The organism is Kitasatospora sp. NPDC088548, assembly GCF_044753005.1.
Classification (GTDB): domain Bacteria; phylum Actinomycetota; class Actinomycetes; order Streptomycetales; family Streptomycetaceae; genus Kitasatospora.
Map to the genome: position 1 here is coordinate 155,831 of NZ_JBIVMI010000006.1, position 54,593 is coordinate 210,423.

The 54,593-nt window shown below is 71.8% G+C and carries 55 protein-coding genes and 5 pseudogenes (1 of these 60 cut by a window edge); 30 read left to right on the forward strand and 30 right to left on the reverse strand.

Features of this window, described 5'->3' with window-relative positions; all coding sequences use genetic code 11:
* Positions 1 to 216, forward strand: partial view of an ABC transporter ATP-binding protein gene (locus tag ACIP82_RS11025; protein ID WP_363612954.1) — the 3' end only. 789 nt of this gene lie to the left of the window's left edge; 216 of the gene's 1,005 nt are visible here — the last part of the coding sequence; its start codon lies beyond the left edge, outside the window; its stop codon occupies positions 214 to 216.
* A gap of 125 nt (positions 217 to 341) precedes the next feature.
* Positions 342 to 917, forward strand: coding sequence for a helix-turn-helix domain-containing protein (locus ACIP82_RS11030; RefSeq protein WP_400652931.1), 576 nt, complete (start codon positions 342 to 344; stop codon positions 915 to 917).
* A gap of 335 nt (positions 918 to 1,252) precedes the next feature.
* Here the strand turns inward: ACIP82_RS11030 and ACIP82_RS11035 are convergent, their stop codons facing one another.
* Complete coding sequence (locus ACIP82_RS11035; protein WP_363612950.1) at positions 1,253 to 1,447, reverse strand: hypothetical protein; 195 nt, start codon at positions 1,445 to 1,447, stop codon at positions 1,253 to 1,255.
* 198 nt (positions 1,448 to 1,645) lie between these two features.
* Complete coding sequence (locus ACIP82_RS11040) at positions 1,646 to 3,208, reverse strand: AMP-binding protein (RefSeq protein ID WP_400652933.1); 1,563 nt, start codon at positions 3,206 to 3,208, stop codon at positions 1,646 to 1,648.
* Between the two features lie 209 nt (positions 3,209 to 3,417).
* On the opposite strand from ACIP82_RS11040, the gene ACIP82_RS11045 reads away from it, so the two are divergent.
* From ACIP82_RS11045 to ACIP82_RS11055, 3 genes are all read left to right on the forward strand, one after another.
* Entirely contained in the window at positions 3,418 to 4,128 is a 711-nt protein-coding gene (locus ACIP82_RS11045; RefSeq protein ID WP_400652935.1) for an AAA family ATPase, read from the forward strand.
* A 121-nt stretch (positions 4,129 to 4,249) separates the two neighbouring features.
* Entirely contained in the window at positions 4,250 to 5,002 is a 753-nt protein-coding gene (locus ACIP82_RS11050; RefSeq protein WP_400652937.1) for a thioesterase II family protein, read from the forward strand.
* A gap of 197 nt (positions 5,003 to 5,199) precedes the next feature.
* The gene (locus tag ACIP82_RS11055; protein ID WP_400652939.1) at positions 5,200 to 7,014 is read left to right on the forward strand and encodes a S8 family peptidase; all 1,815 of its coding nucleotides are present in this window, start codon (positions 5,200 to 5,202) and stop codon (positions 7,012 to 7,014) included.
* A gap of 117 nt (positions 7,015 to 7,131) precedes the next feature.
* Here ACIP82_RS11055 and ACIP82_RS11060 read toward each other — a convergent pair whose 3' ends face one another.
* The 5 genes from ACIP82_RS11060 to ACIP82_RS11080 all read right to left on the reverse strand — a co-directional run bounded on the left by ACIP82_RS11060 (position 7,132) and on the right by ACIP82_RS11080 (position 10,864).
* Positions 7,132 to 8,016: a transposase gene (locus ACIP82_RS11060; protein WP_400652941.1), complete on the reverse strand. Its 885-nt coding sequence runs from the start codon at positions 8,014 to 8,016 to the stop codon at positions 7,132 to 7,134.
* A 236-nt stretch (positions 8,017 to 8,252) separates the two neighbouring features.
* On the reverse strand, positions 8,253 to 8,789 hold the full coding sequence (locus ACIP82_RS11065; RefSeq protein ID WP_400652943.1) for a GNAT family N-acetyltransferase: 537 nt from the start codon (positions 8,787 to 8,789) through the stop codon (positions 8,253 to 8,255).
* A gap of 214 nt (positions 8,790 to 9,003) precedes the next feature.
* Positions 9,004 to 9,960: an IS21-like element helper ATPase IstB gene (gene istB, locus ACIP82_RS11070; protein ID WP_400652945.1), complete on the reverse strand. Its 957-nt coding sequence runs from the start codon at positions 9,958 to 9,960 to the stop codon at positions 9,004 to 9,006.
* Positions 9,961 to 10,047: 87 nt separating this feature from the next.
* Positions 10,048 to 10,500, reverse strand: coding sequence for a hypothetical protein (locus tag ACIP82_RS11075; RefSeq protein ID WP_400652946.1), 453 nt, complete (start codon positions 10,498 to 10,500; stop codon positions 10,048 to 10,050).
* Between the two features lie 151 nt (positions 10,501 to 10,651).
* Positions 10,652 to 10,864, reverse strand: a complete 213-nt coding sequence (locus ACIP82_RS11080; protein WP_363615199.1) for a hypothetical protein — start codon at positions 10,862 to 10,864, stop codon at positions 10,652 to 10,654.
* Between the two features lie 79 nt (positions 10,865 to 10,943).
* On the opposite strand from ACIP82_RS11080, the gene ACIP82_RS11085 reads away from it, so the two are divergent.
* The gene (locus tag ACIP82_RS11085) at positions 10,944 to 11,219 is read left to right on the forward strand and encodes a hypothetical protein (RefSeq protein ID WP_400652948.1); all 276 of its coding nucleotides are present in this window, start codon (positions 10,944 to 10,946) and stop codon (positions 11,217 to 11,219) included.
* Positions 11,220 to 11,288: 69 nt separating this feature from the next.
* Here ACIP82_RS11085 and ACIP82_RS11090 read toward each other — a convergent pair whose 3' ends face one another.
* Positions 11,289 to 11,828, reverse strand: coding sequence for a hypothetical protein (locus tag ACIP82_RS11090; protein WP_363615195.1), 540 nt, complete (start codon positions 11,826 to 11,828; stop codon positions 11,289 to 11,291).
* Positions 11,821 to 12,012 (reverse strand): hypothetical protein, encoded by a 192-nt coding sequence (locus tag ACIP82_RS11095; RefSeq protein ID WP_400652950.1) that lies wholly within the window; start codon positions 12,010 to 12,012, stop codon positions 11,821 to 11,823. Before ACIP82_RS11095 ends, ACIP82_RS11090 begins: the two co-directional genes overlap by 8 nt.
* A 203-nt stretch (positions 12,013 to 12,215) precedes the next feature.
* Here ACIP82_RS11095 and ACIP82_RS11100 point away from each other — a divergent pair, with 203 nt between their 5' ends.
* The 4 genes from ACIP82_RS11100 to ACIP82_RS11115 all read left to right on the forward strand — a co-directional run bounded on the left by ACIP82_RS11100 (position 12,216) and on the right by ACIP82_RS11115 (position 16,951).
* On the forward strand, positions 12,216 to 13,472 hold the full coding sequence (locus tag ACIP82_RS11100) for a tyrosine-type recombinase/integrase (protein ID WP_363614971.1): 1,257 nt from the start codon (positions 12,216 to 12,218) through the stop codon (positions 13,470 to 13,472).
* Positions 13,469 to 15,868: a tyrosine-type recombinase/integrase gene (locus ACIP82_RS11105; RefSeq protein ID WP_400652952.1), complete on the forward strand. Its 2,400-nt coding sequence runs from the start codon at positions 13,469 to 13,471 to the stop codon at positions 15,866 to 15,868. Before ACIP82_RS11100 ends, ACIP82_RS11105 begins: the two co-directional genes overlap by 4 nt.
* Before the next feature lie 43 nt (positions 15,869 to 15,911).
* On the forward strand, positions 15,912 to 16,394 hold the full coding sequence (locus ACIP82_RS11110; RefSeq protein ID WP_400652954.1) for a hypothetical protein: 483 nt from the start codon (positions 15,912 to 15,914) through the stop codon (positions 16,392 to 16,394).
* A gap of 74 nt (positions 16,395 to 16,468) precedes the next feature.
* Positions 16,469 to 16,951, forward strand: a complete 483-nt coding sequence (locus tag ACIP82_RS11115) for a hypothetical protein (protein WP_363615191.1) — start codon at positions 16,469 to 16,471, stop codon at positions 16,949 to 16,951.
* A gap of 98 nt (positions 16,952 to 17,049) precedes the next feature.
* Here ACIP82_RS11115 and ACIP82_RS11120 read toward each other — a convergent pair whose 3' ends face one another.
* Positions 17,050 to 18,087 (reverse strand): tyrosine-type recombinase/integrase, encoded by a 1,038-nt coding sequence (locus tag ACIP82_RS11120; RefSeq protein ID WP_400653049.1) that lies wholly within the window; start codon positions 18,085 to 18,087, stop codon positions 17,050 to 17,052.
* Between ACIP82_RS11120 and ACIP82_RS11125 the strand changes: the two genes are divergently transcribed.
* Positions 17,983 to 18,216 carry an ATP-binding protein gene (locus ACIP82_RS11125; RefSeq protein WP_400653051.1) on the forward strand — a complete coding sequence of 78 codons (234 nt, stop codon included), beginning with the start codon at positions 17,983 to 17,985 and terminating at the stop codon, positions 18,214 to 18,216. The genes ACIP82_RS11120 and ACIP82_RS11125 overlap by 105 nt on opposite strands.
* Here ACIP82_RS11125 and ACIP82_RS11130 read toward each other — a convergent pair.
* Positions 18,143 to 18,430 carry a hypothetical protein gene (locus ACIP82_RS11130; protein ID WP_363614977.1) on the reverse strand — a complete coding sequence of 96 codons (288 nt, stop codon included), beginning with the start codon at positions 18,428 to 18,430 and terminating at the stop codon, positions 18,143 to 18,145. The two genes, ACIP82_RS11125 and ACIP82_RS11130, sit on opposite strands and share 74 nt — an antisense overlap.
* Positions 18,431 to 18,565: 135 nt before the next feature.
* Here ACIP82_RS11130 and ACIP82_RS11135 point away from each other — a divergent pair, with 135 nt between their 5' ends.
* Positions 18,566 to 19,009: an alpha/beta fold hydrolase gene (locus ACIP82_RS11135; RefSeq protein WP_363614979.1), complete on the forward strand. Its 444-nt coding sequence runs from the start codon at positions 18,566 to 18,568 to the stop codon at positions 19,007 to 19,009.
* Complete coding sequence (locus ACIP82_RS11140; protein ID WP_363614981.1) at positions 19,006 to 19,329, forward strand: alpha/beta hydrolase; 324 nt, start codon at positions 19,006 to 19,008, stop codon at positions 19,327 to 19,329. The genes ACIP82_RS11135 and ACIP82_RS11140 overlap by 4 nt, the downstream gene beginning before the upstream one ends.
* A 20-nt stretch (positions 19,330 to 19,349) precedes the next feature.
* Here ACIP82_RS11140 and ACIP82_RS11145 read toward each other — a convergent pair whose 3' ends face one another.
* The 3 genes and pseudogenes from ACIP82_RS11145 to ACIP82_RS11155 all read right to left on the reverse strand — a co-directional run bounded on the left by ACIP82_RS11145 (position 19,350) and on the right by ACIP82_RS11155 (position 23,006).
* On the reverse strand, positions 19,350 to 19,973 hold the full coding sequence (locus ACIP82_RS11145; protein WP_400652957.1) for a DJ-1/PfpI family protein: 624 nt from the start codon (positions 19,971 to 19,973) through the stop codon (positions 19,350 to 19,352).
* 154 nt (positions 19,974 to 20,127) lie between these two features.
* Positions 20,128 to 20,394 (reverse strand): annotated as a pseudogene (locus ACIP82_RS11150) (diadenosine tetraphosphate hydrolase); the annotation flags it as partial.
* Positions 20,395 to 20,486: 92 nt separating this feature from the next.
* Complete coding sequence (locus ACIP82_RS11155; RefSeq protein WP_400652959.1) at positions 20,487 to 23,006, reverse strand: collagenase; 2,520 nt, start codon at positions 23,004 to 23,006, stop codon at positions 20,487 to 20,489.
* 322 nt (positions 23,007 to 23,328) lie between these two features.
* Here ACIP82_RS11155 and ACIP82_RS11160 point away from each other — a divergent pair.
* Positions 23,329 to 23,535, forward strand: a pseudogene (locus ACIP82_RS11160) (DUF4287 domain-containing protein); the annotation flags it as partial.
* Positions 23,536 to 23,577: 42 nt separating this feature from the next.
* Here ACIP82_RS11160 and ACIP82_RS11165 read toward each other — a convergent pair.
* Both ACIP82_RS11165 and ACIP82_RS11170 read right to left on the reverse strand, forming a co-directional pair.
* Positions 23,578 to 24,765, reverse strand: a pseudogene (locus ACIP82_RS11165) (NF041680 family putative transposase); the annotation flags it as partial.
* A 1,047-nt stretch (positions 24,766 to 25,812) separates the two neighbouring features.
* Positions 25,813 to 26,184 (reverse strand): annotated as a pseudogene (locus ACIP82_RS11170) (peptidase inhibitor family I36 protein); the annotation flags it as partial.
* A 212-nt stretch (positions 26,185 to 26,396) separates the two neighbouring features.
* On the opposite strand from ACIP82_RS11170, the gene ACIP82_RS11175 reads away from it, so the two are divergent.
* From ACIP82_RS11175 to ACIP82_RS11185, 3 genes are all read left to right on the forward strand, one after another.
* A complete protein-coding gene (locus ACIP82_RS11175) occupies positions 26,397 to 26,780 on the forward strand; it encodes a hypothetical protein (protein ID WP_400652961.1) in 384 nt (127 codons plus the stop codon).
* A 577-nt stretch (positions 26,781 to 27,357) separates the two neighbouring features.
* A complete protein-coding gene (locus ACIP82_RS11180; RefSeq protein ID WP_400652962.1) occupies positions 27,358 to 27,744 on the forward strand; it encodes a MarR family transcriptional regulator in 387 nt (128 codons plus the stop codon).
* A 31-nt stretch (positions 27,745 to 27,775) separates the two neighbouring features.
* Positions 27,776 to 28,998, forward strand: a protein-coding gene (locus ACIP82_RS11185; RefSeq protein ID WP_400652964.1) for an IS3 family transposase whose coding sequence is annotated in 2 segments (ribosomal slippage) — positions 27,776 to 28,037 and positions 28,037 to 28,998 — 1,224 coding nt in all. Because the reading frame shifts where the segments join, the coding sequence is not laid out codon by codon here.
* A 30-nt stretch (positions 28,999 to 29,028) separates the two neighbouring features.
* Here ACIP82_RS11185 and ACIP82_RS11190 read toward each other — a convergent pair.
* On the reverse strand, positions 29,029 to 29,253 hold the full coding sequence (locus ACIP82_RS11190) for a hypothetical protein (protein ID WP_400652966.1): 225 nt from the start codon (positions 29,251 to 29,253) through the stop codon (positions 29,029 to 29,031).
* A gap of 338 nt (positions 29,254 to 29,591) precedes the next feature.
* On the opposite strand from ACIP82_RS11190, the gene ACIP82_RS11195 reads away from it, so the two are divergent.
* The gene (locus ACIP82_RS11195) at positions 29,592 to 29,825 is read left to right on the forward strand and encodes a hypothetical protein (protein ID WP_400652968.1); all 234 of its coding nucleotides are present in this window, start codon (positions 29,592 to 29,594) and stop codon (positions 29,823 to 29,825) included.
* A gap of 83 nt (positions 29,826 to 29,908) precedes the next feature.
* A complete protein-coding gene (locus tag ACIP82_RS11200; protein ID WP_400652970.1) occupies positions 29,909 to 30,730 on the forward strand; it encodes a transposase in 822 nt (273 codons plus the stop codon).
* Between the two features lie 195 nt (positions 30,731 to 30,925).
* Here ACIP82_RS11200 and ACIP82_RS11205 read toward each other — a convergent pair whose 3' ends face one another.
* The gene (locus ACIP82_RS11205; RefSeq protein WP_363612325.1) at positions 30,926 to 31,735 is read right to left on the reverse strand and encodes a DUF4389 domain-containing protein; all 810 of its coding nucleotides are present in this window, start codon (positions 31,733 to 31,735) and stop codon (positions 30,926 to 30,928) included.
* 378 nt (positions 31,736 to 32,113) lie between these two features.
* Between ACIP82_RS11205 and ACIP82_RS11210 the strand changes: the two genes are divergently transcribed.
* The 5 genes from ACIP82_RS11210 (at position 32,114) to ACIP82_RS11230 (ending at position 36,657) form a co-directional block, all read left to right on the forward strand.
* The gene (locus ACIP82_RS11210; protein ID WP_363612323.1) at positions 32,114 to 32,506 is read left to right on the forward strand and encodes a hypothetical protein; all 393 of its coding nucleotides are present in this window, start codon (positions 32,114 to 32,116) and stop codon (positions 32,504 to 32,506) included.
* Positions 32,503 to 34,377, forward strand: coding sequence for a GMC family oxidoreductase (locus ACIP82_RS11215; protein WP_400652972.1), 1,875 nt, complete (start codon positions 32,503 to 32,505; stop codon positions 34,375 to 34,377). Before ACIP82_RS11210 ends, ACIP82_RS11215 begins: the two co-directional genes overlap by 4 nt.
* Positions 34,374 to 35,219 carry a hypothetical protein gene (locus ACIP82_RS11220; protein WP_400652973.1) on the forward strand — a complete coding sequence of 282 codons (846 nt, stop codon included), beginning with the start codon at positions 34,374 to 34,376 and terminating at the stop codon, positions 35,217 to 35,219. The genes ACIP82_RS11215 and ACIP82_RS11220 overlap by 4 nt, the downstream gene beginning before the upstream one ends.
* Before the next feature lie 218 nt (positions 35,220 to 35,437).
* On the forward strand, positions 35,438 to 36,112 hold the full coding sequence (locus tag ACIP82_RS11225) for a DUF402 domain-containing protein (protein WP_400652975.1): 675 nt from the start codon (positions 35,438 to 35,440) through the stop codon (positions 36,110 to 36,112).
* Between the two features lie 98 nt (positions 36,113 to 36,210).
* A complete protein-coding gene (locus ACIP82_RS11230) occupies positions 36,211 to 36,657 on the forward strand; it encodes a hypothetical protein (protein ID WP_400652977.1) in 447 nt (148 codons plus the stop codon).
* Here the strand turns inward: ACIP82_RS11230 and ACIP82_RS11235 are convergent.
* From ACIP82_RS11235 to ACIP82_RS11265, 7 genes and pseudogenes are all read right to left on the reverse strand, one after another.
* Positions 36,623 to 37,675, reverse strand: a complete 1,053-nt coding sequence (locus tag ACIP82_RS11235) for a bile acid:sodium symporter family protein (protein ID WP_400653053.1) — start codon at positions 37,673 to 37,675, stop codon at positions 36,623 to 36,625. The genes ACIP82_RS11230 and ACIP82_RS11235 overlap by 35 nt on opposite strands.
* 161 nt (positions 37,676 to 37,836) lie before the next feature.
* Positions 37,837 to 38,115 carry a hypothetical protein gene (locus ACIP82_RS11240; protein WP_363612313.1) on the reverse strand — a complete coding sequence of 93 codons (279 nt, stop codon included), beginning with the start codon at positions 38,113 to 38,115 and terminating at the stop codon, positions 37,837 to 37,839.
* A 92-nt stretch (positions 38,116 to 38,207) separates the two neighbouring features.
* Positions 38,208 to 39,086, reverse strand: coding sequence for an isocitrate lyase/PEP mutase family protein (locus ACIP82_RS11245; RefSeq protein WP_363612311.1), 879 nt, complete (start codon positions 39,084 to 39,086; stop codon positions 38,208 to 38,210).
* Between the two features lie 385 nt (positions 39,087 to 39,471).
* Positions 39,472 to 40,095, reverse strand: a complete 624-nt coding sequence (locus tag ACIP82_RS11250; protein WP_400652980.1) for a phosphatase PAP2 family protein — start codon at positions 40,093 to 40,095, stop codon at positions 39,472 to 39,474.
* 105 nt (positions 40,096 to 40,200) lie between these two features.
* Entirely contained in the window at positions 40,201 to 41,076 is an 876-nt protein-coding gene (locus ACIP82_RS11255) for a class I SAM-dependent methyltransferase (RefSeq protein WP_363612307.1), read from the reverse strand.
* A gap of 156 nt (positions 41,077 to 41,232) precedes the next feature.
* A pseudogene (locus tag ACIP82_RS11260) lies at positions 41,233 to 42,622 on the reverse strand (MFS transporter).
* On the reverse strand, positions 42,619 to 43,209 hold the full coding sequence (locus ACIP82_RS11265) for a TetR/AcrR family transcriptional regulator (RefSeq protein ID WP_400652982.1): 591 nt from the start codon (positions 43,207 to 43,209) through the stop codon (positions 42,619 to 42,621). Before ACIP82_RS11265 ends, ACIP82_RS11260 begins: the two are co-directional and overlap by 4 nt.
* A gap of 92 nt (positions 43,210 to 43,301) precedes the next feature.
* Between ACIP82_RS11265 and ACIP82_RS11270 the strand changes: the two genes are divergently transcribed.
* Complete coding sequence (locus ACIP82_RS11270) at positions 43,302 to 43,469, forward strand: hypothetical protein (RefSeq protein WP_400652984.1); 168 nt, start codon at positions 43,302 to 43,304, stop codon at positions 43,467 to 43,469.
* Positions 43,470 to 43,537: 68 nt separating this feature from the next.
* Here the strand turns inward: ACIP82_RS11270 and ACIP82_RS11275 are convergent, their stop codons facing one another.
* The 3 genes from ACIP82_RS11275 to ACIP82_RS11285 all read right to left on the reverse strand — a co-directional run bounded on the left by ACIP82_RS11275 (position 43,538) and on the right by ACIP82_RS11285 (position 45,831).
* Entirely contained in the window at positions 43,538 to 44,800 is a 1,263-nt protein-coding gene (locus ACIP82_RS11275) for a cation:proton antiporter (RefSeq protein WP_363612297.1), read from the reverse strand.
* A 4-nt stretch (positions 44,801 to 44,804) separates the two neighbouring features.
* On the reverse strand, positions 44,805 to 45,290 hold the full coding sequence (locus ACIP82_RS11280; RefSeq protein ID WP_363612295.1) for a TrkA C-terminal domain-containing protein: 486 nt from the start codon (positions 45,288 to 45,290) through the stop codon (positions 44,805 to 44,807).
* A 364-nt stretch (positions 45,291 to 45,654) separates the two neighbouring features.
* On the reverse strand, positions 45,655 to 45,831 hold the full coding sequence (locus ACIP82_RS11285) for an antitoxin (RefSeq protein WP_363612293.1): 177 nt from the start codon (positions 45,829 to 45,831) through the stop codon (positions 45,655 to 45,657).
* 171 nt (positions 45,832 to 46,002) lie between these two features.
* On the opposite strand from ACIP82_RS11285, the gene ACIP82_RS11290 reads away from it, so the two are divergent.
* The 3 genes from ACIP82_RS11290 to thrS all read left to right on the forward strand — a co-directional run bounded on the left by ACIP82_RS11290 (position 46,003) and on the right by thrS (position 50,660).
* A complete protein-coding gene (locus tag ACIP82_RS11290) occupies positions 46,003 to 47,565 on the forward strand; it encodes a M28 family metallopeptidase (protein WP_400653055.1) in 1,563 nt (520 codons plus the stop codon).
* Positions 47,566 to 47,716: 151 nt separating this feature from the next.
* Positions 47,717 to 49,126 carry a dihydrolipoyl dehydrogenase gene (lpdA, locus tag ACIP82_RS11295; RefSeq protein WP_400652986.1) on the forward strand — a complete coding sequence of 470 codons (1,410 nt, stop codon included), beginning with the start codon at positions 47,717 to 47,719 and terminating at the stop codon, positions 49,124 to 49,126.
* A 277-nt stretch (positions 49,127 to 49,403) separates the two neighbouring features.
* A complete protein-coding gene (gene thrS / locus ACIP82_RS11300) occupies positions 49,404 to 50,660 on the forward strand; it encodes a threonine--tRNA ligase (RefSeq protein ID WP_400652988.1) in 1,257 nt (418 codons plus the stop codon).
* Positions 50,661 to 50,866: 206 nt separating this feature from the next.
* Here thrS and ACIP82_RS11305 read toward each other — a convergent pair whose 3' ends face one another.
* Complete coding sequence (locus tag ACIP82_RS11305) at positions 50,867 to 51,487, reverse strand: C40 family peptidase (protein WP_400652990.1); 621 nt, start codon at positions 51,485 to 51,487, stop codon at positions 50,867 to 50,869.
* A gap of 223 nt (positions 51,488 to 51,710) precedes the next feature.
* On the opposite strand from ACIP82_RS11305, the gene ACIP82_RS11310 reads away from it, so the two are divergent.
* Together ACIP82_RS11310 and ACIP82_RS11315 are read left to right on the forward strand one after the other, a co-directional pair.
* Positions 51,711 to 52,115, forward strand: a complete 405-nt coding sequence (locus ACIP82_RS11310; RefSeq protein ID WP_400652992.1) for a RidA family protein — start codon at positions 51,711 to 51,713, stop codon at positions 52,113 to 52,115.
* Between the two features lie 193 nt (positions 52,116 to 52,308).
* Complete coding sequence (locus ACIP82_RS11315; RefSeq protein WP_400652994.1) at positions 52,309 to 53,532, forward strand: serine hydrolase domain-containing protein; 1,224 nt, start codon at positions 52,309 to 52,311, stop codon at positions 53,530 to 53,532.
* Positions 53,533 to 53,612: 80 nt separating this feature from the next.
* Here ACIP82_RS11315 and ACIP82_RS11320 read toward each other — a convergent pair whose 3' ends face one another.
* On the reverse strand, positions 53,613 to 54,164 hold the full coding sequence (locus ACIP82_RS11320) for a YceI family protein (protein WP_363612281.1): 552 nt from the start codon (positions 54,162 to 54,164) through the stop codon (positions 53,613 to 53,615).
* Positions 54,165 to 54,593 lie beyond the last annotated feature (429 nt).

Here is a 54,593-nt window from a genome sequence, read left to right on the forward strand (position 1 = left end):
AGCGAGGTGCTGCGCCGCACCATCACCGACGAACACGGCGAGGAGTCGATCAACGAGCGCGAGTACGTGATGCTGGACCGCACCGGCCGGGTGCAGCTGCCGGTCAAGTTCCTGGAGGCGCTCGGCATGGAGCACCGGGTCGCCGTCGATCTGGCCGCCGACCACATCGCCGTCAGCCCGGACGACCTGGCCGGCCACGGAGCGGACGGGCCCTGAGACGGGCAGCCGCCGGTACGGGCGTGCGGCACTGATGCGGCGGGCGGCGGGCGGACGGCCCTGGGCATCCTCGGGGCGGGTGGCGATGGGATGCTGAGGCCGACGTTCCGGGTGAGAGGTGCCGCATGAGCAGCCGAGTGAGGGTGCTGAGGAAGCAGAACCGGCTCAGCCTGGAGGCGCTGGCGGCGCGGGTCGGGGTGACCAAGAGCTACCTCTCCAAGGTGGAGCGCGGTCTCAGCGACCCGTCGATCTCGACCGCGCTGAAGCTCGCGCACGCGTTGAACGTCGATGTCAGCCGGCTGTTCTCGGACGAGGTGGAGCCCGAGCTGGTCACCGTGGTCCGGGCCGGCGAACGGACACCGATGGCGGGCGGGGCCGGCCCCGGCGCCCCGCACTACGAGGGCATCGCGACCGGCCTCAGCGGCAAGCGGATGGTGCCGTTCATGATGTACCCGCGGATCGAGCCGGCCGACTCGCCGTTCAAGTCCCATGCGGGTGAGGAGTTCTTCTTCGTCCATGCCGGGACGGCCGAGCTGGGGTTCCCCGAACGGACCGTCCGGCTCGGCCCGGGCGACAGCGTCTACCTCAACTCGGCGCTCCCGCACCGCTGCCGGAGCACCGGCGCCGAGCCGGCCGCGATCCTGGTGGTGATCCACGACGATCCGGCCGGCCCGGCGGACCGGGTGCCGACGCTGCCCTGACCGCCCGTCAGCGCGTGGTCGTCGGCAGCAGGCCGACCAGGAGGTCGGCCCGGTCCCGGTCCAGTGACAGCAGCGGGTGGCGCGGCTCGCCGACGTCCAGACCGTGCAGCGCGAGGCCGGCCTTGACCGTGGCGGGGGTCCCGCCGCGAACCGGGCGCGTCGTGCGTAGTAGCCGAAGGAGGCCTGGCCGCGCTTGGGCGTGGAGATCGCTCCTTCGTGCGGGAACGCCGGGGAGCGGTGCGCCGCAGGGCGTGCGGCGTCGCCGGTGCCGCACGCCGAAGCACGCGAGGAGACGTTGTCTACTTCAGGACACCTTGTGTTCTTGCGTCGATCCGTCAACTACCGTCGCCCGTACGCTGGATCAGTCCGCTGTGCTCGGCCTCCTCCCGGAAGTCGTCCCGGGGCGCGCCCCGGTCGCCGCGGTCACGGCGGTCGCCCCTCGCCGCGGCGGTGCAGAGGGCGAAGACGAGCAGGGCGCCGGCCGCCACGGCGAGGATGCCGAGCGCGGTCAGGACGCGAAGCCAGGTCACGGAGGGCGCCTCCTGGGGGCGGTGCAAGGGAGCGTCGCCGGGAATATCGGCAGACCGGCCCGCACGGTCGAGTGTCCACGGACGGCTCCGCGGAACGCCCGCCGCACGGGGGAGCGCGCACGCGGGCGGGCGAAGCGCCAGAGGCGCGCGAAGCCTCACCGCGCGCCCCTGAGGTGCCCGCCGGCGGCCGCCGGTTCTCTAGGGCTTGTCGCCCGCCGTCGCCGCGCCTCCGACCTGCGCCCGCAACGCCGCGAGGTCCGGCTTCCCGGTCTCGCTCAACGGAATGCCCGGCAGGACCAGGATCGTCGACGGATCACAGAGCGGCCCGCTGCGTTCGAGCACCCACCGGTGCAACTCGGCCGCCGTGACCGTCGCCCCGGGCTCCGTGGTCACGGCCGCGTGCACCCGCTCCAGCCGGTCCCGGCCGGTGGTGGAGAACATCACCGCCTGGCGCACCCGAGGGTGCGCCAGCAGCGGCTGCTCGACATCCCGGGGAAACACGTTGTGCGCGTCCACGACCGCCATCGCCTCCCGTCGACCGGTCACCGTCAGATACCCGGCCGCGTCCAGGAAGCCCAGGTCGCCGGTGTGCAGCCAGCCGTTTCGCAGCACCCGCGCCGTCAGCTCCGGATTGCGCCAGTACCCCGACATCGCCGTCGGAGTCCGTGCGCAGATCTCCCCGGTCCGGCCGGGCGGCAGCAGCCGGCCCTCCTCGTCCAGGATCCGTACCTCGGTGTCCGGGAAGGGGCGTCCGGCGGTGGTCAGCAGCCCCGGGGCGAGATGTTCGTCCGGCGTGAGCCGGGTGACCGGCCCGCACTCCGTCAGGCTGTACGTCTGGTGCAGCACCCGCCCGATCCGGCGGGTCGCCTCCGCCAGCCGCTCCGGCGACGGCAGGCAGCCGGTGTACGTGACCCGGCGCAGACTGCCGAGGTCGGTCCGGCCCAGCCCGGGGTGGTCCAGCACCTGGTAGAGCAGATGCGGCGGCAGGTACGCCCGCGACACCCGGTACCGCTCGACCGCCGCCAGTACCGCCCCCGCCGCGAACCCGTCCTGCAGCACCACCGAGCCGCCCGCCGCCAGCGCCAGATCCGCCGTGGTGCCGCCCCCGTGGCAGAGCGCCGTGCAGAGCAGGAAGGCGGACGCGGCCACCAGCGGCGGCCGGGGCGGACGGGCGAAGTGGCGCAGCACGCCCTTCGGCCGCCCGGTCGAACCGCCGGTGAACCGCACCGCCATCACGTCGCCCGGCCGGTATCCGGGCGCCAGCGGCGCCGGCGAGAGCGGCGCCGCCAGCTCCAGCAGATCCTCCCCGAGCGGGGTCGGGCCCAGCGCCAGCAGGCCCGCCCCGGGCAGCGCCCCGGCGATCCGGCCCGCCGCCGCGCCGAACCGGTCCGGGTCGAAGACCAGCGCGGCCGTCTGCGCCTCCTCGGCCATCGCGACCTGGTCCGCCACCGGGCGGTCCGTGTACAGCATCGCCACCCGGCAGCCGATCTGGTTCGCCGCCAGCCGCACCAGCACCGGTTCCGGCCGGTTCCCGGACAGGACCGTCACCCCGTCACCGGGCCCGAGGCCGACGGTGAGCAGCGCCCGCGCCGTCCGGTACACGTCGTCCAGACACTCCTGCGCCGTCAGTGCCCGCTCCCCGTACCGGATCGCCACCCGCCCCGGATCCCGCGCCAGTCCCTCCAGCACCATTCCGGTGAGCGTCGCCGCCCCGGATCCCGCGCCCGCGTCCGGCCCGGCCGTTCCCAGCGTCCCCGTCACGTCACGCCCTCCACCGATCCCGATACGCCATGCCGACTCCGGCTCCCGCACCGATGCCGACGCCATTGCCCGAACGCCAAATTCTGACGGTCCATCACATCGGCGCCCACCCTAGGGCACTCGGTGGCGGGGTCCGGACCGGCTGCTCCCCGGTCCGGCGGCAGTTGTTATCGTTCCGGGTCGGGCACGGACGGGGATGAGTGAGCACAATGGACAGGCCGACCACGCGGGGCGGGCAGACCGCGGTACGCCAGGGCGCGCAGGCGCGGGGCGCGGAACAGGGGGCGCAGGCCGGGATGGAGCCGCGAGGCCTGGTCGACCTGCGGGGCGCTGCCGGGGCGCCGTTCACCGCCCACTACCCGGCGGACGCCGTCGTGGTCGTCTCGGGCCTCCCCGGCAGCGGCAAGAGCACCCTGCTGCACCGTTGGTCCGCCCAGGCTCCCGGGGCGGCCACCGTCGACCCACGCGCCGTCCACGAGGCCTGTGAGGCGGTGATGCCCGCCCGCCTGCCGTACGCGGTCTACCGGCCGTGGGCCCGCCTGGAGCACTTCCGCCTGCTGCGCGCCACCGTCCGGCGGGGCGGGCCGCTGCTGGTCCACGACTGCGGCAGCCGCGCGTGGATGCGCCGCTGGCTCTCCCGTACGGCCGCCCGGCAGGGGCGGACGCTGCACCTCGTCCTGCTCGACGTCGGCGCCGAGACCGCCCTCGCCGGCCAGCGGGAGCGCGGTCGCTGGGCCTCGCGCCGGGCCTTCGCCCGCCATCGCCGAGGGCTCGACCGCCTCCTGGCGGCGTTCACCCGGCACGCTCGCGGCGCCGCCCCCGCACCCGCGCCGGAGGCCGTCTCCGTCCTCCTGCTCGACCGCGTCTCCCGCGAACGTGCCGCCGCCATCCGGTTCGGCCCGGCCCCGCAGGACGGGTGAGGCGGCGTCGGCCCACCGGGTGGGCCCGGTCGACGCCCGTGACGGGCCGGGGTTCCGTACGGGGGAGACTGGGGCAGGAGTGACACGCGAAGCTGATCCGCACGCAGAGAGGTTGTCCCGCATGCCCGGCAGCATCACCACCGAGAGCCCCTGGTTCCGCCGCTTCCATCCTGTCGACACCGCGCCCGCCCGGCTCGTCTGCTTTCCGCACGCGGGCGGGTCGGCGAGCTACTTCCTCGACTACTCCGCCGCGCTCTCGCCGTACGCCGATGTGCTCGCCGTCCAGTACCCCGGCCGGCAGAACCGGTTCGGCGAGCCGGGGATCGACTCGGTGGACGTCCTGGCGGAGCGGGTGTACGAGGCACTGCTGCCCTGGGCGGACCGGCCGCTGACGTTCTTCGGGCACAGCATGGGCGCGGCCGTCGCCTTCGAGGTCGCCCGCTGCTTCGCCCGGGACGGTGCGCCGGGACCGGTGCGGCTCGTCGTCTCCGGCGGTCGTGCGCCCTCCCGGCCCCGGGACTCGGCCGTCCACCAACTGCCGGACGCCGAACTGCTCGCGGAGCTGGCCAGGCTGGGCGGCACCGACGAACGGGTGCTGGCCGACCCGGAGTTGCGTCTGATCATCCTGCCGTCGCTGCGCAGCGACTACACCGCCATCGAGACGTACCGGTGCGCGCCGGACGCCGTGGTGTCGCAGCCGATCACCGCCCTGGTCGGGGACGCGGATCCGCGGGCCACCCTCGACGAGGTCCGTGACTGGGCCCGGCACACCACCGCCGCCTTCGACCTGAAGGTCTTCCCCGGCGGTCACTTCTACCTGGCCGACCAGCGGCCCGCCGTGCTGGACGTGCTGGCCGCCCACCTCGGCGGCTGACCGGGTCTCGGGGAGGGCGGGGAGTCGGGGGCCGGCGCGGGGGCCGGCCGGGGTGGCCGGCCCCGGCCGACATCGAAAGTTGACACGTTTGTGACAAGCGGTCGCGCGTAAAGCCTTCCCCAAGTGTGCCGCTTTCTGGCATGTTGCGTTCAACCCCGTGCGTACCCCCTCGCGCACGGGTTGATCGGAGGACGCACATGTCACCCCTGATATCCCGGCGGCTCGGCCGACCGGTCGCCGCGCTCGCCTTCCTCACCGCCATGGCGCTGGCCGCTCCCGGGTCGCTCGCCACCGCCGCCCCCACAACTCCCGGCGGTTCCAAGGGCGCTGTCGTCGCCTCCGCGGTCACCGCTCCGGGCGCCGCCGCCGGCTGGGTGGCGGGGACCCGGGCCTACCTGGTCATCGGCGCGCCGGGCGACACCACCGCCGCCAAGGCCGCGGTCACCGCCAACGGCGGCACGGTCTTCGCGAGTTACGACGCGATCGGCGTGGTCGTCGCCCACTCGGCGTCCGCCTCGTTCGCCGTCACCCTGCGCGGTGTCGCCGGCATCCAGCAGGTCGGAGCGACCCGGACCTCCGACGTTCCGGCGGACGCCTACAACCCGGCGCTGCCCGCCAACCCCGCGCAGGCGACGACCACGCTCACCGAGTCCAACCGCTGGGACATGACCCAGATCAAGGCCGACCGGGCGTGGGCCGTGACGACCGGTTCGCCCACCGTCAAGGTCGGGGTGCTGGACACCGGCGTGGACGACCAGCACCAGGACCTCGCGCCGAACTTCGACGCGGCCGACTCGGTGTCCTGCGCGTACGGGAAGCCGGACACCCGTACCGGGGCCTGGCGGGACGTCGACACCCACGGCACACACGTCGCGGGCACCATAGCGGCGGCGAAGAACGGCAAGGGCGTCGTCGGCGTCGCACCGGGCGTGAAGATCGCGTCGGTGCGGATAGCCGAACCGAGCAGCACCCTGTTCTTCGCCGAGAACACCGTCTGCGGCTTCGTCTGGGCCGGTGACCACGGCTTCAAGGTGACCAACAACAGCTACTACACCGACCCGTGGGCCTTCAACTGCCCGAACGACCCCGACCAGGCGGCCATCATCGAGGGCGTCAGGCGCGCCCAGGAGTACGCCGAGGGCAAGGGCTCGCTGCAGGTCGCGGCGGCCGGGAACTCCAACTACGACCTCGCCAACAAGACCACCGACACCACGAGCCCCAACGACTCGGCCCCGGTCACCCGGACCATCACCAACGCCTGCCTGGACATCCCGACCGAACTCCCGGGCGTGGTGACCGTCGCCGCGATGGGCAGCGGCAGCGTCAAGGCCTCCTACTCGAACTACGGCAAGGGCGTCATCGACATCGCGGCACCCGGCGGGGACGGTGCCAACGGCGTCTACTCCACGCTGCCCGGCGGCCGTTACGGGACCAAGAGCGGCACCTCGATGGCCTCACCGCACGTCACCGGCGTCGCCGCGCTGATCGCGAGCAGCAACCCGGCCCTCACCCCGGCCGACATCCGGGCCCGCCTCGCCGCCCAGGCCGCCGATGTGGCCTGCCCGGTCTCCGACAGCCGTTGCACCGGCACCACCGCGAACAACGCGTTCTTCGGCGAGGGCCAGGTGGACGCGTTGAAGGCGGTCGGCGGCAGTACTCCGACGCCCGGCGCCTACTTCGAGAACCTGAACGACGTCGCGATCGGCGACAACACCACGGTGGAGAGCCCGATCACGGTGTCGGGCGTCAGCGGCAACGCCCCCGCGGCCCTCAAGGTCGGCGTGGACATCAAGCACACCTACCGCGGCGACCTGGTGATCTCCCTGGTCGCCCCCAACGGCACCGTCTACCTCCTGGAGGACTTCCCGAACGGCGACAGCGCCGCCAACGTCGCCAGGACGTACACCGTGAACGCCTCCGCGAGCGTGGCGGCCGGCATCTGGAAGCTGCGGGTGCGCGACGGCGCCTCGGGTGACGCCGGCACGATCGACGCCTGGAACCTCACCTTCTAGTAGTGCTTTGTCAGGTGGTGTCGTAGGTCTGCCATGGGATGGGTTGTCGGCATGTGGGGCAGGTGCCGGTCCAGGTGGCGATGAGGTGTTGGAGGAGGTCCAGGGCCTGGTAGAAGGTCAGGCCCTGGCCAGGGCTTTGGGGAGGGCCCGCTGTTCGGTGAGGAACAGGTGGGCGGCGCTGACGAGGGTGACGTGGCGGTGCCGGCCGATGCAGGAGCGGCCTTCGAAGTGGTCCAGGCCCAGGCGGGTCTTCAGCTCGCGGTAGTCGTGTTCGATCCGCCAGCGTGACTTCGCCAGCCGGACCAGGTTTTTGGCGGGGATGTCGGCGGGCAGGTTCGAGATCCAGTACCTGACCGGTTCCGCCTCGTTCTCCGGCCACTGGGCGATCAGCCAGGTGAGGGGGATCGTGCCGTCGTGGGCCGGTCTGGGGCGCCGCCCGGCGGGCCGGATGCGCAGGAGGACGAAGTGCGAGCTCATCGCGGCTTTGGAGCCCTTGCGCCAGGTCACGCTCCGCCCGGCCCGGCGTCCGGCGGCCGGAACGTGCTCGCGCGGGGAGACCGGGCGGGAGCGGTGGCGTGGCAGTGGCCGCGGACCGAGGCCTCCGTAGGGCGGCCGGTACGGTTCGGCGTCCTCGCTGTGGGCGGTCATCTCGCCCTTGGCCTGCAGCACGTAGGCCAGGAAGCGGTCCTCCGGGCCGTGACGGAAGTCGGCGTTGGCGCCGTAGGCGGTGTCCGCGACCAGCACGGCGGGCCGCAGCCCCGTGCCCGCGAGCTCGTCGAGCATGTCCAGCGCCAGACGCCATTGGGAGCCACTGATCGGGTGGCCTGGTGGGCGTGGGCGGAGTGTCCGTAGGGACTGGGGTGGGGGCGTCGGTAGCTTGTGATCGCAGGCTCGGGTCGCCTCCCTGACAAGTCGCGGCCAGGGCCTCGCTCCTGGACGCGCCGGAGGGCTGGTGTCCGCGTACTCGTTGAAGTGCTCAGCCGGGTACGGATAAACGTGCACAGCGTCGTGCGGATCGGCGATGAGACGAGCGGATGCAGAACCGACGCTTCAACCGACCGCGATCCGACCACCGGACTCAGCGAGACCCATAAGAACAGTCCGGCGGCCGCCGTGATGTTCCGTTCCCGGCGCCCCGGCATCGAGCGTGTGCCGCATCCGCTTCTGCCGACTGTATGGGGACACTGCCGCCTGCCAGCACTGCACTGAGCCGTCCGCAAGGCCAAACATCGGGTGTGTCAGAGCCGTCTCGTGGTGAACAGGGTGGTTCCGTGCGCCGCGTCCACTTCCTTCCGCTCGGTCTCGGTGAACCCGACCTTGGCCAGAACACGGCGAGAAGCGGTGTTCCAGTCCCAGACCGTGGCCCACAGACGTTCGTATCCAGACGATCTCGCCCATTCCAGAACCGCCAACGAGGCCTCGGTCGCGTATCCCTGACACCAAACTCGGCGTAGCAGCTCGAATGCCAGTTCCGGTTCCCCTACCGATCCTCGCCCGCTGTCTACCAGCCCGCAGTAGCCGATGACGTCATGAGAGGCCTTCCGCTCGACCGCCAGCAACCCGATCGACCACAGCTGGTTGGTGCGGATCGAATCCTCGAGCTCCGCGACCGTGGGATGTCCGTCTGCGTCGATTCGGCGGTGCGGCGGCACTCGTGGATCACGTTCGGTCCACAGCTCACGCTGGACAACAGCCTCGGCTACCCGCCAGGGCCTGAGCAGCAGGCGACTCGTCTCAAGTACAACCTCGCTGTCCGGAGTCGCGCCATCTGTCATGACAGTAACCATCTCACGGGCGAACGCGCTGTCGTGCCACGGGGTGCGGGGTCGGTCCTGCCGATCGTGGACGCTCGATATGCGGGACAACCGAGATCAATCCCTGAGCGTCGTCTTGGACTTGTGCACGTTCACCAGCACGTGGCTGAGCACTCTCACATGTACGCCGCCAGCTAACCCGCGGGGTCCAGCCCTCCGTGCTGCTGGTGGCGTGTCAGTTCGGGGTGGGGAAGAGAGATTCTTGGGTGGCCTGATAGCGGTAGGACTCGGTGCCGGTCTGGATCAGGGTGCAGCGGAAGGTGATCCGGTCGGCGATGGCCGCGCAGAGGCGGGCGTCGCCGAAGGTCCTGTCCCACTCGGTGAAGGGTGAGTTCGTGGCGACGGCAGTGGCCTTGCGCTCCTCGCGCTCGGTGAAGATCTGGAACAGCAGCTTCGCGCCCTTGCGGCCCAGGTTCAGGTAGCCGAACTCGTCCAGACACAAAAGATCGATCTTGCCGTAGCGGGCGATCACCGAGGACAGCCGACGGCTCGCGTCGGCCTCGGCGAGCTCGTTCACCAGCGCGCTGGTGGTGGTGTAGCGCACCGACAGGTCGGTCTCGGCGATCGCGGTGCCGATGCCGATCAGCAGGTGGGACTTGCCGGTGCCGGAGTCGCCGATCAGCACCAGCGGCCGTCCCTCACGGACCCAGGTCGGGGACTTCAGGTCCGCGACGACCTCGGGGGTGACGTTCGGGTTCTTCGAGAAGTCGAAGTCCTCCCACCGCTTGGGCCGCGGAAATCGGGCCAGCCGCTGCTGGCGGCGAAGGTCCCGCTCGGCCTCGAAGTCGAACCCGATCGAGGTCGGCCGGCCGTGGATGTGCCGGGCGTCCTCCGCGATGTCGATCGCGACCAGCCGCTCGTTCAGCTCCGCCAACGAGTCGACCGCGGGAGGCGGGACCAGGTGCTTGCGGCGGAACCGGCCGCCCTCGTGCTCCACCCCGCCCTTCTCGTGGGCGCCGTCCTCGCCGGGCGCGCAGTAGAACGCCGAGAACTCATACCAGGACTTGAACGACGCCCACCGCGCCGACTCCAGCCGCGAGCGCCCGAACAGCACCTGCTTGACCGCCGGCTTCAAGTTGTCGTACCGGATGTGCACCGACAGCACCCCGCCCAGCACCGTGAACGCCTCCACGTGCCCTTCCAGGAACGCCTCCTGGGACGCGGTCGCATAGACCCTTCTCTGTACTTCGCACCCCAATGCCCGAGTGGATCTTGGGCTTCAGTTGGCGGGACTGAGCGGTTGAGTCGGCGAGGGCCAGGGGTACGTAGGATCCTCAGTGATCTTCACCTGTTGCGGGGCGTTTCGGGGGAAGGTCCAGATGCGGCCCAGGGTGCTGGTGGCGGTCACCGTGGTTCCATCCAAGGTGACTTCGGTGAACGGATTGGACGAGCAGGAGACCGCGAGCCATTCCAAGGTGTGGTGGTCATCGTCCCGCGTCAGGGCGACCCAGCCGATACTGCCGTGGTCCGATGATTCACCTGCGAGGGCACGGCTTCCGGCGTAGGTGCGTGAGGCAAACGTCGTATCGACGTCCATCCAGTCACTGGGGGTCCACGCGGTGGCCCGGAGGACCTCCCACCACTGCCAGTTCTCGGCCCGCATGTCATGGCGCTGATCTGCGGGGGAGAAGCGCATGAGCCTCATCACCGACAGAGATCCGTCGGAGAACATGATGAAGTCTCCGTGGGGTGCCTCCCGGGCACGCCAACGTGCATGGACCAGGTCGGCATTGGGTGTTGCGACGGAGGAATTCACACCCGCCATGATGACATCGAGGAACGGCGCATGCTGAAGGCCTAGATCATCACCGATGAGTGATCGCCTATCCGAGCGATGCGACCCCGGCTTCACCGTGCCCGGCTTGGGCACGTAGGCGTTCGGCCTGCTGTTTCTTGTCGGCGATGTGCCGCAGGCTTTCCTGCAGGCCGGCGACCTCACCGAGCCACTGCATCCGCTGGGCCTCTCCGATGCGCTGGCGGGTGTTGGTCTCGATCTCCAGCAGCCGCGGTTCCTGGGCCGGGTCCAGGCGGAGCATGGGGCACCTGACACAGGCTTCTCTGAACTCGTCGGTTGGGCCCCTGGACCACCTCCGGAACCTCGATGGAGTCGGGGTGATGACTGGGAACCGAGGCCGTTGGCCGAAGATCGATGAGGAACGCGGCGTCGAAGACGTGACGCTTCTGATCTTGGAGTGGCTGGGCGAGCAGGGTGTGAACGCCATGATCAGGATGGACGCCGAGAGACTGGCCGACAACGCGCCAGCGTGGACGTTCGCCGCCAGCGGCGGCCCGTTGGCGCATGGGATGCGAGCCGACGGGAGGACTGTTCGGCAGTGCATGTCCGTTGCTCTGGCCCGCCTGCGCGACTCCGGTCTGTCGGTTCCGTTCTGATCTTCGACCGCCTTTGCTGAACCTCGCCTTGGGAACTCGGTTGGGGCGATCTGATTGCTGGAGGGCTGGTCAAGGCAGGAGCGGTCGGGTTGCGGTCCAGGCCACGAGTCGTTCCCGCACCGGGCCTGGTGCCAGGTAGCCGACCAGGCTTTCGAGATGTGCCGTCAGGTTCTTGTGTCGCCGCAGCTCGCGGATCTGCCCGGTGGGAAGGTCGCGCCAGTCCTCGGCGAGAGCGGCGGCCTGCGGGGGCGTGAAGGACAGTGCGTCGAGCGTGTCGGACGCCAGCGCCGCAGGACTCCAGTCGGGGTCCGTGTCGTCGGGGCCCAGCCGGTCGATTACCCAAATCCGGAGCATGAAGTCCTGCTGAGCCACGCGCGCTGGGTGTCCCTCGGCGTGGTCGAGCATGCGTCGGTTCGCGAGCAGCGACAGCTTCGCCCACTGGCGACGGGCTTCCTGGGGATGGCTGGAGTTGTAGGCCTGTCCCTGCGCGGCGACGCGTGCCGTCTCAAGTTGCTGGCCGCGGGCGTCATGGATAAACGTCTGGAGCTGGTCGAGCGTCCACGTGCTCAGATCGTGGCCTGGTTCTTCTCGATGTGCGTCGCTACTCAAGGTCCCCGCTCCTCGTCGTAGGCATGCCGAGGCTGATGGTGGTCTTCTGGGACTGCCTGTCGATCTGGGCGAGCTTATCCTCGGCGCCGGCGAGGCTGACTTTGAGTCCTTCGACCTCTCCGAGCCAGCCCTCGCGCTCGGCCTCGGCAATGCGGGCGAGGAGGTTGTCGCGGATCTCCTCCAACCGGTCGCGCTGGGCCGGGTCCGGCCGGAGGAGCGAGCAACGAACGTCCCGTTGACCGAACTAGTTTGGGCTCCCTTCCAGGTCAACTCATAGTGAAAACAAGGGGGTTGTGGCTACCGCTGGCGGGTCGCGGTGACTGCGCGTGTGGTGGTGGATCTGGTTTCATCGCGTGTCGTCGAGTAGGTCGACCCGTGGAGGAATGGATGCCAGAGCACAGCACGACGGTCCGGGACGTGGCGGCGCTGAAGGTGGCGCGGGTCGGCCGCGTAGAGAAGAGCGATGACCCGCTGCGGCCGTTCCGGCTCGTAGACGCTGATGGCACCGAGGTGGCTGCGGTCAGTGAATTCCTGCATCACATGCTCGCCGACGACGCGAGTCCGACGTCGCTGCGGTCCTACGCCTATGAGCTGTTGGCGTGGGTCCGGTTCTTACGCGCCGTGGACGTGCCCTGGTATCTCGCGAGCCGAGTCGAGGCCCGCGACTTCGCGCTGTGGCTGAAGACCACGAAGAAGCCGCCGCGCCAGCGCCGTCCCGATGCGCCCGCCCCGGGATCGGTGAACCCGGTCACGGGGAAGGCCGCGCCCGGCGAGAACTATGCCGCTCGGACCAGGCGGCACGCTCGCGCGGTGATCCGCTCGTTCTACGAGTACCACCGCGAGACCCACGGCCGACCGCTGATCAACCCGTTCCCACAGGGCGGGGCTGCCGACGAGGGGAGCCCGAATGCGCATCACAACCCGATGCAGCCATTCCGGCAACCCTCGCGCCGGGGCACCTATCAGCCCAAGGAGCCCAAGCCGACCCCGCGGATCATTCCTGACCAGGCGTTCAACGACCTGTTCGCCGCGCTGAAGTACAACCGGGACAGGGCTCTGATCGCGTTCTACATCTCCACCGGCGCCCGCGCCTCTGAACTGCTGGGTGTCCCGCAGGGCCTGGTCGCGCCCGGGGGCCAGACGATCGGCGTGGTCCGCAAGGGCAGCCAGGTCCTGCAGCACCTTCCCGCCTCCGCCGACGCATTCGTGTGGCTTCGGCTCTACCAGCAAGAACTGCGCGGCATGGTCCCCAAGCACCCGTCGGAGCCACTGTGGTGGACGCTGCGACGGCCCTTCCGCCCGCTGGAGTACGACGCGGCCCGGATGGTCTTCACCCGAGCCAACCAGCTACTCGGCGCGAACTGGACCCTGCACGACCTGCGGCACAGCGCGGCCAAGAGGATGGTCCGCGATCCGAACCTAACCCTCGCCGACGTGCAGTGGGTCATGGGACATGCCCACATCACCACCACGGAAATCTATATCGCTCCCACTCCCGACGAGGTCGTCGCCCACCTCCTGGCCCACCACGAGCGGCAGCGCACCGAGCAGGCCAAACCGCCAGCCCCGCCGGCGCCGGGCTACCGCCCCGAGGTGCTGGCAGCACTGTTCGGCACATCAACCGCGGGCGGGGAGAGCCGGTGAACCCGACCGCGAACGTCGACGTCGCCAGGCCCGTCGAACCACATGAGGTGGGAAACGCGCTGGAGTGGGAACCGCGAGTCGGCGAAGCGAGCTGGTGGCAGACCCGTCAGAGCCGAGAGAGCCTGGTCGAGCGGCTGCTTGGACTGTTCACCGACCCCAGTGCGGGCCTGACCCGAGACAAGACCCGGCGGCGGGGCCTGGGCAAGCTGCTGGACTGGCTCGAAGGCCAGCCCGGAGAGACCTGGCAGGATCGCTGGATGGCCAGCGGGGCTGACGACGCCGGCTTCGAGTGGACCGATCTGCCCCTGCAGGGACGCGGCACACCCAAGAGCCACTGGCGCGATGAACTGGCCACGGGACTGGTGCTCCTGGTCGCTGGGCAGGCCATCCGCCCCAGCTACCCATGGCTGCTGCGGCAGCGTGCGACGGTGATGCTCACCGAGTCCCGAGCCGCCAGCGACCCCGATACCTTCCAGCGACTCGAACGACTGGCCCAGCACGCGACACCCACAGCCAGGTCCGACGCCCTGAATAAGCTCACCTGGATCGTGATCCGAAAGGGCGGCCTGGTCAGCGACATCACCGTCGGCGACTGCATCGAGCTGACCACCGCGCTGGAGGAACACCACTTCCGGGGCAGCGCGGGCCGGCCACTGTTCTACGCCCTACTCAAAGAGACCAGCGTGCTCCCGGCCAGCGCACCGCTGCGGCTGCGGGCGCTTCGCATCGAAGGCCGCCGCAGCGTCGAGCAGATCGTCGACGCGTACGGCATCGAGTGCCGGGCCGTCCGTAACCTGCTGGTCGAGTACTTCACCGAGCGGGCACCCGAGCTCGACCACGTCTCGCTGCGTTCCATCGCCCGCAACCTGTGCCGGTTGTTCTGGCGCGACCTGGAGATCCACCATCCCGGCATCGAGTCACTGCGACTGACACCTGAGGTCGTGCAAGCGTGGAAAGAACGCCTGGCCTTCATCCGTGACGCCCAGGGCCACCCGGTGCGGCCGCGGGTGAACTTCCGCAGCGAGCTGGTGTTCATCCGAGCGTTCTACCAGGACATCGCCCGCTGGGCCGCCGACGATCCGGCACGGTGGGCGCCCTGGGTCGCGCCGTGCCCGATCAAGGCGAACGAGTGCGCGACGAAGAAGTCCAGGTCCGGGGTGAAGTCCCGGATGGACCAGCGGACCAGGACCCAGCTGCCGCTGCTGCCCGCCCTGCTTCGCGCCGTCGACCGGCAGCGCAAGGACGCCGATGCCCGCATCACCGCGGCTCGCGCGACGCCGGCCGGTGGACGGTTCCTCGTTGCTGAGGAGGAGTTCGAGCGCTGCGGGTCCGGGCAGGCCCGCCGCATCTACGTCACCGAGGTGGCCACCGGCAGGCGGCGGAATCTGACCCACGAGGAGGAGGCGGCGTTCTGGTCCTGGGCGACGGTGGAGGTGCTGCGGCACACCGGCATCCGGATCGAGGAGCTGCTGGAACTCACCCACCACAGCTTCATCGCCTACACCCTGCCCACCACCGGCGAGGTGGTTCCGATGCTGCAGGTCGCCCCGTCCAAGACCGATTCGGAGCGCCTGCTGCTGGTCTCCCCGGAGCTGGCGGAGGTGCTGACCGCGGTGATCTTCCGGGTCCGGGCCGGGAACGCCGCCCTGCCGCTGGTGTCGGCCTACGACGTGTTCGAGCAGACCTGGAGCCCGCCCATGCCGTTCCTCTTCCAACGCCGGTACGGCACCGAGGACCGGCCGCTGACCCGCAGCTACATCCGCGAGTGCCTGGTCGCGACCTCGCAGTCCGCCCAGATCACCGTGGCCGGCGACCCGCTCGAATGGCGCCCCCACGACTTCAGAAGGATCTTCGTGACCGACGCCATCCGCTCCGGACTGCCCCCGCACATCGCCGCGAAGATCTGCGGCCACACCGCTTTGGACACGACCATGGGGTATGCCGCGATCTACCCGGAGGACGTGATTTCCCATCACCGGGCCTTCATCGCCCGCCGCAGAACGGAGCGGCCGAGCGAGGAGTACCGCGAGCTCACCGCCACCGAGTGGGACGAGTTCCTGGCCCACTTCGAACTGCGCAAGGTCGCCCTGGGGACCTGCGGCCGCGACTACGCGACCCCGTGCCAGCATGAAAACGCCTGTGTCAGATGTCCCCTACTGCTCGTGGACCCGGCCCAGATGCCACGCCTCCAGGAGATCCACGCCAACCTCGTCGACCGCCTCCAAGAGGCCAGGGACCAGGGCTGGCTCGGCGAGGTCGCCGCCATCGAGACCACCATGGCCGCCGCCGCCCAGAAGCTGGAGGCCATGCGCGACCGTGCAGCCCAGCCGTCCACCGTCCACTTGGGCATGCCCGACACCCGCCGCATCGTTGCTCGCATCGACCTCGGGCAGTGAAATGAGGATGCGGAGCAGCAGCTCTGAGCACTACAACAAGGAGATGACCGTCTTCCTTTGTTCCAAGTGCGGCACAGCGATCACGTCGGAACTGATCGAGCTCATTACCATCCCCGACCTCCCGGACCGCGAGCAGAATCGGGACAAGAAGACCCGTCGGGCGCCGTCCACCCTCCAGCAGGGGTATTACGCGATCGACCCCGAGCCCTGGGGGGCTCCCTATGTCGTGCAGGACGATCAGGAGAACCCGAAGCCGGCTCACTCCCGCGGGTTCATGATCAGCCGTGAGGAGGGGTTCGTCATCTCGGCGGGCGCCACAGGCACAGTGCTCGCGCACCCCGAGGACGCGCCCGACCTCCAACCCCTGCCCGGCTGGGAGAACAGTTACGGGTGCTGCGGGCCGACTGGCGACTCAGGACTCAACCGAGCCTGTCCTTGCGGAGCTCCGGTCGCCACGCTCGCAGCCGACTGCTTCGGGCCCTACGAACTGCACCTCGACCCCGTCCGGACATACGCGCTCTCATAGCAGGACCGCGCAACTATCCGGGCCCGCCCGAAGCCGTTGGACAGCCTATTGCCGCAGATGACAGGCTCCGCCTCATGGAGCTACTCGACGTCCTTGCGGAGCTCGCCCGGTCGGGACACCTTGGGCCGGTTGAGAACGGCGCGGCTTGGGGTCAGGTCACCGCGGCGCTCGGTGAGCCCTGGGAAGTGGTCGTCGGGAAGCGGCGGTCATGGCCGCGCCTGTTCGCTTACGGCGACCTTGAACTCAGTGTCTGCCGCTGCCAGAAGATCGCTCTGATCTGCCTCCAGACCTGGCGTGATGTCATTGGCCTCCCTGCCGGCCTGGTCGGCCGGGATCGTTTCCCCGGCCAACCCAAGTACGCCGACGTGATCGCTTCTCTCGACCGCGTCGGTTGCGCCTGGCAGCCCTACACACCCCTCACCTTCGGCAACCAATGCGCCATCGAGGCCACGTCCTCCGGCGTCACCTTCGTCTTCGAAATCCCGGACGGAGAACACCCGATCCTCAACGTCGTGGGACCCCCGCCCCATCAGCATGAGTGCCCCGCGACACTGTGAGCGTGAAGCCGACCAGTGTTCACGGCGGCCCCGGTGGCCTGACGGCCGCCGGGGCCGCCTCGTCAATATTGGGCCCGTCACCGCCTTCATACACATGTTCAAAGTCGCGCAACATACGACACGCCCGAGAGAGTCCGTTCGCCCCACTCGACACGACTACTTTCCGTGGCGAACCGCTCGCAGGCGAACTCAGCGCCGAGCTGGGCTAGTTCGGATAAGCAAGCGTGTTCATGAATACAAGGGCTTGAAAAGGCGCGACCGCAGGTGCCGATGGAGACCTTGCGTTTCTCGAAGTGCGCAAGGAATGCGTCCCATTCCTCTTCGGTGGGGGTTCGATACTCTTCGCTGGGTCGGGTTGCCCTGCGGCGGGCGATGAAGGCGCGATGGGCCTCGATGGTCTCGGCGGGGTTGATCGCCTTGTAGCCCATCGTCGTATCAAGACTCTTATGTCCGCAGAGCACTTGGGCGATGTGCGGTGGCAGGCCGTTCATGATGGCGTCGGTCACGAAGATCCTGCGGAAGTCGTGCGGGGAGAAGACGAGGGGTTCGCCGCCGGCATCGGTCAGGCCCGTGGCGGCCAGCGCGTTGATCAGCAGCTTGCGCAGCGCAGTCGGGGTGAAAGCGCGGTGTTCGGTGCCGATATCGCGTTGGAACAGCAGCGGCATGGGCGGGTTCCAGACCCGCTCGTGGACGTCGTAGGGGGCTACCAGTGGGATCGCACGGCTTCTTCCTCGCAGGCGGCAGACGATGGTGGAAAGGACGTCCGCCAGTTCCGGGCTGACCAGCAGGAGCCGTTCGCTGTCGGTCTTGGACGGGGCGACCTGCAGCAGGGGCACGACTTCGCCGGTGCTGGGGAGCCGGTATTCGGTGATGCTGTGGTGGGTCAGCTCCAGGAGCTCCTCGTTGCGGATGCCGGTCAAGCGTAGGACCGAATCCCGCAGAGGAGGGTGTCCCTGCCGGGCGGCCCGGAGGACATGCTCATCGACGAGGCATGCCGGGACCTGAAGCTGCCCGCGTTCCGTGAGCGGTTCATCGAACTCGCCGGCACCGCCCGCCGCGAGCAGGCCACCTACAAGCAGTTCCTCCTCGACCTTCTGCAGGTTGAGCTCGCCGACCGCGACGTACGCCGTCAGCAGCGGCTCCTGCGGCTGGCCCGCTTCCCGCGGCCCAAGCGGCTGGAGGACTTCGACTTCACCAAGCCGACAGCACGGCGTCGCCGGCCTCCTGGTGGGCGTCGGCGAGGCGCTCGGCGACCAGGGCGGTGAGCTCGGCAACGCGGCCCTTCAGGTCGACGACCGCGCGCACCGGCAGGACCAGGTCGGCGGTGTCCCACGCGTGGGACACCCCGAGCCCACGCTGGACGGTGTCCTCGATCGCCTCGGCGACGGCCGCCAGGCTGAGGGTCTCCACCAGGGCGTCGGCCGGGGTTCCCAAAACGGCGGCGCCGCCCGGCTCGCCCGCGGTCGTCTGCCCGGCCACGGCGACGGGTGCCAGCGGGGCGAGGGGCTCCCAGACCGAATCGGGGGCGGCCAGATCGGGGACGTCGATGCCGAGGTGGGGCTGCCGGGGGTGCGCCGGGTTCGGGGATCACCCGCAACGGGCATCAAGCCCCGCATGACGATCCCTCACCGTTTGGTCGGCACCGGCGCCCACAAGGTGCTGGTCCTGCACGACTGGTTCGGCACCAGCGCCGGCTGGGGCCCGTTCCCGGACTACCTGGACGGCTCCGCCTTCTGTTACGCGTTCCTCGACTACCGGGGCTACGGCGAGCGCAAGGACGTGCCCGGCGCCTACACGCTGGCCGAGATCGCGGACGACGCGCTCGCGCTGGCCGACCAGCTCGGCTGGCCGGAGTTCTCGCTGGTCGGGCACTCGATGGGCGGCAAGGCCGTCCAGCAGGTGCTCGCCCGGGCGCCGCACCGGGTGCGGAAGCTGGCCGGGCTGGCGCCCGTCCCGGCCGGCCCGTACCCGATGGACGCGGAGGGCGAGGCGCTGTTCTACGGCGCGGCCGAGGACCGGGCGAAGCGGTACGAGATCCTGGACCGGGTGACCGGGTGACCGGGCGGCGGGCCGGCCGGGTCTGGCTGGACCGGATGGTGGACAGCTCGCTGGAGCTGTCCACCCGGGAGGCCTTCGGCGGCTACGTGCGGGACTGGACCACCGCCGACCTGGTGGACCGGATCGCCGGCAACCCCGTGCCGGTGCGGGTGTTCGTGGGCGAGCACGACCTCCTGCTGACCGCCGACGCGATGCGCGGCACCTTCCTCGTCCACTACCCCAACGCCGAGGTGGAACAGCTGCCCGCCTCCGGCCACTACCCGATGCACGAGACGCCGGTCGCCCTGGCCGCCGCCCTGGAGTCCTTCCTGCACACGTAGCGGCCCGGGGCCGCCGGCGGTTACCCGAGCTCCTTGATCCGCTCCCGCACGGCGGGCGAGGCCTTCGCCCAGGAGCCGCTGTCGAAGGGCGGCCGGGGGTCGTACTCGGCGTGCAGCTGGATCGCCCGGGCGGTGGTCTCGTCGGTGAGGAGGGCGGCGAGGTGGAGCGCCATGTCGATCCCGGCGGAGATGCCGGCCGCGGTGACGATCCGGTCCCGGCGCACCACCCGTTCGGGGGTGTAGGCGGCACCGAACCCGGCCAGCTCGCCGGCGGCCGCCCAGTGCGTGGTGGCGGCGAGGCCGTCGAGCAGGCCGGCGGCCCCGAGCAGCAGCGCGCCGGTGCACACGGAGGCGGTGAACCGGGTGGTCGCGTACGTCCGGCGCAGCCAGTCGAGGAACGCCTGGTCGTCCATCAGCGGCCGGGTGCCGTGCCCGCCCGGGACGAGCAGCACGTCGCACGCCTCGACGTCCGTGTACCGGGCGGGCACGTCCAGCCGCATCCCCCCGATGCTGTCGGCCACCGGCCCCGTCTCCCCTGCCGCCACGAACCGCACGGCGGCCCCCGGCAGGTAGCCGAGCACCTGGTAGGGGCCGATCGCGTCGAGCGGCTCGAATTCGTCGAAGAGCACGATGGCGATGTCCATGTCCCGCAGCGTAGGCTCGAGTTGGCCTCCGGTCCCAGCCCCGGTCAGCGGATTCACGAGAACGAGTGGTCTGCACCACCGGCCTTTACCTCAGCGCATCCAGCTCCGCGCCGATGGCGGTCCGGATCGGGTCGTGGGCGGCGGTGAGGGCGTGGGCCGGGTCGGCCGCCCGGCAGGCCCGCTCGACGGCCTCGCCGAGGCGGTCGAGGTCCTCCAGGTAGGCGATCCGGCGGGGCCGGGGCAGGTCGGAGAGCCGCTGCACCCCCGGCCGGTCGGTGAGCAGGATCGTGTACCCGGGCAGGAACTGCACGTCCCCGGCCACCGCGAACCCGGCGTCCAGGCGCCGGATGACGGTGGGGTTCCGGCCCCGCAGTGCGCTGCCGATGCGGTCGGACTTCCAGTCGCGGTTCTCGTCGGTCATCCGCCGATGCTAGGGCGTGACCGGCGGTTCCGGGCGTGCGGAGCGCCCGGCCGGGGAGTCCCGGCCGGGCGCCAGTAGTGCTGGTCGGGCGGTCAGTACTGGGTGCTGACCGTGACGCCGCTGAAGTCGGTGACGGCGTACAGGCTGAGGTAGCGGTAGCCGGCCGTCGGGTTGGTGACGGTGAGGGACTGGGTGGTGCCGCTGCCGGTGGAGGAGGCGGTGAAGGCCTTCGGCGAGGCCCAGGTGTCGGCGTTGTAGTAGAGGTGCGCGGTACCGGTGCCGCCGGAGGTGGTGACCTTCAGCGTGGTGGTGCCGGCCGGCAGGTAGAGGTACAGGTAGTCGGAGTTGCCGGCGGTCGCGGCGCGGCCGCTGCGCGAGCAGTTCTTGCCCATCGCGTCGTTGCGCGGCTCGGTGCAGTTCGGCAGGGTGACAGGGCCGCCGGAGGTCACGGTGACCGTGGCCGCGGTGGTGCCGGCCTGGCCGGTGTCGTCGGTGGCGGTCAGGGCGACGGTGTAGCTGCCGGCCTGCGCGTAGGTGTGGCTCGGGTTGCGCTCGTCCGAGTAGGTGCCGTCGCCGAAGTTCCAGCGCCAGGAGGTGATCCGGCCCGGGCCGGTCTGCACGGACCGCTCGCTGACGCTGACGGTCGCGCCGTTCACCGTGGTGTCGAACAGGGCGTTCGGGCCGGCGGCGTAGCAGGCGCCGGCGGCGCAGGCGTCGAGCCAGGCGTCGAAGTCGGCGTCGTACGAGGTGCCGACGTTGTTGTAGACCGCGTAGCCGCCGGGGTAGTCACCGGCGCGGAACCGCGCCAGCATGGCCTGGACGTCGGCCGGGTGCTTCTCCAGCATGTACCGGACGGCCAGGTAGCCCCACGGGTAGGTGCGGGTCGAGTCCGAGTTGCCGTAGGTGCTCTGGAAGAGGGTGCTGAGCTTGTAGGTGTGCTTGGCCGCCTGGGCCATGGCGTCGGTGTCGGTGGCGCCGCGGTAGGTGTGCGAGACGTACTCGGCGATGCCCTCGACCCACCAGAGGTCCGGGACGGACATCTGGAGGTCGTAGTTGCCCTTCATGTCGTAGATGCTGTCGAGGTAGTGGGTGTACTCGTGGTTGAGGTTCCACACCCGCGCGGGGTCGTTGACGTTCCAGGCCTTCTGGTACATCACGGTCACGGCCTGCTTTTTCGGGTCGGTCGCGTCCATGACGGTCTGGCCGCCGTTGTCGGTGCCGTTGCCGAAGATCGCCCACGAGTAGGTGGTGTAGTCGGTCTTGTTGGCGAAGATCCCGAAGGTGACGGTCTTGGCGTACTGGTTCGGGATGGGCCCGTTGTGCTTGACCACGCTCTGGAAGTACCCGTCCTGCTTGCGCAGGCTCTCGCACACGGTGGCCAGTTCGGCGGCCGACAGGGCCTGGGCCTGGAGGGTGCGGTTGTCGCAGACCAGCTGGTTCGGCAGCACCACGGAGGTGAGCTTGGCGCGCAGGTCGCAGATGCCGTAGTAGGAGCACTGGCCGTTGTTGTAGTAGGCCGCCTGGACGGCCGTGTACACGTACAGCGGCGCGTAGGGCGTGAGGAGCGGCGCGGAGTCCAGCACCTTCTTCACCAGCGGCTTGGCCACGGCCTCGGCGGTGGGGCTCGCACCGGCGAACCGGGCCAGGTCGTTGCCCGCGTTGGTGTCGAGGACGGCGTTGGGACCGTTGAGCAGGTCCCGGTGGTTGACCGCGAAGTCGGCGAGCGAGGTGATCAGGGCCGGATCGGCCGCCAGCGACCGGACGAAGTCCGCGTTCCGGTAGCCGCCCCAGAGCGGGTAGAACAGCACGGAGTTGACCGCGCTGATCATCTGCGGGAACGCGTTGTACGAGTTGTCGTACCCGTCCAGTATCCGCTTGTAGACGCCCGCGTAACGGGCCTGGAGGTTGGCGCTGTCGGTGAGCCACACCACCTCCTTGAGGATGCGGCCGTTGTCCTCGGTGACGTCGCGCCAGCGGGTGCCGGCGAAGAGCGTGTCCAGGGCGGAGCTGACGGCGGTGGCGAGCTCGCCGGTGTACGGGCCGGCCGCATCCGGGTAGTAGAACTGGATGTAGTAGCCCACCTGCAGGTACTTCACCAGCTGCGCGATACCGGTCGAGTTGTCGCCGGTGTAGCCGGCCGCCAGGCTCTTGAGGGCGTCCGCGACGGACAGCATCCGGGCCTGCCGGAAGATGCCCGGGTCGGCGCTGCCGCTGGTGTACAGCGACTTGATGCAGTCCGTGGTCGAGTTCTTGACGAACGTGACCAGCTCGGCACCGGTGCGGGCCGCGAAGTCGGCCGGGGTGCAGCTCTGTGCGGCGAGGGACTTGGACAGGGCGGGGGCGCCCGCCCCGGCCGCGGCGGCCGGTTCGTCCAGGCGCGTCGCGCCGATCAGCGCCGGGGGCAGCGGGGCGGTGGGCGCGGCGGGGGCCTCGGACCCCGTCGTGGCGGCCGGGGCCGTCAGGCCGGCCGGGCCTGCGGAGGCGGCGGGGGCCGGCCCGGCGACGGCGGCAGGGGGTGCCGCGAAGGCCTGGGCCGGCAGCACGGCGGTGGCCGTGGCGCAACAGGCGACGACGCCTGCCGCGAGCATGGAGAGTCTGGTGCGCAGGAGCACGCCGAATCCTTCGTCGAGTGGGGGCAGCCCGACGTGGGATCGGGCTGAAGGAAGGAGATTGGCGTGGATCCTGTCACCGACCGCGGGTCAGAACAATGTCACAGTTCATATGACACACGATTTCCAGCCACTCCGCCGCACCGCGGGCCGGGAGGTCCGCCCGCTGCCGCGCAGGCCGGCGAACCGGACGGACTGGCCGATTCGCACCCCCATCCGGGCCGACCCCCGGGGCTCTGAATTGTGACCGGGATCACATTCGGCGGCCGATGAGTTTCCGCGCCGCGTCCGGTCCTGTGAACAACGAACGAAGGAGAGCCCCACCATGACCGCCACCCCCGCCGCCAAGGGTCCCGCCAGCTACTTCCCGTCCATCGAGCAGAAGTACGGGCAGCCGGTCGCGCACTGGAAGGAGCTGATCCGCTCCTCCCCGCTGACCCGGCACATGGAGCTGGTCGCCTGGCTGAAGGCGGAGCACGGGATCGGCCACGGGCACGCGAACGCCCTCGTCAAGCACACGCTCGACGAGGGCGGGAAGCAGGGGCCCGGGAGGGGCGCGGCCTCGGCTTGGAATTCATCCTCGTCGGGCTTGGTGTTCCTTGATCGACTCGGCGCGTTTGACCGTCTTTTCGACGTCGTGACGTGCGGCCCGTTGCTTGTTCTTCGAGCCGGGAGGCCGTCCCGGGCCTGGCCGGGACGGTTTCGGTGCCGCTGCTGGGCGAGCGGTGGTCGGGCGGATGTTGCGAAACCCCCGCCGCACCCGGGCGGGGGTGAGGCGGCGGGGCTCGGCGGGCCGCTCCCAGGGGTGGCGGAGGTCCTCGGCCAGCGGCCGGGCAGGGCGGAGTTGGGTGTGGGCGGCGATGATGAGCCAGGTCCACAGGTCGGCGCTGTCGGCGTGGCGGATCTTCGGGGCGGTCCAGCCGAGCCTCTGCTTCATCAGGCGGAAGGTGTGTTCCAGGTCGAATCTGCGCAGGAACGACTGCCACCAGCAGTCCACGTCGGCGCCGGTGGCAGCGGTGGCCGAGCACCACAGCCAGACCGGTTTCGGGTCCCGGTCGCCCGGCAGGCGCTCGACCTTCAACCGCACCAACGTACCGTGCAAGATGGGCAGTTCCTCCTCGGTGTTGTTCAGCCAGGGGCCGCGGTGGGTGAGCCTGGGGTGCATCCGGTCCTACGCGATTGCCTCCGCGGTGCCGTAGCGGGTGGTGTCTGTGACAGTGGTGACCTCGGGCCGATGCCAGCTCTCGGGCTTCGTGCTCTCGGGCTTCGTGAAGGTGAGGACGCCACCGTGCCGACGTGGGTGCCCGCCTTTCGGGGTGGAGCGTGCGGGGCCCGCGTCGCGGAGCATGACGCGGTCCGAGCGCTGGCGCCCGACCAGCATGATCGGAAGGTCCACGAGAGCGTGGGAGAGGTAGGCGACGTCGTAGCCCGAGTCCGTCATGATCAGGATCTCCGGGTCGCCCGGCTGCCACTGTTCGGCCTGTTTCAACCGCTCGACGACATCGCGCAGTTGGGCGGCGGTGACGGCGGTTGCGTCGTCGGCCGGCCCGAGGCGCACGGCGTCCAGCAGCGCGACCCAGGAGGTGCGGCCTGTCTCCAGGGCGGCGACGAAGGAGTACGGCCAGCCGGGAACGAGCTCGTCCGTTTTGCGGTCGCCGCGTCCGTGGACGTGACAGAAGAGCCGGTCATCGCTGGTGGGGGCGTCGGGGCGGAGCCAGTTGCTCACGTCGACGGCCAGCACGATCCGGCCGTCGGCCGCCTTGGCGGCGACCTTGATGCCGGAGGCCCAGTGCTGGTTGACGCTGCGCTCGAAGATGTCCTTGCGGTTGGCGGGGGCGGCCGCCCAGTCGTCCTGGTAGCGCTCGGCGATGTCCCGGGTCTGGACGCGGAACATGCCGCGCCCGGGCCGGATCCAGCCGCCGGTGCCGACGTCGCTGCCGGCCTTCAGGCTGTCCTGGTCCCAGCGGCCGTTGACCAGGGTGTCGTAGCGGGTGTCGGCGTCGGGGCGGAACACCAGCCGGGTGCCGCCGGTGCCCGAACCCTGGCCGCGCAGGACGAGGTAGTCGGCGTCGACGTAGATCTGCCGGGAGACGTCGATCCGGCCGGCCGGGAGGGAGATCAGCGAGAGGCTGTCGAAGTTGGCGTCCGGCGAGCAGGCGGCCTTGATGTCGTCGACGGCCTTCTGCAGGCCGGTGGTGTCGTCGGCGCCGTCGTCCGCCCGCACGCCGTACTGCGAGGCGAGCCGGTCCGGGGTGATGCGGCAGGCGGCGTTTCCGGTCAGGTCGCCGCCACCGGGCAGCGGTCGGCCGCCGCGGAATCCCACGCGCGACCAGTCGGGCATGCCGGCGGGCGGGCTCGTGCGGTTGGCGGAGGTCAGGTCCGGCTTTTCCGCGCCGGGACCGGCCGTCACGGCGGCGGCCGGGGCGTCCGCGGCGGGGGCGGCGGTGGAGAGCGCGGGGAGGGCGGCGGTGGAGGGCGCGGGGAGGGCGAGCGGGAGCAGCAGGCCGGCGAGCAGCGCGGCCGCCGGGCGTAGGCGTTTCATGGGATCTCGTTTCGGTGTCGTCGTGGTGCTCCCGGGCCGGGGAGGGCGCACCGGGAGGGCGCACGGGAACGCCCCCGGCGCCTCGCGGGGGCGGGGGCCGGGGGCGTCGGGACGCGGGCGGGTGCTACGGGCACCAGAAGCGCACGGCCGACAGGCGGTCGTTGAGGTGGTGGTCGGGGTGTTGAAGCCGTAGTCGCCCTTCGCACCCCAGTTCCAGGTCGGGGTGAAGTCGAGCTGGGACGGGTGCAGCTCGCCGTAGGGGTCGTCCCAGAACTCCACCTGGCACTGGGAGTTGGTCAGCCAGGACGACACCTGGTCGTTGGCCAGGGCCCCGTTCAGGAAGTGGACCTTGGTGAGGCGCACGATCTCGCCGTTGCCGCCGGCCGCCGGCGGGACGACGATCGCCTTCGACCCCGCGCCGCCGCCGTCCTGGTAGAGGCAGAGCGCCCAGGCCGGGCAGCCGTCGTAGGGCGGGTCCGCGGCGGACGCCGGCGCCGCCGTGAGGAACAGCGCCGCCCCGGCGAGCGCGCCCGCGATGGCGGTCGCCGGCTTGAAGGACTTCAGGGCCACGGTGGAACTCGCTTTCCAGGCGGGGACAGTGCTCGTGCGCGGCGGGCCCGGTCCGGCCCGCCGCAGCACGAGATTGTCCGGGCGGGGCGGGCGGCGGCATCAGTCAAATGACTGCGGATCACCGAGGCCCCGTTTCCCGGCGCGTCGCGCCGGGAAACGGACCAGAAACATGGGATGTTGCCGCACCGGCCACTGCGGCGAGGATTCGGACCACGGCGTCGGCCACCGAAGGCAGGTGCCGCGCGCCGGCGATTCCGTTCCCCCCGAGGAGGGTTCTTCCCATGAGTCTTCGCCGACCGGTCGCCGCGGCGGCCACCGCCGCCGTGCTGGCCCCGCTGCTGGCCCTGGCCGCCGGAACCGCTCACGCCGCGCAGGGACCCGCCACCCAGCCGGGGCCCATCAACGTCGCGCAGGCGCCCGCCCCCGGGTTCGACGTCCTTCCCCCGAACCCCTCGATGCTGCAGCTCACCCGGCGCGACCAGTGCATGGCTTCGTACAACGTCAACTACTGGGTCGGCGGCATGCCGTTCGCGCTGACCCAGCTGAAGGTCTGTCTCAGCGCGCCGGCCGCCCTCGTGCGCGGCGCCCAGATCTTCTTCCCCGGTGACGTGAACTTCGTCCCGTCCGAGCCCGTCCTCGTCCCGACCGAGCCGGCCTTCCCGTGATCCGCCGACGGCTCCGGGACGCGTCGGCCACCTTCGAAGGAGAGTCCACCACCATGCGAATCCGTCGACCGGCCACCGCGGCCGCCGCCGTGGCCGTGCTGGCCCCGCTGCTGGCCATGGCCGCCGCCGCCCCGGCGAACGCCGACTAGGGCGGCACGCCGGCGCCTCCGCCGTACTCCCACGTGGTCTCGCACTCGCAGTACGAGCAGTGCGAGGCGGCATGGAACGTCAACTACTGGTCCGGCGGCGTGGCCTTCGCCACCACCCAGTGGAACCTCTGCATGAGCGCCCCGAGCTGACCTGACCCCTGCGGACAGCCCCGGCCGGATCGGGGGCGGGGCTGTCCGCGGCCCGGTCGCCGGGCGTCCGTCCGGGCAGAGAATCGGCCCGGACGGACACAGACGGCCCGCCGTCCGACCGAACTGTCGAACCGTCAGGCATGATGCGGCCTCGTACCGAATTGGTACAGACCACATGCGGTTCGCTGTGGTAGAACCTCAACTCTGCTCCGCGGGAGGCCCCGTGGCGCGGTGCGCCCGCCCCGCCGCACCCGCCGACCGAAGCTGGAGTCGATGTGATGGCCGCCGACCAGGAACCGGGCACGGAGACCTTCCTGACCGCCGAGGGCAGCGTGTTCACCGCGCAGGACCTCTCCCGAGCCCTGCCGCTGTGCCGGCTCACCACCCTGCAGTACGACGTGTGGCACACCGTGCTGGGGGAGATGACCGACGGCGGCTTCGTCACCCTCACCCTTGACGACATCGCGGAGCGGCTGGGAACCAGCAAGAGCAACATCTCGCCGGCGCTCAACCGGCTCGCCGAGCTCGGCCTGCTGTGGCGGATCTCCAACGGGCTGCACCGGATCAACCCGCGGATCGCCTTCAAGGGCTCCCAGGAAGAGTGGATCGAGGCCGTGGAGGAGGTGCCGGCCGATGTCCCAGAGGTCGTCCTGCCCAGCTACTGAGCTTTGCCCCGCGACGTGGACACCCTGACACTTGGATCTTGTAGATCCAGGAAGGGAAGTCCAGACGGGACGTCCGTCGAAGTACTCGGACGAGTTCCGCCGTGATGCCGTCGCGTTGTACCGGGCCTCGGAGGGTCGGCGCACGTTCGCGGCGGTGGCGAAGGAGATCGGGGTCAACCATGAGACCCTGCGGAACTGGGTGCGCGCTGCCGATGCCGAGCCGGCGTCGGCCGGGCAGATGCTGAACGCCGAGGAGCGGGCCGAGCTCGCGCGGCTTCGCACGGCCGAGCGCGAGTGGCAGGTCGAGAAGGAGATCCTGCGCCGGGCAGCCGCGTATTTCGCACGGGAGATGAAGTGAGGGCCCGCCGCTGGGACTTCATCTCCGCCCACGCCGCCGAGTTCGGTGTCCAGCGGTTGTGCGAGATCCTGGGCGTCGCCCGATCCGGTTACTGCGCCTGGCGGGCCGGTGCTCGGGCGCGTGCCGACCGGGCGGCGGCGGAGGCCGCGCTGGTGGGCGAGATCCGCGAGGTCCACCGGGAGACGCGGGGCGCCTACGGGGTTCCGAGGGTGCACGCGGAACTGCGGGCCCAAGGTCGGGTGGTCAACCGCAAGCGGATAGCCCGCCTGATGCGTGAGCACGGCATCATCGGCCGTCACCTGCGCAAACGCTGCCGAACCACCGTCCAGGACAGGAGCGTGCCGCCGGCGCCGGACCTGGTCGGACGGGACTTCACCGCGGGCGGGCCCGATGTCCGGTGGGTCGGCGACATCACATATCTACCGGTCGGCGGCTCGTGGATGTACCTGGCCACCGTCATCGACCTGCACTCGCGCCGGCTCGTGGGCTGGTCGATGGCCGACCACATGCGCATTCGGCTGGTCGCTGACGCCCTGAAGGCCGCGGTGGCGACCTGCGGCGGCCTGGTCGACGGCGTGATCTTCCACTCGGACGGAGGCTTTCAATACGGCTCGGCCGAGTTCGCGGGACTCTGCCGGTGCCACGGGATCCGGCGGAGCATGGGGAAGGTCGGCTCCAGCTACGACAACGTCGCGGCGGAGAGCTTCTTCGCCTCGCTGAAGCGGGAGTTGATGCACGGGGCCCGATGGGCCAGCCGGCATCAGGCGAGGCTGGAGGTGTTCCGCTGGGTCTCCTTCCACAGCCTCCGCCGTCGCCACTCCACGCTCGGCTACCTCAGCCCGGTCCAGTTCGAACAGCAGGCAGCGGCGTCCCGTAGGATCACCCTCGCCGCATGAAACCCCGGTGTCCACCTCCCGGGGGAAGGCTCAGTCGGCGACCTGGCCCGCCGCTGGGCCCAGGCCAACGGCCAGCCCAACGAACCGGTCGACCGCGACGGGCCCTGAAAATGCCTCGACGCCGCCCCCGACCACCGCCACCCGCCACTCACCGACGACGACCTGGTCGCCCGGCTCCTCACCGACGCCGACCTGGTCCTCGCCTTCACCGACAACCGGGCCCTGGACGCGCAGATCGCCGACGCCGCCGGGCACGCCCACATCCCCGTCAGGAGGTTCACCGCATGACCAGCACCACCCAGGAGCCCGGCGGCGCCGACCTCGCCCGCACCGCCCTGCGCGCCGCCCGCCCCAACGGGGACCGAGCGCGACCACCGCCCCACGGTCGAGGACGAGCAGGCCCTGGCCGAAGCCGCCCGAGCCCGCGACCTTCTTGCACGCCACCGTGCCGCCCAGGCCGTCGCCCGCGGCCATGCCGTCCCGCTGCGCACCGCTCGCCAGTCGCAGCCCGGCGCCGTGCGCGGTGCCGCGTGAGGACGCCGACCGCCCGGCCGATGCCGAGTAGCCTCACACCCAACGAGAGGAGCGCCGCCATGAGTCAGCCCGCGCACGACGGAGTCGAGCTTATTCCCAGGCCCGAGCAGAACCCGGCCGCTCTCAAGGCCGCCCTGGCCGTGGTCGCCGCGGACCGCCTCCCGGAGATGATCGACGGGCAGACCAAGGCCATGGCCGAAGCCATCACCACGGGCAGCGTCCAGCCGATCCGCTCGTTCGTCGACCACTGGGCCACCGTTGTCGAGATCGAACGGCACCCGGCCACCGCGTAGGCCTACCACCGGGCGAACTACCTCGCCAACCACGCCACCACCATCGCCGAGCTCTACCGCGCCGCCTAGCCGGCGGTGACCGGATGACCTGGAGCTGGGAGTACCTCCCCAACCCGGAGCACGTCACCGCCGGCGCGCCGGCCGACTTCCTCGCCGCCGTCGAACACCGGGCCAACGAACTCGCCCGGGCCGCCGCAGCGCTCTACCTCGACGGCACCTCCTACCAGGGCAGTGGCGAACCGATGCGCTACCTCTACACCGACCCGGGCAAGCCCCGCATCGCCTGGAACGACGAGCAGGCCCGCGCCGACCTGGTCGACGCCCTGGTCCGTGACGCGCTCAACCTGCTCGGCCGCCTGCCCGAACGGCAGCTGGACGAGAAGGCCGCGGACGCGGTCGGGCTGCTGGCCCTGGTCGCCGGCCAGGACATGGAGATCACCGACGGCTCCGACAGGCGCGACGGACGCTGGCGCACCGCCCGCGGCACCGTCCACGACCGGGTGGTCTCCACCGTCGATCCCGAGGCCCGCCACACCCACAAGAACCGAACCCGCTACCAGGACGACTTCCGCGCCCACGGCGCCTTCGAACCCGAGACCGGCCTGCTCACCGAGGTCGAGCTCACCGCCGGCACCGGCGCCGAGAACCACGAGGCCGCCGTCGCCCGGACTCTCCTCGCCGACGGGACCGGGGACCTGACCGTCCTCGGCGACACCGCCTACGGCACCGGCGACCTGCGCGAAACCCTCGAAACCGACGGCCGCACCCTGATCATCAAACCGCCACCACCGCGACCCGCCGTCCCCGGCGGCTTCACCGCCGACGACTTCCACGCCGACACCGCCAAAGGCGAGGTGACCTGCCCCGCCGGCCACACCTGGACCCTCGCCCCCGCCGCCACATAACGATGGAGGGGCACCTTCACCCGGGACACCCCTCCACCAACAAGATCTTCAGGAGACTTCTAGGCCTCCGGACGGATCGCGGGCCGGAACGCCGGAGAGGGCGCCGGACGGATCGCAAGACGGACCGGCGGACCGGCCGGACCCGACGGGATGGTCGGGGCCGGCCGGTCCGCCGGAGGTGTGATCCCGGGGCCGTTACCGTGCGGTGCCGGCCGCACCGGGCACGAGCGGCCCGGTGACCTGCTCGATGTCGTGACTGTCGTCCTCGTCCGAGGTGACGGCGGTGGTGATCGAGCCGGTGGCCCAGGAGATCAGCCCGATCAGGAGGAACGCCACCAGCAGCCCGCGCCCGCCGCCGCTCAGCACCAGCGGCCGGGTCGCCGACACCGGGCCGCCCGGTACCGAGCCCGGCTCGTCGCCGAAGAGCCGCTTGGGGTAGGCGGAGGAGACAAGCAGCAGATACGCCATGAACCGCATCCGGTAGCGCAGGATCGCCGCCGTCGCCTCGAAGAGCGGCAGCGGCATCCGGCCCATGATCAGCACCACCAGCCAGCCGAAGAACGCGACCGTCCACCACCCGGCGTACAGCAGGCTCTGGACGATCATCGCCGGGACGGCCAGGACCAGCCGGAAGAACACCGCGAGCCGGTTCAGCTCACCGGGCCGCAGTTCCACCCGCACCGGATACTCCGGGGTGTGGAACCGGAACGGCGGATAGCGGTCCACGGTGAGCAGCAGATACGCGTTCACCCGGGTTTCGTACGGGACGTAGTTGGTGAGGTAGACCGCGGCGAAGCCGGGCAGCCGGCCCAGTACCAGTGCGACGAACCAGCCGGCCACGGCGACGAAGAACGCCACCACCGACAGCACCCACACCACCACGAACTGCGGGATCAGCAGCAGGACGCGCACCAGCACGGTCAGCCGGTTCTGCGGGGCCGGGGCGGGCATGTCCAGCACCGGCAGCCACTCGTTCTCGACGGGGGCGGGGGGAGCCTGCCACATCCGGGCCTCCAGGTGTCGACACAACGCGGACGCGGCGGTGGGCGCACCGCGTGCTCCGAAGATCGCAGCCGGGCAGCATCACCGCGCGCTGCGCTGGGCCGAGCGGGGGACATCCGGGGCTCAGGGCCGTGGGCACCCGGAGGGTACGGGACCGAGCGGCGCGGGCGTGGCGCTACCGATCGGTTGGCTGATCGCATTCCGTTCATGGTCAGACATGGATCGGTCAAAAGAGCTCCAAGGAGGGGCACTTCCCGACATCGGGCCTGGCGCCACCGAAGCGGGAGGCAGGATCGCAGCGGCGGTCGGCCACGTCGTGCCACGTCCAGTCATGGAGTGGCATGTCCTGGCCACACAGCGATCACTGTGGGGGTGCCCGTTTTGCCAGCGACCGACGACCTCTTCGAGCCGGCCGACCACGCCGGCCCGGGCGATCTCCCGGACCCGGAGGACCTCGCCGACCGGACCGACCTCTCCGACTTCGACGAGTTCCTCAGGATCTCCGCCGGGCTGACCGGCTTCGACGAGACCGAGCTGCGGGCGACCGGCATGGCCCATGAACACCACCGCACCACGCTGGCCCACCGAGTCCGCGACGAGCACGCCCTCATCCACCTCTGGTACGTCGGAGCCTGGCCCAACGAGGCACCGTCCTCGGCCCGCGCCCACGACGAGGGCCTGATGTGGCGCACCTTCCACGGCACCCCGCCCGGCGCCGCCGCACCCGGCTACGGCAGCTGGGCCGAGGCCCCGCGCGGTGGTGGCGACCGGTGAGCGCGCGCTGGGACGCCATCGTGGTCGGCGCGGGCTTCGCCGGATCGCTCGTCGCCCAACGCCTCGGCGCGCAGGGCTGGCGGGTCCTCGTGCTGGAGGCCGGCCGACCCGCCGACAGCGCCGCCGCCACCGCGACGGCGTACCGCGCCACGGCTGGCGGCACACCCACCTCCCCGTACCCGCACAGCGCGGACGCCCCGTCCCCCGACGTCGGCGACCTCACCGGGCTCCCGGACGGCGGCTTCACCGCCACCGGCTACCTCGTCCAGCGCGGACCGCTGCCCTACGCCAGCGGGTACCTGCGGGCCAACGGCGGCACCGGCCTGCTCTGGACCGGACTCGCACCGCGCATGCATCCCGAGGACCTGCGCACCGCCGACCTCGGGCACGGCCGCAACTGGCCGATCACCTACCGCGACCTCGAACCGTACTACCGCCGGGCCGAACGGGAGCTCGGCGTCGCCGCCGACGCCGACCAGCAGCGCGAGGCCGTCGGACTGCCCATCCCCGACGACTACGCCTTCCCGATGCGCGCCATCGCGCCGAGCTACCTCGACCGCCGCCTCGCCGACGCCCTCGACGGCCGCACCGTCCGCGACCCCGCCGTGGCCGACCCCGCCACGCTCACCGTCACGGCCACCCCGCACGCCCGCAACGGTCTGCCCACCGAGCCCGGGCGCCCGGGCCGCCCGCTCGGCAGCCCCTGTGCGGGCAGCGCCAGCTGTGTCCCCGTCTGCCCGACCGACGCCAAGTACACCCCGCTGCGCACCCAGGCCCGCTGGGCGCCCACCGTCCGGCTGCGCACCGAGGCGGTGGTCAGCCGGGTGCTGGCCGACGGCACCGGCCGGGTCACCGGCGTCGAGTACCTGTCCGGCGGTGCCGCCCACCGGGTGGAGGCGGAGCTGGTCGTGCTCGCCGCCCACGCGATCGAGAGCGCCAAGCTGCTCCTGCTCTCCGGCCTGGCCAACCGCAGCGACCAGGTCGGCCGCAATCTGATGGACCACCCGGTGCTGCTCACCTGGGGCCTGATGCCCCGGCCCGTCGGCCCGTACCGCGGGCCGGGTTCGACCAGCGGGCTGGAGGCCTTCCGCTTCGGAGCGCCCCGCCTGCTCCGCGCGCCGTTCCGGATCGAGATCGGCAACTGGGGCTGGTCCTGGGCCGCCGGACCGCCGCAGACGGAGGTCACGGCGCTGCTGGGCGCGGGACTGCGCGGCAAGGAGCTCCGCGACCGGCTGGGCGACCGGCTCGGCCGACAGTTCTCGCTCCAGTTCGAACTGGAACAGCCCGCCGACCCGGCCAACCGGGTCACCCTCGACCCGTCGCTGCGGGACGGCCTCGGCCTTCCGCGCCCGGTGCTCGACTACGACCTCTCCGCGTACGTACGGCGGGGGATGGCCTCCGCCCGGGCCGTCTCCGACCAGCTGTTCGCCCTCCTCGGCGCCGAGGACCACACCCGCTACGAAGCGGGCCCGCAGTGGCCGGGCCGGCTGGAGTTCGAGGGCCGCCCCTACGCCTACCGGGGCGCGGGCCACGCGGGCGGCACCCATGTCATGGGCGACTCGCCCGTGAACTCCGTCGTCGACCAGTGGCAGCGGTGCTGGGACCACCCCAACCTGTATGCCGTCGGCTGCGGTTCCATGCCCTCGCTCGGCACCTCCAACCCGTCACTCACCATGGCGGCGCTCGCGCTGCGCAGCGCCGACCGGATCCACCGCGACCTGCTGGCGCTGCGCCGCCCGGTGACCCTTCCCGCCACCCGGCCGCCGGGGCCTGTCTCCGCCTCCGTCTCCGCGTCCGTCTCCGGGCCGGCGCCGTCCCCCCTGCCCGCTCCGTCCACCCCGCCCGCCGAAACCATTCGGGAGTCCTCATGACCGTCGGCCTTCCGCTCCCGCCCGTGCCGGAGCCCTACCATCTGCCCTTCCACTACGGTGCCCTGCACAACATCGGCGTCGACTACCTGGTCGAGCCCGAGCCGGTGCGCGAACTGCTCGGCAAGCGGCACCCCGGGCTGGCCGCCGCCGAGTTCGACGGCATGGCCTGCGTCTCGCTCAACTACCAGCTCTACTTCGCGCACTACCCGGGCGGCGGCGGGATCACCCAGGAGGTGGAGATCAACGTCATCGCCCACCCGCTGTTCAGCGGCGACCGGGTGCCCGTGCTCAACTACGGCCAGTACGCCCGGGGGTACGACCAGACCAAACTGCTGGGCATCGCCCGGCTGCACGTCCTGTGCGACAACCCGCTCGCCATCGACGCGGGCACCAGGCTGTACGCCGAGCCCAAGTACCCCGGCTGGTTCGAGACGGTGATGCCCTCGCTCAACGCGCCGTCCGTCCGCGAGCGCTGGTCGGTCTCCTGCCGTCGGGCCTCGCTCGGGCCGGACGGCCTGCGGCGCCACGACGAGGAACTGTTCGCCGTCGAGGCGGACCTGGTGGGCCTGACCCCCGAACCGGTCAGCAACACGCCGATCACCGGCTACGGCACCGACGAGGAGGGCACCCTGCTGGCCGGCCCGCTCAACGTCCACCAGCCCTACCGCTACTACGCCCTCGACGACCGCACCGCCGAGCGGGTCCGCCTCGCCCTCGGCAACCCGGCGGAGGAGGCCGCCCGCGACCTCGCCCGGCTCATCGCCGACGCCCCGGCCGCCGGGGTGTGGACCTACCAGTCCGCGCCGGTCGCCGCCCACAACCGTCCCTATTACGTTCGCTGACCGGGAAACGCCCGCCGCCCGCCGCTCGCACCCCCGGGCGGCGCGCGGACGGGCAGCGGCGGGCAACGGACGCACCCGGACGACCGCGCGTCACACCCCGACCCGGGGACATACCACCGCCGAGGGAGACGTCAACCCCACCGCCGAGCGGCCCTCCGATCGACTGATGCGCCGACGGGGCCGGCCCCGCGGCGCCCAGGCGCTGCCAGACTGCCGATATGACGGCCAACTCCGAGAAACCCTTCGAGCCGGGTGCCACCGCCGTCCGGCGGGACATCATGCACGGCAAGGTGTGGACGGCGATGCCGCTGCGCACCCTCGCCGACACCGGCGACACCCTCGCCCTCGCCGCCTGGCCGGGCATCGAGAGCCTCGCGCCGACCACCTGGATCACCTCGCTGCGCACCGGTGACGAGGCGGTGCGCAAACAGGGGATCGCCGATCTCGCCGCCGGCCGCTGGGAACTCGGTCGCTGGGTCTGGCGCGACACCACCGTGCTCAGCTGCTACACAGCCGGCGAGTACTTCAGCGTGCACCGCTTCCTCGACGAGCAGGGCCGGCCGCTCCGCTGGTACGTCAACTTCGAACTGCCCCACCGGCGGACCGCCATCGGCATCGACACCTTCGATCTCTTTCTGGACCTGGTGGCCGCCCCCGACCTCTCCACGCACGCCTGGAAGGACGAGGACGAGTATGCGCAGGCGAGGCGGCTCGGGCTGATCGACGACGCGCACCACCGACTGGTGGACCAGGCCCGCGACCGCGCCCTCGGCCTGCTGCGGCGGCGGCAGGGCCCGTTCGCGCCTGCCGGTTCCACCTGGACGCCACCGCCCCTCTTCCCGCTGCCCACCCTGCCCGACACCGCGCTCTCGGCGCCGCCCGCCCGGCCCTGACCCGCCCCCTGGTGCCCGCCCCTGGTGAGGGGGCCGACCAGTTCTCCGCCCTCCGGGGTGGGCACCGGCGGGCGGAGTTGCTACGGTGGCCCGCCGGTATGGATGATCTCGAAGCTCTCGACCACCTGCACGACGGCGGGGACTACCGCCGCCTCGCCGAACGCACGGCCAACCCCGTGGTGCTGCGCGAACTCGCCCGTTGTGGGTACCCGTTCGTCTGGCACGCGATCGCGGCGAACCCGGCCACCCCGGGAGATGTCCTCGCCGGACTGGCCGATCGCCGGCACACCCCGTGGAACGACAACCGGCTGCTTCTGCTGCTCGCCGAACACCCCGCGACCGTGGGCGAGGCCCTGGACCGCGTGTACGACGCCGTCACCCGGCAACTCGCTGCCGGTCACCGTCCCTTCGCGGCGGTACTGGCCCTGGCCCGGCGCCCCGACCTGCCGGGGGACCGGGCCAGGGGGCTGGGGTCGCTGCCCGGGGCCTCGGCTCGTCTTCGCCGCGGAATCACCCGGGAGCTTGCCGCACGCCCGGGTGGCTGACCCGGGCCCGCTGGTCGGCGGGCGTCGCCGGTGGCCCGGGCGCGGCCGGGTCGGCTTCGGGCGGCAACCCGGGAACGGCCCTGTCCGGCCCCGCCTCGTCGGGAGCCCTGGACCAGCGGCTTGCGAGCAGAGTGCCGGCCGCCAGCTGAAGCTGGTGGTATGCCATCAGCGGCAGCACCAGCAGGCCGGCCTGCGGTCCGAACAGCACGGTGGCCATCGGCAGACCGTTCGCCAGGCTCTTCTGGGAGCCGCAGAGGACGGCCGCGATTCCGGACGCCCGGTCGAGCCCCAGCAGACGTGAACCGAGGTGGGCGAAGGCCAGGGCGGCGGCGAGGAGCGCGAGCAGCACGGCCAGCAGCCCGAGCAGGGCGGCGGGCGTGGCAAGGCTCCAGATGCCCTGGGCCATCGCCGCGCTGAACGCGGTGTAGACGACGAGCAGGATCGAGCCCCGGTCCACCGGAGTGAGCAGCCGTTTGTGCCGGGTGAGGGATCTGCCGATCCGCGGGCGCAGCAACTGCCCGGCCAGGAAAGGTGCCAGCAACTGCCCGCCGATCCGCAGCAGGCCGTCCGCGGACAGCGCGGTGTGCGAGCCCAGCAGCCAGGCGGCCAGCAGCGGGGTGAGGACCAGGCCGGCCAGACTGGAGTAGGTGCCCGCACAGATGGCCGCCGGGACATTGCCCCGGGCGGCGCCGGTGAGCGCCACCGAGGACTGCACCGTGGAGGGCACCAGACAGAGGAAGAGCACACCGGTCTGCAACTGCGCGGTCAGCGGAAACGGTGTCAGCACGGCGGTGGCGAGCCCGAGCAGGGGGAAGAGGACGAAGGTGCAGGCGAGCACCAGCCCGTGCAGCCTCAGATGGCGGAGCCCGTTCAAGGTCTCCCGGGCGGAGAGCCGGGCGCCGTAGAGGAAGAAGAGCAGCCCGATCGCGAGGTCGCAGGAGAGCTCGGCCGCCCGGGCGGCCGAACCGGTGGCGGGCAGCAGCGCCGCGAGGGCGACGGTGCCCGCGAGCGCCGCCATGTAGGGGTCGAGGCCGCGCAACCGGAGCCGTGGACCGGGCCGATCCCGGTCATCCCGGTCATCCGGGCCAGACGGCGCGGCCGCCCCGGGCGGGCCCGAGGGATCGGGTTCGGAGCAACCGGGGCCGGGTGGCGGCGGGCCGTGCCTCGGAAGCCCACCGCTCATCCGCCGCTCCCTGTCGTCGAGCCGGCCGTCCCGGAGCCCAGCAGGCCGCCCACCAGGGCGTTGGCGCCGTCGTGGTCGCTCCCCGCCGTCCCGCTGCCGGTCTGGAGGTTGGCCGTCCGGTCGACCTCCAGCACCGAGTCGGCGTGCGAGTTGTCGAGCACCGTGATCAGGCTGCCCTCCGCCGACGCGGGCACCGCACCGCAGACGAGTACCGCACAGACCCCGGCCAGCCCGGCGGCCGCCGCCCGCCACCGGGCCACCGCCCACCTCGCCACCGGCTCCGCCCCTGCTCCCGGCTCGGGCCCCGGCCCCAGCCCTGCCTTCGGCGGATCCGGATGGTTCGGCGCGGGCCCGGGCAGCGAGGCCGTCACGCCGTCACCGTCTCGCGCGGGCGGGCGATGTTCCGCTCCAGCAGTTCGGTGGACTCGCGCACCCCCACCTGGCGGCTCTCCCCGGCGGCGGCCGGCAGCCGGCCGTCGGCCACCTTCAGGCCGGCCAGCGCCTCGTCCATGGCGCGGTGCGCCGCGAAGAGGCACGGCGTGCTGTAGATCGCGACATCCACCCCGAGGTCGCTCAGCTCGGACAGCGAGAGCCGGGGCGACTTCCCGCCGGCGATCTGGTTGAACAGCAGCGGTTTGCCGTTGACGACCTGACGGATCCGCCGGATCCACTCCTCGCTGCGTACCCCGTCGACCAGGACGACGTCCGCGTCGGTGGCCGCCAGGGCCTCGGCGCGCTCCAGGATGTCGCCCTCCTCGGTGGCGTCCGTCCGGGCCACCACGACGAGGTCGCTGCGGTTGGCGAGGACGAGGTCCAGCTTCTCCAGGTACTCGCCGAGCGGGAGCACCTGCTTGCCGTCCGCATGGCCGCAGCGGCGTGGCCGTTTCTGGTCCTCCAGGATGACGCCCGAGGCGCCGATGCGTTCGAGTCGGCGCACCACGTGGCAGGCGACCTCGGGATCGACGTAGCCGTCGTCGATGTCGACCAGCAGATGGTGCCGGGGGAAGGCGCCGCGCAGCCGCTCGACGAAGGCCACCATGTCGGGCCAGGCGATGAAGCCGATGTCCGGCAGGCCGTAGTAGGACGCCGCGAAGCCGAAGCCCGAGACGAACATGCCGTTGTAGTGCTCGGCCGCGATGGACGCCGAGTACATGTCGTAGACGCCGATGAGAGGGGTCGCCCCGGGCCTCGCGATCTCCTCGCGGAGCCGCTGTCCATAGCCCGAAGCCGTGTTTTCGTGCAGCAACGCCTTCTCCTCGCTTGTCAGGGAGGCGTCGTGCGGAGGGCCACCGCATCGGCTGCCGACGGGGCCGCCACCCCGCGCGACGCCACGGGACTTTGCCTGGACTTGGCCATATATAGGACCAACTGAGGCGTAATCACTATGTGGCCTTTAATGTTCCGTGGGCAAATCTTTAAGCGAAGTTCCCTCGTAAGGGTGAATCCAGTCGGATCAATAGGAATGAAATATCAATAGCCGTGGCGCGCGGAGAGCGGCGAGATCCCGGTGGCTTCGGAGATCGGCGCGCAGCCGTGGCGGGGGCATCGGTGCCCGGGCGAGGGCGCGGTCGCAGGCCCGGGGGAGAGCGGACCGCAGTGGTTGGGAAGCGTCCGGGCGGCGGACCCCGAGGTCACCGCAGCAGGGTGAACACCAGCGCGCAGACGCCGCCGAGTGCCGTTCCGGCCGCGACCTGGGCCGGGGTGTGGGCCCTCAGCGCCAGCCGCGACCAGCCCACCGCCGCCGGGACGGCCGCCGCGAACGGCAGCAGCGCCGGGCCGAACACCAGCACCAGGATCATCGCGGCGCCCCCGGCCACCGCGTTGTGCAGCGAGACCTGCCACCAGACCGTCACCGCCAGCGCCGACAGCAGGCCGCCGAGCATGGCGACGACCAGCGCGCAGACCTCCGCCGGGGCGTGCAGCGCGTACAGCAGTGCCACCCCCGCCAGCACCGACAGCAGGCTCGCCGCCAGCGGCACGACGCGCTGGCGGCGGATCCGGACGTGTTTGTCGGTCAGCGTGCCGCGCCGGACCCCCAGCGCGATGATCCCGATGGGTACCACCCCGCAGAACGAAGCCGCCAGCAGCCCCCACCCGGCGCCCGACCAGCCGTCGGCGCTGTGGGCGCCGACGAGCAGGAGCAGAGCTATGACGAGATGGGCCGGCGCCAGGACGTCGGTGACGATCCGCGCGCCCTTCTCGCGGGGCGAGGCGACGGCGAAACGCGGCGGCTCCGGCGGGACGAACGTGCTCATCGGGGCAGCCCGGAGGCTATGGGCGAGACGGTGGCGCGGCGCATGGCGACAGCGTACTGACCCCGGCCGGGAGCCGGATTCGGGGCCGGACCGCCCGGCCCGTGTTCAGCCGGTCCGGACCGCCTCGGCCGCGCGGCGGCTGCGCAGCGCCTGGAGCACCCGCCGGGTCGCCCTGGTGGCGACCGGCGGCAGCAGGTCCAGCGCCAGCCGGCGCGAGGCCGACCGGGGCTGCGTCCCGGCCGGCCGCACCGGGCGCTTCAGCCGCAGGACCCGGGCGTCGGCGATGCTGTCCTCGTCCAGGGAGTAGCCCTCGGACCGCCAGTCCCGGCTGAGCAGGACCCGCTGTGCGGCCTCCGCGTCCCCCCAGGTCCCGTAGAACTTCATCGGGGTGAGCAGCACCGGGCGCAGCCCGCCGGTGAACACGGCCTGCCAGACCGCGGCCGAGACGCCCGGGGTGTGCTCGGAACGGTAGTCGTCGAGCACCACCAGGCCGTCCTCGGCCAGCGCGGCCCGGGCCACCCCGATGTCCCCGGCCACGTGCTCGTACAGGTGCGAGGCGTCGACATGGACGAAGCGACAACTGCCCGCCGGGATCCGCCCGTCGGCCAGCGCAGAGGTGGGCGCCTGCACGATCACCGGCAACCGGGCGTGGAACGCCAGGTAGTTGGCCTCGAAGGCGCTCCTGGTCAGGGTCTTGCGGTAGGACATCGTCATCTCGGCGGCGTTGTCGGCGTCGCCGGCCTCGGAGTCGAACAGGTCGCAGACGGTCAGCTGCTCGCCGGGCTTGAGGTGGTCGCCGAGGAGTACGGCGCTGCGACCGAGATAGGTGCCGAGTTCGAGGATGTCGCCGGTGCGGCCGGCCTCGTTCTGGGCGGAGAGGAAGTGGCCGAAGGCCTCCTGGTCGACGTTGAAGAACCAGCCCGGGATGCCGTCCCGCGTCAGGCGTGGCGGGTGGACGGTACTGGTGGCGGCAGCGGGCATGAGGGCCTCCAGAGGGTGCGGGCGTGGCCCGGCGGACGGTTCACGCCCTGGCGACACCATGGTGTGAGGCGGATCATCATAGCGACGGTTCCGCCCGGTTGCGCCAGGTCCGGAAGGCCGCAATTCCGGTCACCCCTCGCACCGTTCCGGGGGCTCTCAGGCGCGGCCCCGGACGGCCTCGGGCCGGGCCGGAACGCCGGCCCCCGACGGGCCGGGGAGGGCGGCGGCGAGCACGGTGGCCAGGGCCGCGACGACGGCCAGGGCGAGGACGGCCGGGCCGAGCGCGGTGGTGAGCGGCGCGTGGCCGGCCAGCGTGGTCGCGGCGGCGACCCCGACGGCGGGGCCGATGTTCAGGGCGGTCTGCTGGAGGCCGCCGGCGACTCCGGCATGGGCCGCGGCCGCCTCGCGGACGACGACGGCGGTCGCGGTGACCATCACCGTCCCGAAGCCGGCACCCAGCAGCAGGAAGCAGCCGCCGATCGCGACGGCGCCGGAGGACTCGTCCAGCCCGGACGTCAGCAGCGCGCCCAGGGAGATCAGCGCCATCCCCGGGACGGCGGTGCGCCGCGCTCCCTGACGCTTCATCAGAACCGTGGAGGCGGGGGCGGCGAGCACCATGGCCACGGCGAGCGGCAGCGCCCGGAGGGCGCTCGCCAGCGGGTCGAGGGCGAGCACGTCCTGCAGGAAGTAGGTCCCCAGAAAGAGCGTGCCGAAGACCGCCGTCGAGGCCGTCAGCAGGACCGAGGGCGGCGGTGACCGTCACCGCCCCGAGCACGGCCGGCGGCAGCAACGGGTGGGCGGCGCGCCGTTCGTGCCGGGCGAGGGCGAGACCGAGCGCCACGGTGACGAGCAGCCCGAGCCCGGTGGCGGTGGTCCAGCCCCGCTCCGGTATCCCGACCAGCGTGTGGACCAGGCAGACGAGTGTGACCGCGAGCAGTCCGGCGCCCGGCAGGTCGAGCCCGGCGGCGCGGCCGTCCGAGGGCGGCCGCGGCAGCCGTACGGTGAGCGCCGACAGGCCGACCGCGAGGGCCGGAACGACGGTCAGGAAGAAGACGGCGCGCCAGCCCAGTTGGGCGGTCAGCGCGCCGCCGACCAGCGGACCGGCCGCGGCCGCCAGGCCGATCGCACTGGTCCGCAGTGCGATCGGCATCGCGAGCCGGTCGGCCGGGTAGGCCGCGCGGAGCATGCCGAGGGTGGCCGGTTGCAGCAGCGCGCCGGCCGCGCGCTGGGCGACGCGCAGGCCGACGACCCAGCCGATGCCGGGCGCGAGGCCGATCCCGGCCGACGTGGCGGCGAAGCCCAACGCGCCGATGGCGAAGACGCGTTGATGGCCGTAGCGGTCTCCGAGCCGGCCGGCGAAGACCAGCAGGCTCGCCACCGCGATCAGGTAGGCGGTGCTGGTCCACTGCACCGCTCCGAGGGAGGCGTGCAGGTCGCGCTGCATGCTGGGCTGGGCGACGGTGAGTACCGTCCCGTCCAGGGCGACGATCACGGCGCCGGTGATGCTGCCGGTGAGGACGAGGCCCCGGCGGCCGACCCGGTTCACCGGGGCTCCGGGCCGAGGTGGGCGTCCAGGGCGGCCCGCAGCAGCGGCTCGATGTCGTCGGCGCCGGTGGCCAGCCGCAGACTGCCCCAGGTGCGGAGCTGGGCGAGGCCGTGCAGGTTCGCCCAGAGCGCGGTGGCGACGGCCGCCGGCGCCCCGCCGGACGGTGGCCGGACCTCGGCGACCAGGCGGGTGAAGGTCTCGAAGAGCGGCAGGGTGGTCCGCCGCAGGTCCGCACCGCTGCCTTCCAGGAGGTCGTGGCGGAACATCAGCTCGAACATGCCGGGGTCGGCGGCCGCGAAGCCGAGATAGGCGCGGCAGAGCGCGGCGAGCCGGGTGCGCGGGCCGGCCCCGGGGCCCGCCTGGGCGTCGGCGGTGGCCAGGGCGGCGGCCAGTTCACCGAAGCCGTGTCCGGCGATGGCGGCGAGGAGTTCGCGGTGGGTGGGGAAGTGGCGGCGGGGGGCGCCGTGCGAGACCCCGGCCCGGCGGGCGATCTCGCGCAGGGTGAGCGCGTGGACGCCCTCGCCGGCCAGTAGCTCGACCCCGGCCGTCACCAGACGTGCGCGAAGACCCCTGTCCTGATCGTTCATGGACACTGTCCACCAGCGCGCCGTAGACAGTGTCTATCCGCGGGTGCGCACCGGTCGGTGCCGGGGGAGCCGGACGGGGGATTGTCGGCGGTATGGACGAAGGCGGCGAGCCGGCCTGCTGGCCGGACCGGGTGTGCGAGGAGTGCGGGCGGCTGCGCGAGCGGCCCGGGCCCGGCCGGTGCGAGCAGTGCGGCGCGGAGCCCCCGACGGGCCGGAAGGATCACAAGAACCCGGACGAGCAGGACGGCCGGAAGCGCTGAGGGCGTCTCCTGCGGATCCTGCCGGGTGTGCGACGGGATCCGCAGGAGACGCCCTGGCCTGCTGGGGGTCAGCGCGGCAGGCTGTTGACCTGTTCCTCGTGGGCGAGCTCCGGCTGCTCGGGGATCAGCCCCGGCGGCACGTCCGCGACGGTGGCCGGCGCCGGGCGGCCGCGCCGGCGCAGCGCGCCCAGCCGCTCCACGGCGGGCTGGGTGTACCGGGCCGCGAGCGGGCCGGTGACCACCAGGATCAGGACGTACGCGGTGGCGAACGGCCCGAGTTCGGGTTCGATGCCCGCGGTCACGGCCAGCCCGGCGATGACGATCGAGAACTCGCCGCGGGAGACCAGCGCCCCGCCGGCCCGCCAGCGGCCGCGTTCGGCGATTCCGGCGCGGCGGGCGGCCCAGTATCCGGTGGCGACCTTGGTGAGCGCGGTGACCACGGCCAGCAGCAGGGCCGGCAGCAGCACGGGCGGGATGCTGGCGGGGTTGGTGCTGAGCCCGAAGAAGACGAAGAAGACCGCGGCGAAGAGGTCCCGCAGCGGGCTGAGCAGGGTGTGCGCACCCTCGGCGGCCTCGCCGGAGAGGGCGATGCCGACCAGGAAGGCCCCGACCGCGGCCGAGACCTGGAGCTGTTGCGCGATGCCCGCGACCAGCAGGGTGAGCCCGAGGACGACCAGCAGCAGCTTCTCCGGGTCGTCGTGGGAGACGAACTTCGAGATCAGCCGCCCGTAGCGGAGCGCGATGAACAGCACCGCGCCGGCCGTGGCGAGGGCGATGGCCAGGGTGATCGAGCCCGCGAGCAGCCCGGCCCCGGCCAGCAGGGCGGTGAGGATGGGCAGGTAGACGGCCATCGCCAGGTCCTCCAGCACCAGGATGCTGAGGATCACCGGTGTCTCCCGGTTGCCGAGCCGTCCGAGGTCGCCGAGTACCTTGGCGATCACCCCGGACGAGGAGATCCAGGTGACCCCCGCCAGCACCACGGCCGCGACCGGCCCCCAGCCGAGCAGCAGGGCCGCCGCCGCGCCGGGCAGCGCGTTGAGGACGAAGTCCACAGCGCCTGCCGGGTACTGGGCCTTGAGGTTGGTCACCAGATCGGCGGCCGTGTACTCCAGGCCCAGCATCAGCAACAGCAGGACGACGCCGATCTCCGCGCCGGTGGCGACGAACTCCTCACTGGCGCTGAGCGGCAGCAGTCCGCCCTGTCCGAAGGCCAGTCCGCCGAGCAGGTAGAGCGGGATGGGGGAGAAGCCGTAGCGGCCGGCTATTCGGCCGAGCAGGCCGAGGACCAGGATGACCGAACCGAGTTCGATGAAAACGCTCGCGGTGTGCATCCGATCACTCCCTGCCCAGAATCGCGGCGGCGGCGTCCACGCCCTCGCGGGTACCGATGACGATCAGGATGTCCCCGCCGGCCAGCCGGAAGTCCGGCGCGGGGGAGGGGACGGCATCGGTGCGGCGCAGCACCGCGACGATGGAGGCGCCGGTGGCGGTCCGCATCTGGGTCTCGCCGAGCAGCCGGCCGTTCCAGTGCGAGGTGCCGCTGACCGGGATGCGCTCGGCCACCAGGCCGAGGTCGGTGGTGTGCAGCAGGCCCGGGCTGTGGTGGGCCGGGGTCAGGGCGTCCACCAGGGCGGCGGACTCATCGGCGGTCAGCCGGAACGCCTGGGAGCAGGCGTCGGGGTCGTCGGACCGGTAGACGTTGAGGCTCCGTGAGCCGTCCCGGTGCGCGATGACCGACAGGTGCCGCTGTTCTCGGGTCGTCAGGTCGTACTGGACGCCGACACCGGGCAGGGTGGTGGTCCGGACACGGGGGATCGACACGGCGGCTGTCCTCTCGTCAGGGCTTCCAACGGCGTGCGCGACTGCGCCGGAACAGGGGCCGGCCTGGCGGGCGGTGCGGGGGTGACCTGCGCCGCTCCACGTGCGGCACGCGGAAGCGCTACCGCCAATAGTAATGAGTATGTAAAGTCCGCCGGTGGCCGGGGACGTCGACGGCGTGGCGAGCACCCCGGAGAAGGGGCTCGGCGGCCCGGGGATCGGCCAGGATGCGGAGCCCCGGAAGCGCGGGTCCCGAGACATGCGGCACCCCGGTCCGGATCGGGCGTCGGACCGGGGTGCGGGGTCCACGGGGCGGTCGGACCGCTCCGGCGGGCTGTCGGGCCCGCGAATGGCGCGAGGCCGAGGGCTACTGGGGCGGCTGGTCGCGGAACTGGTCCTTGAGCTTCTCCTGGGCGGTGTCCACCTGCCCGCTGTACTTGCCCTGGGTACGCTCGTCGATCATGTCGCCGCCCTTGTCTACGCCCTTCTCGGCCTGGCTTTCGTGGCCCTTCAGCATCTGCTTGATCTTCTCGATCATGGACATGCGGTCACACTCCTGGATGAGACGCCCCCTCCCTTCCAGGATCACCGCGCGGCCGGGTGTCCGCATCCGGTCAGCTTGCGCGGCGGGGTTGGCAAGCCGACGCCGGGCATGTCAAATCGGGAGTCCCACGGACTGTCGGAAGGACTCGCCTTGAACGCTTGGACCCGTCGCCTGACCGCCCCGCCCCGCTCCTCGGCCGCCCCGGCCCGCCGTGCCGCGGGCGCCGCGCTCGCGGTGGCGGCCCTGGTGACCCCGCTGCTGCTGGTCGGTGCCGGGAGCGCCGCCGCCGACCCCGACCCGGCGCGGAAGGGGGCGAAGCTGGCGGCGCGGCTGGTCGCGGAGAGCAGTGCCCGTGATGCCTACGACACCCTGAAGGTCCTCCAGCGGATCGCCGACCGCAACGGCGGCACCCGGGTGGCGGGCGCGCGGGGGCACGACGAGTCGGCCCGCTACGTCTACGAGCAGGCCCGCCGGGCCGGGCTGAAGGTGTCGAAGCAGGAGTTCGAGTACACGTTCTTCGAGGCGCTCACGGAGCGGCTGACGGTCCTGTCGCCGCAGAACGAGTCCGTGCCCGTGAAGGCGATGACGTACTCGGCCGGCGGCCCGGCGGCCGGCCTCACCGCCGAGCTGGCGGTCGTCCCGGTGGACGACACCACCGGCTGCGAGGCGGGCGACTACGCCGTCGGCGCGTTCACCGGGAAGATCGCGCTGATCAAGCGCGGCGGCTGCAGCTTCGCGATCAAGCAGGCCGCGGCGGCGGCGGCCGGCGCGGTCGGGGCGATCATCTACAACAACACCGAGGGCGACCTCAACGGGACCCTCACCGACCCGACGGCGGGCCGGGTCCCGACCGGCGGGATCACCCAGGCGGCCGGCCAGGCGCTGGCCGCCGAGGCCGCCGCCGGTCCGGTCACGGTCGGCCTGGACATCCGCACCTTCATGGAGAAGCGCACGACCTGGAACGTGATCGCCGAGACCCGCGGCGGGGACGCGAACAACACCGTCTTCATCGGCTCCCACCTCGACTCGGTGGCCGCCGGACCGGGTATCAACGACAACGGCTCCGGCTCGGCGGGCATCCTGGAGGTCGCCAGGAACCTCGGCACCCGGCCGGTGAAGAACAAGGTCAAGTTCGCCTGGTGGTCCGCCGAGGAGTTCGGCCTCAAGGGCTCCGAGGCCTATGTGACGTCCCTGTCCGAGGCCGAGCAGAAGAAGATCAAGCTCTATCTGAACTTCGACATGATCGCCTCGCCCAACTTCGCCCAGTTCGTCTACGACGGCGACGACTCCGACCACGTCGGCTCCGGGCCCGGCCCCGACGGCTCGGCACAGCTGGAGCGGCACATCACCGACTACCTGGACCGCCGGGGCAAGGCCCACGAGGGCACCGACTTCACCGGCCGCTCCGACTACGGACCGTTCATCGACGCGGGCATCCCGGCCGGCGGCACCGACACCGGCGCCGAGGTGATCAAGTCCGCGGCGCAGGCGGCCCGGTACGGCGGCACCGCCGGAGTGGCGTTCGACAAGTGCTACCACAAGGCCTGCGACAACCTGGGCAACCTGGACCTGGGCGCCTTCGACGTGAACATCGACGTGATCGCCGACTCCGTCGGCACCTACGCCTGGGACCTCTCCTCGCTGCACGCGCCGGTGACGCCGCAGCACACCGACGGCCAGGCCGGCAGCGGCGGCGGCCTGCGCGAGGGCCACACCCACGAGGTGGACGCCTGACGCGCGGCCTCCGCCGGCGGGCCCGCCGCTCCCGGTGCGGCCCGCCGGCGGAGGCGGGCGTCCGGAGGGCCCCGATGGGTGCGCCGGCCGGGCTCCTGACACGATGGCATCCGGATCACGTCACCGTGGCACCTCCGGAGGAGTCAGCACCATGAGCAGCACGCACTACGATGTCGTCGTCCTCGGCGCGGGCCCCGGCGGCTACACCGCCGCCGTCCGGGCCTCCCAGCTGGGCCTGCGCACCGCCGTCATCGAGGCGAAGTACTGGGGCGGGGTCTGTCTGAACGTCGGCTGCATCCCCTCCAAGGCGCTGCTGCGCAACGCCGAGCTGGCGCACATCGTCACCAAGGAGGCCAAGACCTTCGGCATCAAGGTCGAGGGCCAGGTCAGCTTCGACTACGGCAAGGCGTTCCGCCGCAGCCGCTCGGTCGCCGACGGCCGGGTCAAGGGCGTCCACTACCTGATGAAGAAGAACGGCATCACCGAGTACGACGGCCGGGGCACCTTCGTCGACGACCGCACCCTCCAGGTCGCGCTCAGCGGCGGCGGCTTCGAGGTCGTCACCTTCGACCACTGCGTCATCGCGGCCGGCGCCACCACCCGGCTGCTCCCCGGCACCAGCCTCAGCGACCGCGTGGTCACCTACGAGGAGCAGATCCTCGCCGAGGAGCTTCCGGGCAGCATCATCATCGCGGGCGCCGGCGCGATCGGCGTCGAGTTCGCCTACGTGCTGCACAACTACGGGGTGAAGGTCACCATCGTCGAGTTCCTCGACCGGATGGTGCCGCTGGAGGACGTCGAGGTCTCCGCCGAACTCGCCAAGCAGTACCGCAAGCTCGGCATCGAGGTGCTCACCTCCACCCGGGTGGAGTCCATCGACGACAGCGACCCGGCCGCCAGGGTGAAGGTCACCGTGGTCCGCGACGGGCAGCAGCAGGTCCTGGAGGCCGACAAGGTGCTCCAGGCGATCGGCTTCGCACCCCGGGTGCACGGCTACGGCCTGGAGAACACCGGCGTCAAGCTCACCGACCGGGGCGCGATCGCCGTGGACGGGCGCGGCCGGACCAGCGTCGAGCACATCTTCGCGATCGGTGACGTCACCGCCAAGCTGATGCTCGCCCACGCGGCCGAGTCGATGGGTGTGATCGCCGCCGAGACCATCGGCGGGGCGGAGACCATGGAGCTGGACTTCGTGATGATCCCGCGCGCGACCTACTGCCAGCCGCAGATCGCCAGCTTCGGCTACACCGAGGCACAGGCCCGGGAGCTGGGACACGACGTCAAGGTCGCCAAGTTCCCGTTCGCCGCCAACGGCAAGGCGCACGGCCTCGGGCACCCGATCGGATTCGTCAAGGTCATCAGCGACGGCAGGCACGGTGAGCTGCTCGGCGCCCACCTGATCGGGCCCGAGGTCACCGAGCTGCTGCCGGAACTGACCCTGGCGCAGCAGTGGGACCTGACGGTGCACGAGGTCGCCCGCAACGTTCACGCCCACCCGACCCTCGGCGAGGCGGTCAAGGAGGCGATCCACGGGCTGGCCGGTCACATGATCAACATGTGATCCGCCGGGACGGCGAGGGCCGCCACCCGCCTCGGGTGGGCCCCGCCGGCGCGCGGCTGCGTGGTCCCCGCACTGAGCACCGTGGGGTCTTCGGTGTCCCGCCAGATTTCCTGCCTCAGGGGCCGTCGGCCTGCTACCGTGGCGACCATGAAGCGCGCTGTTGTCGTCACGACGACGCCGGAGAGAGTCCCGGCGCGCTGACTGCTGAGCTAGTCCGAAGCCCCGGGGTGAGTGCCCCGGGGCTTCGCCGTACCGGTCCACTCGCCCGCAGAACCGAGTGGAGACCACCGCCATGCACGACCATCGCAAGCTCGGCCGCGAGCTCGAACTCTTCGACACCGACCCGCTGATGGGCTCCGGCCTGCCGTACTGGCTGCCGGCCGGGGCTGCCGTCCGGCACACCCTGGAGGAGTTCATCCGTGAGCGTGAGCGGCGGGCCGGCTACCGGCACGTGTACTCGCCGGTGCTCGGCAAACGCGAGCTGTACGAGATCTCCGGCCACTGGTCGCACTACCGCGAGGACATGTTCCCTCCGATGGACCTGGGCGCCGAGCAGGTCGTGCTGCGGCCCAGCCTCTGTCCGCACCACGCCCTGATCTATCGATCCAGGGCCCGAAGCTACCGGGAACTTCCGCTCAGGATGGCCGAGTTGGGTAGCATGTACCGCTCCGAGCCGTCCGGGGTGCTCGGCGGGCTGACCCGGGTGCGGGCGATCCAGCTCAACGACGGGCACGTCTTCTGCACCCCCGAGCAGGCCGGCGACGAGGCGGTGGCCGCGCTGGAGCTCATCCGCGAGGCGCACCGCGCGCTCGGCATCCGTCCGGTCCGCTATCGCCTCTCGCTGCCCGGAGAGGGCGGCAAGTACGTGGCCGATCCGGCGCTCTGGGAGCGGGCCACCGCGCTGCTGACCGAGGTGCTGGAGCGCTCCGGGGTGCCGTTCGAGGCGGCCGAGGGGGAGGCGGCGTTCTACGGGCCCAAGATCGACATCCAGATCGCCGACGCCGCCGGGCGTGAGTCCACCCTCTCCACCGTGCAGATCGACTTCCACCAGCCGGAGCGCTTCGGCCTGCGTTACATCGGCGCCGACGGCGCCAGGCACCGGCCGGTGATGGTCCACCGCAGTGTCATCGGCAGCGTCGAACGCGTGGTCGCCCACCTCATCGAGCTGTACGGCGGCGCGTTCCCGGCCTGGCTGGCCCCCACTCAGATCGTGCTGCTGCCCGTCTCCGACGACGAGCTGCCACCGGCGGACCGGCTCCGGCAGCGCTGCCTCGACCTGGGCCTGCGGGCCGAGGTCGCCGGGCCTGAGCACGGCAGCCTGGGTGCCCGGATCCGGGCGGCCCGACTGGTGCCCTACCAGGCCGTGGTCGGGGCCAGGGAGGCGGCGGACGACCTGGTCGCCCTGCGGCTGCGCGACGGCCGCCGACTCGACCCGCTGCCCGCCGGCCAGGCCCTGGCCCGGATCGGCGCCCTGGTCGCGGCGGGCAGCTCCGACCTGTGGGACGGCGCCGACCTGTGGGACGGTGCCGTGTAGGCGGCCCTGTGAGGGGGAGCGGTGCGTCGGCCGGGGCGGCCGCCGCACCCGCTGCCCGAGGACGGCCCGGTGCGCGACGTTCCGGTGGGCGCCGAGGCCCGCGCGGTGCGGGACGGCGCCCTCGCGCCGCCGGGCGCACAGGAGTGCCAGGTGCTCCAGGGTTGCCGCTCCGCGTCCACCAGGGGCCGGCCGACGCGGAGCAGCCGCTACCCGAGTGCCGACGGGCGCCTGGCGCCCGCGAACTCGCCTGCCCAGCGGGGGATTTCGAGCACGCCCTCAAGGCGGGCGACCAGCGTCCCGGTGTGCTCGGCGTGGATCATCGCGCCCTCGCCCGCATAGATCCCGACGTGGTGCAGCGGAGCGTCCGGGCGGGAGAAGAAGAGCAGGTCGCCGGGGAGCAGGTCGGCGCGCGCCACGGCGGCGGAGCGGTGGTACTGGGCGACGGTGTAGTGCGCGAGCTCCACCGCGCCGCCGCTGGCCCGGTACCAGCAGTACAGGGAGAGCCCGCTGCAGTCGAAGCCGACCGTGCTCTCGCCGAGGCACTCGCCGTTCAGACAGCCGTTCTCCTCGTCGCAGAACCCGAGGCCCGCCCCCAGCCGGTCGCCGCCACCCCACGCGTACGGCACCCCGGTCTGCGCGGCCGCCACCTCGGCGACCCGCCGGCCGAGCGGGCCCGGCTCGGCGGACGGCTCGGGGGACCGCGCGGTGGTGGCCGGGGCCGCGGCCCCCGCCGGGGCGGCCGCCAGTGCCGGGGCGACGCCCGCCCCCAGGGCCAGCCCCAGCACCCGGCGGCGGCCGACACCTCGACCCGAGGACGACAAGACCATGGCAGACCCCTTGCGCTCCGCTGTCCGACACCCGCTGTCCGACGGAGCACCAGGATCCCGGCCGGGCGGTCCGACCCGCCATCACCCACAGCGGTGAACCGGGAGCACGGGCGCCGGAAGGCGCGGGCCGGGGGCGCGGACCGTCCGCCGGTAAATCGGTTGACGGGTGATCACCACCTGCCAAGCATGGACGGTGAACGCCCTTCGACCTCTGGAGAGCCCGATGAGCAGTGCCGTCCGACTGATTCGCAACCCGCAGCTCACCCAGGCCGTGGACTACGCCTACGGGGCGGCCGTCGACGCGCCGGTCCGGTCGCTCTGGCTCGCCGGCGCCTGCCCGCTGGACACGGAGGGGCGGACGGTCGCGCTGGGCGACTACGAGGGGCAGGCCCACCAGGCGATGCGCAACCTGAGAGCCGTGCTCGAAGGAGAGGGCGCCGCGCTGACCGACCTCGTCCGGACCACCGTCTACGTCGCCTCCTCGGATCAGGCAGACCTGGTGAAGGTGTGGAACGTCTACCGGGAGTACCTGGGCGGGCATGACGTGCCCAGCACCCTGCTCGGCGTGACCGTGCTGGGGTACGACAACCAGCTCGTCGAGGTCGAGGCGGTCGCCGTGCTCCCCTGAGCCGGGAGCGCGGCCGTCGGGCGTACGCCGCTGGGCGCGTTCTCGGCGGGCCCGTCTCCTCCCGGCGGCGTACCGGGGTACCTCTGCCGATCTACCCTCGGCTCCTCACCTGGGGCGACGACCCGAAGGCCGTGCAACGGCCAGGCTGGCGACAAGGCGGACGGGGCGTCCGCCTTGACCAAGGGGAGGGCTTATGAAACGTCGTTTCGCCTGCGGACTGGCCGCAGCGGTCTGTCTGGCACTGGCGGCTCCGGCCGTACCGGCCGTCGCGTCCACGGTGGGCGCCGTGGACACGGTCGGCACGGCCGGCGCCGAGAATGTGGCCGGCACCTTCGGCGGGGGGCAGCGGCAGACCGCGCTGGAAGGGCTGACCCGGGCCGGCGCGACCTCCGCCATCGCGGAGATCCGTGACCGTGCCGGGGTCTGGCGCGGCACCTCGGGGGTGTCGGACCAGGCCGCGGGCGCGCCGGTGCGCGGGGACGGACGCTTCCGGGCGGGGAGCGTCACCAAGATGTTCGTCGCCACCACCGTGCTCCAGCTCTCGGGAGAGCACCGGCTCGGCCTGGACGACCCGGTGGAGCGCTACCTGCCGGGGCTCATCCCGAACGGTGCGAACATCACCCTCCGTCAGTTGCTCAACCACAGTTCCGGACTCTGGGACCCGACCAACGAGAAGGGCGGGATCTTCCCCGACGAGGCCGATCTCCCCGCGCTCCGGGAGTGGGTCGCCAAGGGCGGGCTGAACCGCACCGTCACCGCGCGCGAGCTGGTGGCCGCGTCGACGGCGCACGCGCCGTACTTCCCGCCGGGAACGCGGCACCACTACTCCAATGTCAACTACACCCTGCTCGGCATGATCATCGAGCGGGTCACCGGGCACGGCTACGCGCAGGAGGTCTCGGCGCGCATCCTGCGGCCGCTCGGGATGACGCGGACCACCTTCCCCGGACTTTCCAGGGGCATTCCGGGGCCGCACGCGCACGGCTACCTCACGCTGGGCGAGTCTCCCGACCCGGCCCAGAACGACGTGGACGTGACCGAACACAACCCGTCCTGGGCCGGTGCCGCGGGGGAGCTGATCTCGACCACCGACGACCTGCTCCGCTTCGAACGCGCCCTGATCGGAGGCAAGCTGCTGAAGCCCTCGCTGATGCGCGAGATGACCTCGATGATCCCGCTCGGGGAGGAGAAGAAGGTCCAGGCGGAGTACGGGCTCGGGCTGGCCCGGGTGCAGCTTTCGTGCGGGGAGATCCTCGGCCACAACGGCGGGATCTTCGGCTACTCCACCGAGCTCTGGGGGACCGCGGACCGGCAGGTCGCGCTCTCCTTCACCCCTCGTGGTGGTGAGGCCGAGCAGACGGCGCAGGCGCAGGCGGACTGGGCCTTCCTGAACGCGGCCTTCTGCGGCAAGCGCTGACGGCGGCCCGGGCGGGTACCACGGCTCCTCGGCCGCGGTACCCGCCCGGGCGGCGGGCGGTGGAGCGCCCGAACGGCGGACTACTCCTGCTTGATCGCGGAGATGTCGAACTCCAGCACCACCTTGTCGCCGACCAGGACGCCACCGCCCTCCAGCGCGGCGTTCCAGGTGATGCCGTAGTCCTTCCGGCTGATCGTGACCGAGCCCTCCAGACCGACCCGGAGGTTGCCGAACGGGTCGCGCGCGTTGCCGGTGTACTCGAAGTCGATGCTGACCGGGCGGGTCGTCTCCTTGATGGTGAGATCGCCGGTGACCACGTAGTCGGTGTCGCTCTTCCGCTCGACCGCCGTCGAAGTGAAGGTGATCGCCGGGAAGTTGGGGGCGTCGAGGAAGTCGTTGGTACGCAGGTGGCCGTCCCGCTGCTCATTGCCGGTGTCGATGCTGTCGGTGGTGATCGACACCCGGCCGGTGGAGCGGCCCGGGTCGCCGCCGTCCAGATGGGCGGTGCCCTCGAAGGTGTGAAAGGACCCGCGGACCTTGGTCACCATGGCGTGGCGCGCCACGAATCCGATCCGGGTGTGCGCGGGGTCCAGTACGTAGTCGCCGGTGAGGTCGGAGAGGGTGGCAGTCATGGTCAGCGGGTCTCCTGGCTGGTGCGGTGGCGGCGGTGCGACGGCGGTGCCGATGCGGGCCGGGTGGCCGGTCGAACGCGGGCCGGGCCGCCTCGGGCCACGCTAGGCGGTTACGTCCGGCCCCGCATGCGGTTGTTCACCCGGACGGCCCAGCTGGGTCCTGGCGGGTGCTGCCGGGCGCGGGCGGGCCGGTGGCGCGGCGACGCCGGTCCGGCCGTGCGTCGCCGAACCGGTGGGGTGTCGCGGTGGGGGAGCCGCCCCGGGTGCTACGCGCATAGCACCGACGACCTGCGGATTCTTCGCGCGGAAGATTCCGGCAGTTCCTTGACCCTCGGAGTTCGGCTGTGCCACTCTCTCAGCCAGGTCTGGACCAATGCCCTATGGAGAGGTGTTCGGGGCCGGCCTGATGGGGCAACGGGGAGAGTGTCA

What these genes read in the sequence shown, in the direction of transcription:
- ACIP82_RS11230 (WP_400652977.1), top strand. Translation starts at nt 36,211, where the DNA reads ATGGATGATCTCGAAGCTCTCGACCACCTGCACGACGGCGGGGACTAC.
- ACIP82_RS11225 (WP_400652975.1), top strand. Translation starts at nt 35,438, where the DNA reads ATGACGGCCAACTCCGAGAAACCCTTCGAGCCGGGTGCCACCGCCGTC.
- ACIP82_RS11275 (WP_363612297.1), bottom strand. Translation starts at nt 44,800, where the DNA reads ATGCACACCGCGAGCGTTTTCATCGAACTCGGTTCGGTCATCCTGGTC.
- ACIP82_RS11250 (WP_400652980.1), bottom strand. Translation starts at nt 40,095, where the DNA reads ATGAGCACGTTCGTCCCGCCGGAGCCGCCGCGTTTCGCCGTCGCCTCG.
- ACIP82_RS11135 (WP_363614979.1), top strand. Translation starts at nt 18,566, where the DNA reads ATGACGATCCCTCACCGTTTGGTCGGCACCGGCGCCCACAAGGTGCTG.
- ACIP82_RS11235 (WP_400653053.1), bottom strand. Translation starts at nt 37,675, where the DNA reads ATGGCGGCGCTCGCGGGCACCGTCGCCCTCGCGGCGCTGCTGCCCGCC.
- ACIP82_RS11065 (WP_400652943.1), bottom strand. Translation starts at nt 8,789, where the DNA reads ATGACAGATGGCGCGACTCCGGACAGCGAGGTTGTACTTGAGACGAGT.
- ACIP82_RS11305 (WP_400652990.1), bottom strand. Translation starts at nt 51,487, where the DNA reads ATGGTCTTGTCGTCCTCGGGTCGAGGTGTCGGCCGCCGCCGGGTGCTG.
- ACIP82_RS11265 (WP_400652982.1), bottom strand. Translation starts at nt 43,209, where the DNA reads ATGAACGATCAGGACAGGGGTCTTCGCGCACGTCTGGTGACGGCCGGG.
- lpdA (WP_400652986.1), top strand. Translation starts at nt 47,717, where the DNA reads ATGAGCAGCACGCACTACGATGTCGTCGTCCTCGGCGCGGGCCCCGGC.
- ACIP82_RS11285 (WP_363612293.1), bottom strand. Translation starts at nt 45,831, where the DNA reads ATGTCCATGATCGAGAAGATCAAGCAGATGCTGAAGGGCCACGAAAGC.
- ACIP82_RS11030 (WP_400652931.1), top strand. Translation starts at nt 342, where the DNA reads ATGAGCAGCCGAGTGAGGGTGCTGAGGAAGCAGAACCGGCTCAGCCTG.
- ACIP82_RS11100 (WP_363614971.1), top strand. Translation starts at nt 12,216, where the DNA reads ATGCCAGAGCACAGCACGACGGTCCGGGACGTGGCGGCGCTGAAGGTG.
- ACIP82_RS11180 (WP_400652962.1), top strand. Translation starts at nt 27,358, where the DNA reads ATGGCCGCCGACCAGGAACCGGGCACGGAGACCTTCCTGACCGCCGAG.
- ACIP82_RS11080 (WP_363615199.1), bottom strand. Translation starts at nt 10,864, where the DNA reads ATGCTCCGCCTGGACCCGGCCCAGGAACCGCGGCTGCTGGAGATCGAG.
- ACIP82_RS11050 (WP_400652937.1), top strand. Translation starts at nt 4,250, where the DNA reads ATGCCCGGCAGCATCACCACCGAGAGCCCCTGGTTCCGCCGCTTCCAT.
- ACIP82_RS11195 (WP_400652968.1), top strand. Translation starts at nt 29,592, where the DNA reads ATGAGTCAGCCCGCGCACGACGGAGTCGAGCTTATTCCCAGGCCCGAG.
- ACIP82_RS11045 (WP_400652935.1), top strand. Translation starts at nt 3,418, where the DNA reads ATGGACAGGCCGACCACGCGGGGCGGGCAGACCGCGGTACGCCAGGGC.
- ACIP82_RS11320 (WP_363612281.1), bottom strand. Translation starts at nt 54,164, where the DNA reads ATGACTGCCACCCTCTCCGACCTCACCGGCGACTACGTACTGGACCCC.
- ACIP82_RS11175 (WP_400652961.1), top strand. Translation starts at nt 26,397, where the DNA reads ATGAGTCTTCGCCGACCGGTCGCCGCGGCGGCCACCGCCGCCGTGCTG.
- ACIP82_RS11085 (WP_400652948.1), top strand. Translation starts at nt 10,944, where the DNA reads ATGACTGGGAACCGAGGCCGTTGGCCGAAGATCGATGAGGAACGCGGC.
- ACIP82_RS11205 (WP_363612325.1), bottom strand. Translation starts at nt 31,735, where the DNA reads ATGTGGCAGGCTCCCCCCGCCCCCGTCGAGAACGAGTGGCTGCCGGTG.
- ACIP82_RS11315 (WP_400652994.1), top strand. Translation starts at nt 52,309, where the DNA reads ATGAAACGTCGTTTCGCCTGCGGACTGGCCGCAGCGGTCTGTCTGGCA.
- ACIP82_RS11055 (WP_400652939.1), top strand. Translation starts at nt 5,200, where the DNA reads ATGTCACCCCTGATATCCCGGCGGCTCGGCCGACCGGTCGCCGCGCTC.
- ACIP82_RS11145 (WP_400652957.1), bottom strand. Translation starts at nt 19,973, where the DNA reads ATGGACATCGCCATCGTGCTCTTCGACGAATTCGAGCCGCTCGACGCG.
- ACIP82_RS11220 (WP_400652973.1), top strand. Translation starts at nt 34,374, where the DNA reads ATGACCGTCGGCCTTCCGCTCCCGCCCGTGCCGGAGCCCTACCATCTG.
- ACIP82_RS11110 (WP_400652954.1), top strand. Translation starts at nt 15,912, where the DNA reads ATGACCGTCTTCCTTTGTTCCAAGTGCGGCACAGCGATCACGTCGGAA.
- ACIP82_RS11075 (WP_400652946.1), bottom strand. Translation starts at nt 10,500, where the DNA reads ATGTTCTCCGACGGATCTCTGTCGGTGATGAGGCTCATGCGCTTCTCC.
- ACIP82_RS11270 (WP_400652984.1), top strand. Translation starts at nt 43,302, where the DNA reads ATGGACGAAGGCGGCGAGCCGGCCTGCTGGCCGGACCGGGTGTGCGAG.
- ACIP82_RS11310 (WP_400652992.1), top strand. Translation starts at nt 51,711, where the DNA reads ATGAGCAGTGCCGTCCGACTGATTCGCAACCCGCAGCTCACCCAGGCC.
- ACIP82_RS11200 (WP_400652970.1), top strand. Translation starts at nt 29,909, where the DNA reads ATGACCTGGAGCTGGGAGTACCTCCCCAACCCGGAGCACGTCACCGCC.
- ACIP82_RS11255 (WP_363612307.1), bottom strand. Translation starts at nt 41,076, where the DNA reads ATGCCCGCTGCCGCCACCAGTACCGTCCACCCGCCACGCCTGACGCGG.
- ACIP82_RS11115 (WP_363615191.1), top strand. Translation starts at nt 16,469, where the DNA reads ATGGAGCTACTCGACGTCCTTGCGGAGCTCGCCCGGTCGGGACACCTT.